Source organism: Chelativorans sp. (assembly GCF_031180965.1).
GTDB lineage: Bacteria > Pseudomonadota > Alphaproteobacteria > Rhizobiales > Rhizobiaceae > Chelativorans.
Window position 1 is genome coordinate 1 of the sequence record NZ_JAPSLH010000033.1, and the last position, 44,138, is coordinate 44,138.

At 64.8% G+C, this 44,138-nt stretch carries 46 protein-coding genes, 1 tRNA gene, 1 pseudogene and 1 riboswitch; of the genes and pseudogenes, 22 read left to right on the forward strand and 26 right to left on the reverse strand.

The annotated features are described in order from the left end of the window. Positions 1–111: 111 nt before the first annotated feature. Positions 112–645 (reverse strand): gamma-glutamylcyclotransferase, encoded by a 534-nt coding sequence (locus RIN79_RS18690; RefSeq protein WP_309086203.1) that lies wholly within the window; start codon positions 643–645, stop codon positions 112–114. Positions 646–708: 63 nt separating this feature from the next. Between RIN79_RS18690 and RIN79_RS18695 the strand changes: the two genes are divergently transcribed. Then, positions 709–1,686 carry a DUF2125 domain-containing protein gene (locus tag RIN79_RS18695; RefSeq protein WP_309086204.1) on the forward strand — a complete coding sequence of 326 codons (978 nt, stop codon included), beginning with the start codon at positions 709–711 and terminating at the stop codon, positions 1,684–1,686. Positions 1,687–1,701: 15 nt separating this feature from the next. Here RIN79_RS18695 and RIN79_RS18700 read toward each other — a convergent pair whose 3' ends face one another. Both RIN79_RS18700 and hisC read right to left on the reverse strand, forming a co-directional pair. Continuing rightward, positions 1,702–2,643: a prephenate/arogenate dehydrogenase family protein gene (locus RIN79_RS18700; RefSeq protein WP_309086205.1), complete on the reverse strand. Its 942-nt coding sequence runs from the start codon at positions 2,641–2,643 to the stop codon at positions 1,702–1,704. A gap of 3 nt (positions 2,644–2,646) precedes the next feature. After that, positions 2,647–3,747 (reverse strand): histidinol-phosphate transaminase, encoded by a 1,101-nt coding sequence (gene hisC, locus RIN79_RS18705; protein ID WP_309086206.1) that lies wholly within the window; start codon positions 3,745–3,747, stop codon positions 2,647–2,649. A 76-nt stretch (positions 3,748–3,823) separates the two neighbouring features. Next, a riboswitch (SAM riboswitch) is annotated at positions 3,824–3,902 on the forward strand. Between the two features lie 56 nt (positions 3,903–3,958). On the opposite strand from hisC, the gene metA reads away from it, so the two are divergent. Beyond that, positions 3,959–4,882: a homoserine O-succinyltransferase gene (gene metA, locus RIN79_RS18710; protein WP_309086207.1), complete on the forward strand. Its 924-nt coding sequence runs from the start codon at positions 3,959–3,961 to the stop codon at positions 4,880–4,882. A gap of 27 nt (positions 4,883–4,909) precedes the next feature. Here metA and RIN79_RS18715 read toward each other — a convergent pair whose 3' ends face one another. Together RIN79_RS18715 and RIN79_RS18720 are read right to left on the reverse strand one after the other, a co-directional pair. After that, positions 4,910–5,989 carry a nitronate monooxygenase family protein gene (locus RIN79_RS18715; RefSeq protein ID WP_309086208.1) on the reverse strand — a complete coding sequence of 360 codons (1,080 nt, stop codon included), beginning with the start codon at positions 5,987–5,989 and terminating at the stop codon, positions 4,910–4,912. Between the two features lies 1 nt (position 5,990). After that, positions 5,991–6,761 carry a class I SAM-dependent methyltransferase gene (locus RIN79_RS18720; protein ID WP_309086209.1) on the reverse strand — a complete coding sequence of 257 codons (771 nt, stop codon included), beginning with the start codon at positions 6,759–6,761 and terminating at the stop codon, positions 5,991–5,993. 103 nt (positions 6,762–6,864) lie between these two features. Here RIN79_RS18720 and gloB point away from each other — a divergent pair, with 103 nt between their 5' ends. Further along, a complete protein-coding gene (gene gloB, locus RIN79_RS18725; protein WP_309086210.1) occupies positions 6,865–7,632 on the forward strand; it encodes a hydroxyacylglutathione hydrolase in 768 nt (255 codons plus the stop codon). A 26-nt stretch (positions 7,633–7,658) separates the two neighbouring features. Here gloB and RIN79_RS18730 read toward each other — a convergent pair whose 3' ends face one another. Both RIN79_RS18730 and RIN79_RS18735 read right to left on the reverse strand, forming a co-directional pair. Continuing rightward, on the reverse strand, positions 7,659–8,567 hold the full coding sequence (locus RIN79_RS18730) for a DMT family transporter (protein ID WP_309086211.1): 909 nt from the start codon (positions 8,565–8,567) through the stop codon (positions 7,659–7,661). Between the two features lie 18 nt (positions 8,568–8,585). Then, positions 8,586–9,341 (reverse strand): DUF3108 domain-containing protein, encoded by a 756-nt coding sequence (locus RIN79_RS18735; protein ID WP_309086212.1) that lies wholly within the window; start codon positions 9,339–9,341, stop codon positions 8,586–8,588. Between the two features lie 224 nt (positions 9,342–9,565). On the opposite strand from RIN79_RS18735, the gene rpmB reads away from it, so the two are divergent. Then, a complete protein-coding gene (rpmB, locus tag RIN79_RS18740; protein WP_309086213.1) occupies positions 9,566–9,862 on the forward strand; it encodes a 50S ribosomal protein L28 in 297 nt (98 codons plus the stop codon). Between the two features lie 22 nt (positions 9,863–9,884). After that, positions 9,885–10,553, forward strand: coding sequence for a VUT family protein (locus RIN79_RS18745; protein ID WP_375165978.1), 669 nt, complete (start codon positions 9,885–9,887; stop codon positions 10,551–10,553). 77 nt (positions 10,554–10,630) lie between these two features. Here the strand turns inward: RIN79_RS18745 and RIN79_RS18750 are convergent, their stop codons facing one another. From RIN79_RS18750 to RIN79_RS18770, 5 genes are all read right to left on the reverse strand, one after another. Beyond that, positions 10,631–11,659 (reverse strand): esterase-like activity of phytase family protein, encoded by a 1,029-nt coding sequence (locus RIN79_RS18750; RefSeq protein ID WP_309086215.1) that lies wholly within the window; start codon positions 11,657–11,659, stop codon positions 10,631–10,633. Then, positions 11,649–13,544 (reverse strand): cobaltochelatase subunit CobT, encoded by a 1,896-nt coding sequence (gene cobT / locus RIN79_RS18755; protein ID WP_309086216.1) that lies wholly within the window; start codon positions 13,542–13,544, stop codon positions 11,649–11,651. Before cobT ends, RIN79_RS18750 begins: the two co-directional genes overlap by 11 nt. Before the next feature lie 26 nt (positions 13,545–13,570). After that, a complete protein-coding gene (locus RIN79_RS18760) occupies positions 13,571–13,918 on the reverse strand; it encodes a GFA family protein (protein WP_309086217.1) in 348 nt (115 codons plus the stop codon). Positions 13,919–13,931: 13 nt separating this feature from the next. Next, positions 13,932–14,918 (reverse strand): cobaltochelatase subunit CobS, encoded by a 987-nt coding sequence (gene cobS / locus RIN79_RS18765; RefSeq protein ID WP_309086218.1) that lies wholly within the window; start codon positions 14,916–14,918, stop codon positions 13,932–13,934. Between the two features lie 70 nt (positions 14,919–14,988). Then, positions 14,989–15,609: a J domain-containing protein gene (locus RIN79_RS18770; RefSeq protein WP_309086219.1), complete on the reverse strand. Its 621-nt coding sequence runs from the start codon at positions 15,607–15,609 to the stop codon at positions 14,989–14,991. Positions 15,610–15,752: 143 nt separating this feature from the next. On the opposite strand from RIN79_RS18770, the gene RIN79_RS18775 reads away from it, so the two are divergent. Then, positions 15,753–16,055, forward strand: coding sequence for a BolA family protein (locus RIN79_RS18775; RefSeq protein WP_309086220.1), 303 nt, complete (start codon positions 15,753–15,755; stop codon positions 16,053–16,055). Between the two features lie 3 nt (positions 16,056–16,058). Here RIN79_RS18775 and RIN79_RS18780 read toward each other — a convergent pair whose 3' ends face one another. The 5 genes from RIN79_RS18780 to RIN79_RS18800 all read right to left on the reverse strand — a co-directional run bounded on the left by RIN79_RS18780 (position 16,059) and on the right by RIN79_RS18800 (position 19,800). Beyond that, positions 16,059–16,457: a type II toxin-antitoxin system VapC family toxin gene (locus RIN79_RS18780; protein WP_309086222.1), complete on the reverse strand. Its 399-nt coding sequence runs from the start codon at positions 16,455–16,457 to the stop codon at positions 16,059–16,061. Next, on the reverse strand, positions 16,454–16,693 hold the full coding sequence (locus RIN79_RS18785; protein WP_309086224.1) for a type II toxin-antitoxin system Phd/YefM family antitoxin: 240 nt from the start codon (positions 16,691–16,693) through the stop codon (positions 16,454–16,456). The genes RIN79_RS18780 and RIN79_RS18785 overlap by 4 nt, the downstream gene beginning before the upstream one ends. A gap of 97 nt (positions 16,694–16,790) precedes the next feature. Further along, positions 16,791–18,086: an HlyC/CorC family transporter gene (locus RIN79_RS18790; protein WP_309086225.1), complete on the reverse strand. Its 1,296-nt coding sequence runs from the start codon at positions 18,084–18,086 to the stop codon at positions 16,791–16,793. Further along, entirely contained in the window at positions 18,083–19,216 is a 1,134-nt protein-coding gene (gene aroB / locus RIN79_RS18795) for a 3-dehydroquinate synthase (RefSeq protein ID WP_309086226.1), read from the reverse strand. Before aroB ends, RIN79_RS18790 begins: the two co-directional genes overlap by 4 nt. Next, entirely contained in the window at positions 19,216–19,800 is a 585-nt protein-coding gene (locus RIN79_RS18800; RefSeq protein ID WP_375165979.1) for a shikimate kinase, read from the reverse strand. The genes aroB and RIN79_RS18800 overlap by 1 nt, the downstream gene beginning before the upstream one ends. Before the next feature lie 119 nt (positions 19,801–19,919). On the opposite strand from RIN79_RS18800, the gene RIN79_RS18805 reads away from it, so the two are divergent. From RIN79_RS18805 to RIN79_RS18830, 6 genes are all read left to right on the forward strand, one after another. Further along, positions 19,920–20,066 carry a histidine kinase gene (locus RIN79_RS18805; RefSeq protein WP_309086227.1) on the forward strand — a complete coding sequence of 49 codons (147 nt, stop codon included), beginning with the start codon at positions 19,920–19,922 and terminating at the stop codon, positions 20,064–20,066. Between the two features lie 251 nt (positions 20,067–20,317). Further along, positions 20,318–21,244, forward strand: coding sequence for a site-specific tyrosine recombinase XerD (gene xerD, locus RIN79_RS18810; RefSeq protein ID WP_309086228.1), 927 nt, complete (start codon positions 20,318–20,320; stop codon positions 21,242–21,244). A 95-nt stretch (positions 21,245–21,339) separates the two neighbouring features. Further along, positions 21,340–22,290, forward strand: a complete 951-nt coding sequence (locus RIN79_RS18815) for an acetyl-CoA carboxylase carboxyltransferase subunit alpha (protein WP_309086229.1) — start codon at positions 21,340–21,342, stop codon at positions 22,288–22,290. Between the two features lie 190 nt (positions 22,291–22,480). Beyond that, on the forward strand, positions 22,481–23,749 hold the full coding sequence (locus RIN79_RS18820; RefSeq protein ID WP_309086230.1) for a murein L,D-transpeptidase family protein: 1,269 nt from the start codon (positions 22,481–22,483) through the stop codon (positions 23,747–23,749). Further along, positions 23,750–23,989 (forward strand): sulfurtransferase TusA family protein, encoded by a 240-nt coding sequence (locus RIN79_RS18825; protein WP_309086231.1) that lies wholly within the window; start codon positions 23,750–23,752, stop codon positions 23,987–23,989. A gap of 170 nt (positions 23,990–24,159) precedes the next feature. After that, the gene (locus tag RIN79_RS18830; RefSeq protein WP_309086232.1) at positions 24,160–25,380 is read left to right on the forward strand and encodes an MFS transporter; all 1,221 of its coding nucleotides are present in this window, start codon (positions 24,160–24,162) and stop codon (positions 25,378–25,380) included. Here the strand turns inward: RIN79_RS18830 and RIN79_RS18835 are convergent. After that, on the reverse strand, positions 25,377–26,411 hold the full coding sequence (locus tag RIN79_RS18835; protein ID WP_309086233.1) for a GTP-binding protein: 1,035 nt from the start codon (positions 26,409–26,411) through the stop codon (positions 25,377–25,379). The genes RIN79_RS18830 and RIN79_RS18835 overlap by 4 nt on opposite strands. A gap of 1 nt (position 26,412) precedes the next feature. Then, positions 26,413–27,516: a D-alanyl-D-alanine carboxypeptidase family protein gene (locus RIN79_RS18840; protein ID WP_309086234.1), complete on the reverse strand. Its 1,104-nt coding sequence runs from the start codon at positions 27,514–27,516 to the stop codon at positions 26,413–26,415. Between the two features lie 182 nt (positions 27,517–27,698). On the opposite strand from RIN79_RS18840, the gene RIN79_RS18845 reads away from it, so the two are divergent. Further along, entirely contained in the window at positions 27,699–28,862 is a 1,164-nt protein-coding gene (locus RIN79_RS18845; RefSeq protein ID WP_309086235.1) for a M20 aminoacylase family protein, read from the forward strand. Between the two features lie 111 nt (positions 28,863–28,973). Beyond that, positions 28,974–29,050 (forward strand) — tRNA-Arg (locus RIN79_RS18850). 265 nt (positions 29,051–29,315) lie between these two features. On the opposite strand, the gene RIN79_RS18855 is transcribed toward RIN79_RS18850, so the two are convergent. Continuing rightward, positions 29,316–29,561 (reverse strand): hypothetical protein, encoded by a 246-nt coding sequence (locus RIN79_RS18855; protein ID WP_309086236.1) that lies wholly within the window; start codon positions 29,559–29,561, stop codon positions 29,316–29,318. 328 nt (positions 29,562–29,889) lie between these two features. Between RIN79_RS18855 and RIN79_RS18860 the strand changes: the two genes are divergently transcribed. From RIN79_RS18860 to RIN79_RS18870, 3 genes and pseudogenes are all read left to right on the forward strand, one after another. Beyond that, complete coding sequence (locus RIN79_RS18860) at positions 29,890–30,549, forward strand: Crp/Fnr family transcriptional regulator (RefSeq protein WP_309086237.1); 660 nt, start codon at positions 29,890–29,892, stop codon at positions 30,547–30,549. A gap of 37 nt (positions 30,550–30,586) precedes the next feature. Continuing rightward, the gene (locus RIN79_RS18865; RefSeq protein ID WP_309086238.1) at positions 30,587–30,736 is read left to right on the forward strand and encodes a hypothetical protein; all 150 of its coding nucleotides are present in this window, start codon (positions 30,587–30,589) and stop codon (positions 30,734–30,736) included. Positions 30,737–30,976: 240 nt separating this feature from the next. Continuing rightward, a pseudogene (locus tag RIN79_RS18870) lies at positions 30,977–31,131 on the forward strand (site-specific integrase); the annotation flags it as partial. 86 nt (positions 31,132–31,217) lie between these two features. Here RIN79_RS18870 and RIN79_RS18875 read toward each other — a convergent pair. Next, the gene (locus RIN79_RS18875; RefSeq protein WP_309086239.1) at positions 31,218–31,415 is read right to left on the reverse strand and encodes a hypothetical protein; all 198 of its coding nucleotides are present in this window, start codon (positions 31,413–31,415) and stop codon (positions 31,218–31,220) included. A 306-nt stretch (positions 31,416–31,721) separates the two neighbouring features. Between RIN79_RS18875 and RIN79_RS18880 the strand changes: the two genes are divergently transcribed. The 3 genes from RIN79_RS18880 to RIN79_RS18890 all read left to right on the forward strand — a co-directional run bounded on the left by RIN79_RS18880 (position 31,722) and on the right by RIN79_RS18890 (position 36,425). Then, a complete protein-coding gene (locus RIN79_RS18880) occupies positions 31,722–33,248 on the forward strand; it encodes a glucan biosynthesis protein (RefSeq protein WP_309086240.1) in 1,527 nt (508 codons plus the stop codon). A 190-nt stretch (positions 33,249–33,438) separates the two neighbouring features. Further along, positions 33,439–35,253, forward strand: coding sequence for a glucans biosynthesis glucosyltransferase MdoH (mdoH, locus tag RIN79_RS18885; protein ID WP_309086241.1), 1,815 nt, complete (start codon positions 33,439–33,441; stop codon positions 35,251–35,253). Then, positions 35,250–36,425 (forward strand): OpgC domain-containing protein, encoded by a 1,176-nt coding sequence (locus tag RIN79_RS18890; protein WP_309086242.1) that lies wholly within the window; start codon positions 35,250–35,252, stop codon positions 36,423–36,425. Before mdoH ends, RIN79_RS18890 begins: the two co-directional genes overlap by 4 nt. 1 nt (position 36,426) lies before the next feature. On the opposite strand, the gene lysA is transcribed toward RIN79_RS18890, so the two are convergent. The 3 genes from lysA to argH are packed head-to-tail and all read right to left on the reverse strand — an operon-like array spanning position 36,427 to position 39,411. Then, a complete protein-coding gene (lysA, locus tag RIN79_RS18895; RefSeq protein WP_309086243.1) occupies positions 36,427–37,692 on the reverse strand; it encodes a diaminopimelate decarboxylase in 1,266 nt (421 codons plus the stop codon). 59 nt (positions 37,693–37,751) lie between these two features. After that, a complete protein-coding gene (locus RIN79_RS18900) occupies positions 37,752–37,955 on the reverse strand; it encodes a lipoprotein (protein ID WP_309086244.1) in 204 nt (67 codons plus the stop codon). Between the two features lie 34 nt (positions 37,956–37,989). Continuing rightward, positions 37,990–39,411 (reverse strand): argininosuccinate lyase, encoded by a 1,422-nt coding sequence (argH, locus tag RIN79_RS18905; RefSeq protein WP_309086245.1) that lies wholly within the window; start codon positions 39,409–39,411, stop codon positions 37,990–37,992. 36 nt (positions 39,412–39,447) lie between these two features. On the opposite strand from argH, the gene RIN79_RS18910 reads away from it, so the two are divergent. Beyond that, positions 39,448–40,110 carry a TlpA disulfide reductase family protein gene (locus RIN79_RS18910; protein ID WP_309086246.1) on the forward strand — a complete coding sequence of 221 codons (663 nt, stop codon included), beginning with the start codon at positions 39,448–39,450 and terminating at the stop codon, positions 40,108–40,110. Between the two features lie 80 nt (positions 40,111–40,190). Beyond that, positions 40,191–42,464, forward strand: a complete 2,274-nt coding sequence (locus RIN79_RS18915) for an acyl-CoA dehydrogenase (RefSeq protein WP_309086247.1) — start codon at positions 40,191–40,193, stop codon at positions 42,462–42,464. Positions 42,465–42,492: 28 nt separating this feature from the next. Here RIN79_RS18915 and RIN79_RS18920 read toward each other — a convergent pair whose 3' ends face one another. Both RIN79_RS18920 and RIN79_RS18925 read right to left on the reverse strand, forming a co-directional pair. After that, complete coding sequence (locus RIN79_RS18920) at positions 42,493–43,374, reverse strand: 3-hydroxybutyryl-CoA dehydrogenase (protein WP_309086248.1); 882 nt, start codon at positions 43,372–43,374, stop codon at positions 42,493–42,495. 117 nt (positions 43,375–43,491) lie between these two features. Continuing rightward, a partial coding sequence (locus RIN79_RS18925) for an FAD-binding protein (protein ID WP_309086249.1) occupies positions 43,492–44,138 on the reverse strand: 647 nt, incomplete at its 5' end.

The window sequence follows — 44,138 nt, forward strand, 5'->3', positions numbered from 1 at the left end:
AACCCGCCGCCTCTGCCGCCGACGGCCATTGCAAGGATAGACCAGCTGAGACAAGGCGTCGGGCGGCCGGAAAGCCTCGACGGAAAGCTCGCGGGCGGGGAAAAGCAGCCCCTATAGGCTGCCGGCGGGTTCAGCGAGCCTTGCCGCGACCGCTTCCAGCCAGTGGTCGCGAATGCCGAGCGCCTTCAGATGCGCGACCGTGTTGATTACATAGTCCTCGTTGCGGCCGGATCGGCCCACCGCCCCGGAAACCCTCTGGGCGGCATGCTCGACATCCAGCCGGCCGGCATATTGCGCATGCGTCCGGTCGACAACATAGGTCAGCGCCTCGACCACAGGCCCGCCTTCGAGGCGGACCGGAAGGCGCCGTTCGAGATAGACATTCGTCACCAGCTCGCGTTCGCGCAGATAGGCGATCACCTCTTCCGCGAGTTCGCCTGGAACTGAGAAGGCAAGGCCCAGGCACGAGCCGCCGCGGTCGAGGCCCAGCACGAGCCCGGGCCGGTCGGGCGTGCCGCGATGCACATGGGAATGGATGCACAGCGCGCGGCGGTAGCCGAAGAGCCGCGCCTTGCGCGTTTCCACATGCGCGAAACCGGGCCGCCACATCAGGGAGCCGTAGCCAAAGACCCAAAAATTGTCCATTTCCACCTGACTTGTGCCGATGCCCGGCCTTGGGCGGGCTGATTCGCTAGCGGGAGGGATGGCATGGCGTCAAGGGCAGGCTCGCGCTTCTTTCGCCGCATCCTGTGGCTGGGTGTGCTGGTAATCCTGCTTGTCGGCGCCTATAGCGCCGCCTGGTTCTATCTCGCCCGCGAGCTCGAGAACCGCGCGGCCGCCGCAATGGCGAGTGTCAATGGCGGCGGCGTGCGCGCGTTCTGCGAGGAGCCGCAGGCGAGGGGCTTTCCGTTCCGCATAGGGTTGTTCTGCAAGAGCGTCTTCTACGAGGATGTCCGCGAGGGCGTGTCCGTACGCGCCGGCGAGCTGCGCTCGACCGCCAATGTCTACCAGCCCTTCCGGATCCTCGGCGAGCTTTCCGGACCGGCCTCGCTCATGCTTCCCCACACGGTTCCGCTGCAGGCGCAGTGGGAAAGCCTGCGCGCCAGCACCCGGCTCGCCCGGCCGCTGCCGGAGCGCATGTCCGTCGAAGGGAAGGCGATCGTGATTTCGGCACAGGGGCAGGAGGAAGCGCCGCTCGCCACGGTCGAAGACCTGCAGATCCATGCCCGCCGGTTAGAGGCGGACCTGGAGACGGCGCTCAGCTTCGCCGGGCTTGGCATAGGCGACGAGGTCGCGCCGGATCTTCCTCCGCTGGAAGGCCGGGCGCGCGTGCTGGTTCTCGACGGGGTGGCGCTGATCGCCAGCAGGCCCGAAAGCCTGCGCGGCCAGTCCGCCCGGATCGAGGAGATGGTGGTGGGTGTTGTCGGTGAGCAGGCGGCGCTCACGCTCTCCGGCCCGGTGGCCGTGGACGATAACGGGCTCGTCGATGCCGAACTTTCCGTGAAGGTGGATGACCCCGCCGCCGTCCTGCAACTCATGGCGCAGATCTTTCCCGACAATCGCGAGCAGATTATGGGCGTGTCCGGCATCGTCGGCGGCCTCGGCAACGCGCCGCTCCAGATCCGGATCGTCAAGGGCCAAGCTTTTCTCGGCTTTATCCCGCTCGGGGCTGTCCCGGCATTATAGAGCGCCTGAAAGGCCTCAGGCGTCTTCTTTCGGCGGGTGCGCGACCACCTGACGGCCGAAATCGGGCGCATCCACCTCCTGGCCCGCCTCGATGATGGAGCGGCGCACAGCGCGCGTGCGGGTGAAAAGGTCGAACAGCTTCTCGCCATCGCCCCAGCGGATCGCCCTCTGCAGTGCCGACAAGTCCTCCGAAAAGCGCGCCAGCATTTCCAGGATTGCGTCCTTGTTGTGCAGGCATACATCGCGCCACATGGTCGGGTCCGAGGCGGCAAGGCGCGTGAAATCCCGGAAGCCGGAGGCTGAATATTTGATCACTTCCGACTTCGTCACCGTCTCCAGATCATCCGCCGTCCCGACGATGTTGTAGGCGATGATGTGCGGCAGATGCGAGACGATGGCGAGCACCATGTCGTGATGCTCGGGGTCCATGGTATCGACGCGCGAGCCGCAGCGTTCCCAAAAACGGGTAAGACGGGCAACCGCCTCCTGATCCGTCCCGGGCAGCGGCGTCAGGATGCACCAGCGCCCCTCGAAGAGCTCGGCGAAGCCGGCATCCGGGCCTGAATGCTCCGTGCCGGCAATGGGATGGCCGGGGATGAAATGCACGGTCTTTGGAAGCTCGGGCTCCATCTGCTGGATGACCGACTGCTTTGTCGATCCGACATCGGTGACGATCGCTCCCGGCTTCAGGCTGGCGGCGATCTCCGCCGCGACGCTGCCCGACGCGCCGACCGGCACGGAAACGATGACGAGATCGGCATCCGTCACCGCGTCGGCGGCGGAGCTGAAATAGTCATCGCCCAGGCGAAGTTCGCGCGCTCGCGCCAGCGTCTCGGGCCGCCGGGTCGCGATGGCGACGGTCCTCGCCAGTCCCTCGCGCCGGATGACGCGCGCTATCGACGAGCCGATCAGGCCGATGCCGATAAGGGCTACGCGTTCAAAGAGCGGATCGGCCACGTCTCACCTGCCCAGGAATTCGGCGAGTGCTGAGACCACGCCGCGATTGGCTTCCTCCGGCCCGACGGTGAGCCGGAGCGCGTTCGGGAAGCCGTAGCCCTTCACCCCACGCAGGACATAGCCGCGCGCCGTCAGGAAAGCGTCAGCGTCCGCTGCGGTTTTCCCGCCGTTCTCCGGAAAATGGATCAGCAGGAAATTGCCGATACTCGGCGTCACCCGCAGGCCGAGTCCGGTGAGTTCCTCTTCCAGCCATGCCCGCCACGTCTCGTTGAAGTCGACGGCCCGTTCCACATGCGCCCTGTCGCGGATGGCCGCCGCGCCCGCCTCGATGGCGAGCGCATTGACGTTGAAGGGTCCGCGCACACGGTTCACCGCATCCACCACATGGGCGGGGGCATACATCCAGCCGATACGCAGGCCGGCCAGGCCATAGATCTTCGAGAAGGTGCGCGTCATCACGACATTGTCGCTGGAGGAGACAAGCTCGATACCGGCCTCGTAGTCGTTGCGGCGCACATATTCGGCATAGGCGGCGTCAAGCACCAGCAGCACGTGCCTTGGCAGGCCGGCGCGCAGGCGCTTCACCTCGTCGACCGGCAGGTAGGTGCCGGTGGGGTTGTTTGGATTGGCAAGGAAGACGATCTTCGTGCGCTCGGTCACCGCCGCGAGCATGGCGTCGACGTCCGCGCGCTCGTCCTTCTCCTTCGCCACGACCGGAATCCCGCCGGCGGCGAGGATCTGGATCTTGTAGACGAGGAACCCGTGCTCGGTGAAAATCCCTTCATCGCCCGGCTTCAGATAAGTCTGGGACAGAAGCCCGAGGAGTTCGTCGGAGCCGTTGGAGCAAAGGATATTGGCGGGGTTCAGACCATGCGCCTCGGCGATCGCATCGCGCAGCTTGGTGGCGGAACCGTCCGGGTACCGGTCGAGATGGGAGCTTGCCTCCCTGACCGCCTCCAGAGCCGCGGGCGAAGGGCCGAGCGGCGTCTCGTTGGAGGAAAGCTTCCACACCTTCGCCACGCCGGGCGCGCTTTCGCGGCCGGGGACATAGGCGGCGATATCCATGACGCCGGGTTTGGGCTGCGGGCGGTCGGGCGAAGTCATCCAGGCATTCCATTCATCGAAGGCGCCTGCTTAGCCCATCAACTCCATTGACGCAAAGGGTTGCCGGTCTTAAATACGCGCAGTCCGTGGTGATTTGGCCGGTCGGCTTGCAGCCACGTAAAACAAGTCGCTAAAATGGCCGATGAGTGAAGTCCCGTTGGGACCGGCCGCGATTTTCGCCGCCGGTCTTTTTGTTTTGGAGCCTTGTGCAATGCCGATCAAGATTCCCGACCAGCTCCCCGCCCGCGACGTGCTCGTGCGCGAGGGCGTGTCCGTCATGGACGAGCGGACGGCATTGCGTCAGGACATCCGGCCGCTGCAGATCGGGCTGCTGAACCTCATGCCCAACAAGATCCGCACGGAGACGCAATTCGCCCGGCTGATCGGCGCGACGCCCCTTCAGGTGGAGCTGACGCTGGTGCGCGTCGGCAATCACAGGGCCAAGAATACGCCCGAGGATCATCTCATCACCTTCTACCAGACCTGGGAGGAGGTGGCTGACCGCAAGTTCGACGGCTTCATCATCACCGGTGCGCCGGTGGAGCTTCTACCCTATGAGGAGGTCACCTATTGGGAGGAACTGACGCGCATCCTCGATTGGACGAGATCGAACGTTCACTCCCCCTTCTTCATCTGCTGGGGCGCGATGGCCGCCCTCTGGCATTTCCACCGAATCCCCAAACACCGGCTGCAGAAGAAGGCTTTCGGTGTCTTCCGCCACCGCAACAATGCCCCCGCCTCGCCATATCTCGCCGGCTTTTCGGACGATTTCGCCATTCCCGTCTCGCGCTGGACCGAGGTGCGCGACAATGACATCCCGCCCGGCTCGGGCTTGGAGATCCTCATGGACTCGGAGACGACTGGCCCCTGTCTCCTCGCCGAAAAGATCGGCAATCGGCTCTACATGCTCAACCACATCGAATACGACTCCACATCGCTTAAGGAAGAGTATGACCGTGATGTAGCCGCAGGCGTGCCGGTCGATATCCCGCACGAATATTATCCTGAGGACGATCCGGCGCGCCCGCCGCTCAACCGCTGGCGCTCGCACGCTCACCTGCTTTTCGGCAACTGGATCAATCAGGTCTACCAGACCACGGCTTACGACCTGAACAAGATCGGCGGGGATCTATAGTCCGCGAGGGCGGCTAGGGACACCTGCTCAGGCGATAGCGCTCCCGGACAAAAGCCCCCGCGCCTCCTCGGCAAGCCTGCGCGTCAGTTCGCCTGCGGGCATGGGCCTTGCCAGCGCCGCCGCCTGCCCGGCCCAGAGCGGCGAGAAATCGCCGGAGCCGGCGCTTTCGGCCGCTTTGCGGAGCGGGGCCAGGGCGGCGGTCGCGAGCGGAAAGGCCGGGGCATCGGCGCTGATCGGGCCCACTTCGCGCATCAATCGGTTCAATAGGCCGCGCGCCGGCCGGCCGGTGAAAAGGTTGGTGAGCGCGGTGCGGTCGTCGCGCGCTTTGGCAAGCGCCTCGCGATGGATCGGGCTGCTCAGGGCTTCCGGCGATTGCAGATAGGCCGTGCCGACCTGGACCGCGGATGCACCCAGCATGGAGGCCGCCGCCACGCCGCGCGCATCGGAGATGCCGCCGGTCGCGATCACGGGTATCGAGACCGCATCCACCACCTGCGGCACGAGCGCCACGGTGCCGGGCTGAGTTGAAATATCGTCCTCAAGGAAAATGCCCCGGTGCCCGCCGGCTTCCGCTCCCTGGGCGATGACGACGTCGCAGCCGTGCTCCTCGAGCCAGCGCGCCTCGGCCACTGTTGTGGCGGAAGCGATGATCTTCGCGCCGGTGCCGCGCACCCGTTCAAGCAGCGGCTCGTCCGGAAGACCGAAATGGAAACTCACCACTTCGGGGCGGTACTCCTCGACGATAGCGCAGGATTCCTCGTTGAACGGGTTGCGGCCGGGGCCCGGCGGCACGGCATCGGGATCGAGGCCGAATTCGGCATAGTAATGTGCCAGCCGCCTGCGCCACTGTGCCTCACGGGCAGGGTCGGGATCAGGCTGCCGGTGGCAGAAGAAGTTGAGATTGACGGGACCGTCGGTCCGCTGGCGGATGATGCCCAGCTCAGCGCGGATCTGGTCCGGCGACAACATCGCGCAGGGGAGGGAGCCCAGTCCTCCCGCCTCGGCGACCGCAATCGCAAGGTCCGAACCGCCACAGCCCGCCATTGGCGCCAGGAGGATGGGCAACTCGATCCCGAAAAGATCAAGAATCCGCCGGTCGCGCCACATGCTACCCTCCGTCTCTGCTCATATTGGCCGCAGCGCTCCCGCCGATCCGCGTCGCACCTTGCGGGCTCAGCACGGGGACCAGAACGCGCTTGGCCCGCCGCGCCTTCGCTGGGACGCCCTGGTAGAGCCGTTTTTCCGCTTCCACCACCAGGACGCCCGCAAAAAGCGGCCAGAAGCGCTGGCCGGCGCGCTCGAGCACCTGGTGCAGCCGCATGACCCAGCGCCGCCGCGCCGGCGGGAAATGCAGCGTGTCGGCCCAGGCGCCGGGCGTGAAATTCGTCTCGCGCAGCAGCTCCACCAGTTGAGAGCGCGAATAGGGACGGCCCGTTCCAAAAGGCGTGTGCTCGAAACGCGCCCAGATCCCCCGCCTGTTGGGGACGACGAGGACGATACGCCCGCCCGGCGCCAGCACCCGCCAAAGTTCGAGCAGCATCTGGCGAGGGTTTTCCGCATGCTCCAGCGCATGCACGACAAGCACCCGGTCGATGGCGGAATCGGCGAGCGGCAATTCTTCCTCGAAGACCAGCACCGTGGCCGAAGGCCGCCCGGTTGGCCAGCGGACAGCGCCCTGGCGGGCCGGCATGAAGGCGAATACCCGTTCCGCGTCGGCGCCGAAACGGTCCAGCCAGGGAACGGCATAGCCGAGCCCGACGAGCCGCTCGTCCGGCAGCTTGATCCAGATCGACGATAGGGCCGTTGCGATCGAGCGCTCTGCGAGCTTGCCGAGCAGCGTCGCGTAAAAGGTCCTCAGGTCGACGATATCGGTATTCATGGTGAGAGGGTAAGCATCGCGCCGGGTCCCCGCAAGGAACTCCTTTCGCGCGGATGACAAAGAGCAGGTGAAACTCTATGTCTGGCTCAAAATGGAGGTGACGATGACGCTCGAAATCGAACAGTTCATGTGCCGCAGTGACAATTTCGGCGTGCTTGCCCGCGATACCGAGAGCGGCATCGCTGCGCTCATCGACGCGCCGGAGGAGCGGCCTATCCTCGAGGCGATCGAGCGTACCGGATGGAAGCCCTCGCTCCTCCTCATCACCCATCACCACGCCGACCATGTGGAAGCCAATCTGGCGCTGAAGGAACGGTTCGGGCTCACCATCGTCGGGCCGGCAAAGGAGGCCGAAAAGATCCCGGGGATCGACCGGCAGGTGAGGGAAGGCGACGTCGTCCGCGTCGGCCGGCAGGAGGCGCGGGTCATCGAAACGCCGGGGCATACGGCCGGCCATGTCAGCTATTATTTCGCTGATGCAGGGGTCGCCTTTACCGCCGACACGCTGTTCGCGCTCGGCTGCGGGCGGCTTTTCGAAGCCAAGCCGCCGGTGATGTATGAATCCCTGCGCAAGCTGACCGAGCTCCCGCTCGAAACGAGAATCTATTGCGGGCACGAATACACCGAGTCCAATGCGCGCTTCGCGCTCTCGGTCGATCCGACGAATTCGGCGCTGAAGGAACGGGCGCGGAAGATCGAGGCCTTGCGGCGCGAGGGAAAGCCCACCCTGCCGACCACCATCGGCGAGGAGCTCGCGACGAACCCGTTCCTGCGCTGGCACGATCCGGTGATCCGCCGCAATCTCGGCATGGAGAATGCGTCCGACGCGGAGGTGTTCGCCGAAATCCGCAAGCGGAAGGACGTTTTCTAAGGCAAAGGACGGCAGAGGAATCCAGCCTATGCCGCTGCCCCGTCCTCCCGTGCGTCCGCGGCGGTTGCCGCATTACGGCGAAAGATCATGTTCTTGGCGGCGAGCGCCGCGCCGCCTGTGATCAGAAGGCAGGCGGCGAGCGTCGTCGCCGTCGGCTCCGCCCCGCCCGCCGCGATCAGGATCAGCGTGGACAGAAGCGGCGCAGCATAGCTCGCCGCGCCCAGCACCTGGATGTTTCCGTGCTTCACGCCGTAGTCCCAGGCGTAGAAGGCAGCTCCGACCGGCAGCAGGCCGAGGCCAAGCACGGCGAGCCATTCGCCGCCGTTGGCCGGCCAGACGGTCTGCTCCAGGAGCAGGTGGCAGAGGGCGGAGAGGATCGCCGTTGCGCCACAGAACCACGTGACGGTGCTGGTGGGCACGGCCTGGAAGCGGCGCGAGAGCAGCGAATAGCCGGACCAGAAGAGCGCGCAGGCGCCTGCCGCCGCATAGCCCAGCGCATAGCGGCCCTCCAAGGTGAAGCTGCCGCCCTTGGTGATAATGAGGAAGGTGCCGAGGAGGCCCAAGCACGCCCCCGCGATATGATGCCAGCCGAGGCGCTCGCCCGGCATCAGCGCGGAGCCGAGCACGATCAGCAGCGGCCACAGATAGGCGATGAGGCTCGCCTCCACGGCCGGGGCGTTGCGCAGGGCGGTGAAGTAGAGGAAGTGGTAGCCGAACAATCCGCCGACGCCGATCAGCCAAACGACGGGCGGGACCTTTTCGCTCTTGCGGAATGCAGGCGAAACAGCCTGCGCGGCGAGGCCAACTCCCGTGCCGATGGCGAAGGTGATGGCGGAGAGCTGGAAAGGCGGCACCTGTCCCGACGCGGCGGTCATGAGCGCCAGAAGCGCCCACATGGCAACAGCCGAAAAGCCGATCAATGTGGCGCGCGCCATCCTCTCCCTCCGCCGGACTCACATTGGACGCGCCCTGATGTGCACCGTTCCGACCTTGGTGGCAATGGTAGCCTCGACGGGCGAATAGAGATTGCGGCCGGCAACCGGCGCAAAGCCAACAAAGATGCGTGCCCGGTCGCGCAGGAAGATGATCGAGGATCGCGTCTTGCGATAGCCGGAGACGGGGACGAAGCGGGCGCGGCAGGTGACGGCGGCGCTGCGGAAGCTTTCCTCCGGGGCAGGCTGAAGCACGATATCGGCACGGATTTCCCCGTCATAAATGCGGACCGTGCGGTTGCAGACCTCCGCGTCGGTCGAGACCGGCAGGAGCAAGGCGGAAATGGGGTCGGCGACGCCGGTAAGATGCTCTGGCGCCAGGGGCACCCAGTCTTCCCCGCGCTTCTTCGGTGGCGGCTCGTTCCTGGTCTCCGTCACGGTGCCATCGCGAAAGCGGATGGTCGTCGCCTGGCGCTTCTTTCCCTCTGAGTATTCGAGTGCATAGAGCTCCGGCCGGCTCATCTCCTCTCCCATCGTCCCGCTCACCTCGACCGTGCCGTCGGTGCGCTCGAAAATGCGGGCGATGCCGGCGCTCGCGAAACTGGCGGCAATAGCGAAGGCTTGCCCGTCGAAGCGGGTCTCGAAGAAGGCGCGCCCCACAGGGAGGCCGAGGAGGGAAGCGTCGTAGCGGGCGCGATAGGTTTCCGCCGCGGCGGCATGTGCCGAGGATAGGGCCAGTATTGCGGCGAGGAGGACGCGTCGGGGGAAAGTGGTCACGAAATTCTCCTCAGCTTCAGACCGTTCCCCTCCTCGTTCAGGCAACGCCGGCATTGGGGCGAATATGTGAAGCGGCGGCTTTCCGGCTCTCCGGGAGGCAAAGCTTGACCTTGCAAGCGATTGCCTTTATGGGAACGGCAAATTCCCACGAGGCCGCCAAACTGTCCGCGCGCCGCAGCAATGGTGCGGTAATCGGCCATGGCCCGAAAGATAAGGTAGAAAAAATGTCCCGCGCTTGCGAACTGACCGGCAAGGCCGTTATGAGCGGCAACAATGTGAGCCACGCCAACAACAAGACCCGGCGCCGCTTCCTCCCCAATCTCTGCGACGTCACGCTGATGTCCGAGGCCCTCGGCCAGAATTACCGCCTGCGTGTATCGGCCAATGCGCTCCGCTCCGTGGAGCATCGCGGCGGGCTCGACGCCTTCCTGCTGAAGGCCAAGTCCAACGAGCTTTCGCAGCGCGCGCGCCTCTTGAAGAAGCAGATCGCCAAGAAGGTCGCCGAACAGAGCGAGGCGTAAGCCTTTTGCCCTCGGGGCGGCTTTGCCCGCCCCCGCTGGTTCCATCACCCAGGATAAAAAAATGACGCGCATCATTCCGGTCTGGCCTTTCGTGGCCGCAATGGCGGCCACGGTGATCGCATCCAATATCCTGGTCCAGTTCCCCTTGGACCATTGGGGCCTCGGCGAGATCCTCACCTGGGGCGCCTTCACCTATCCGGCCGCCTTCCTCATAACCGATCTCACCAATCGCCGCTTCGGGCCGGCCATTGCGCGCCGCGTGGTGCTGGTGGGCTTCGTCTTCGCCGTGGTGCTTTCGGTCTGGCTCGCAACGCCGCGGATCGCAATCGCCTCGGGCACTGCGTTCCTGGCAGCGCAGCTGCTGGATGTGGCCGTGTTCGACCGCCTGCGCCGGCAAGCCTGGTGGCGGCCGCCGCTCTTTTCGACCCTGCTCGGCTCCGTGCTCGATACGGTGCTGTTCTTCACGATCGCCTTCGCGGCCGCCTTCGCCTTCCTGGACACGGGCCTTGGGCTTGAGGATGGTTCGCTTCCTTTCGCGATGCCTTTCCTGGGCTTCGGCTCCGAAGTGCCGCTCTGGGTATCGCTCGCCGTCGGCGACTTCTGCGTGAAGCTTCTCATGGGCTTCGCCATGCTTGCCCCATATGGCGCGCTGCTCTCCTTCCTCAGGCCGGCGGAGGCTGGGCGGCCTTAGGGTAACGGAGCGCTGCCTTTCGACCCCCCACCGGCTGTGCCGGTCCACCCTCCCCGCAAGGGGGAGGGTGGGGGCGTTCACTCCTCCACCAGGCGAAATTCCAGGTAGAGGTTCCGCTGCAGGATGGAATGGTTGTCGTCGGACATGAGCGACACCATGGTCGCGCCGTCGGGACGCTGCCAGACGTCCAAGGCTTCCATATTGTCGATCTGGTAGCTCATATCGGCCGCAAAAAGCACCGGGCCGTCGGCCACCCCGTCGGGGCGGATGGTCTCGGCCGTGATGCGGCGCAGCCGCATCGCGACCCCGCTCGACATGGAAAAGCTGCGTTCCAGGAGAAGCAGGTCACCATCGGGCAGGAAGGCGCCGTCCGTGATGTCGAACTCGTCGCGGCGGGCGACGGTGAAGATGCCCTTCAGCGGCCCGTCTAGCACCGCGGCAAAGACGTCGCCCTTCTCGTCGATGCTGCGCTCGGCCACCGCCACCAGGGCGCCGGCGAGCGGACTGTCTTCCGGCGCAAAGGCTATCGTCTCGAAACCGCGATTGGTGCGCAGCTCACGGGCAGGCACGAGAAAGTCACGGTTGCCCGTCGGCGCGCCCATCTGATTCGGCTCCAGGCGAAACTCGGCGATCCGATGCCGCCGCTCAAAGCCGACGGCGACGAGATCGCCGCGCACGGCGATGGCCTCGGCATCCGTGGTCCATTTCTCGCCGGTATTGCCCACGCCGTCGAGGATGGGGCTCATCTTGAAATCGGCAACGCCTGAGGGACGGCCATCCTCGTCATGGGAAATCCTGCCGAAGAACCAGAAGCCGGTATCGGCGACGCCGATGAATTGCCCGTCGGACGTGAGGAAGCGAAAGGAGGAAAGGGCACCGAAATCACGCCCGCGCGAAACCATCTCCAGCCCGCCGATGAATTCCAGGGGGCCGAAGCGCTTCTCACTCGAGCCGATGCGGAAATTGGCGATGGGCCGCGTGTCGATGGAGAGATTCTGCAGCGGAGCGTCACGGGCTGTCGCCTGCGGCAGGAAAGCCAAGCCAACGGTCAGGAGGATGAGGCCAAGGCGGACGAGCACGCGCGCCCGCGCTAGGTCAGCCCCCACGGCGCATGCGCCCCGCGGCCCGGCCAGCACGCCGGAGCCCTTCCTCCTCGAAGAGCGAGGCGAGCTGCTCGGTCATCGCACCCGCAAGCTCCTCCGCGTCGACGATCGTCACGGCGCGGCGATAGTAGCGCGTCACGTCATGGCCAATGCCGATGGCGAGAAGCTCGACCGGCGAGCGCGTCTCGACGAGTTCGATGATGCCGCGCAAATGGCGCTCCAGATAGTTGCCGGGGTTGACGGACAGGGTGGAGTCGTCGACCGGCGCCCCGTCCGAGATCATCATCAGGATCTTGCGCTGCTCGGGCCGGGCGACGAGGCGCTGATGCGCCCAGAGCAGGGCCTCGCCGTCGATATTCTCCTTCAGGAGCCCCTCGCGCATCATCAGGCCGAGATTGCGCCGAGCGCGGCGCCAGGGGGCATCCGCCGACTTGTAGACGATGTGGCGCAAGTCATTGAGCCGGCCGGGATTGGCGGGCTTGCCTTCCTTCAGCCACTTCTCGCGTGCCTGGCCGCCCTTCCAGGCGCGGGTCGTGAAGCCCAGGATCTCCACGCGAACGCCGCAGCGCTCCAGCGTGCGTGCAAGGATATCGGCGCAGGTAGCCGCGACGGATATCGGGCGGCCGCGCATCGAGCCGGAATTGTCGATTAGCAGTGTCACCACCGTGTCGCGGAAATTCGTGTCGCGCTCCTGCTTGAAGGAGAGCGGCTGCATCGGATCGATGACGAGGCGGGGGAGGCGGGCGGTGTCCAACACGCCCTCCTCGAGGTCGAAATCCCAGGAGCGGTTCTGCTGCGCCATCAGGCGTCGCTGCAGCCGATTGGCGAGGCGGCCGACGACCCCCTGCAGATTGGCAAGCTGCTTGTCGAGGAAGGCGCGCAGCCGGTCCAGCTCCTCGTCGTCGCAAAGGTCCTCCGCCCCAACCACCTCGTCGAACTCGGTGGTGAAGACACGGTAGTCTATGGCATTGGCGGCCTGGTCGAAGGGGCTTTCAGGCCGACGCGCCTCGCCGGGAGTCTCGGCGTCGATGTCTTCCTGTTCCGTCGTGTCCTCGGCCGTCGTGGCGGCGGCTTCGCTCTCGCCGGCCTCATTGTCGTCGCTGGAAGCGTCGGCCTCCTCGGCCTGCGCCCGCTCGCCCTCGGACTGGTCCTCGCCGCCTTCTTCCGAGGAATCCTCGCCCTGCGGCTGATCGTTCTCCTCGTCGCTGTCCTCGGGCTCGGTGTCCTCGGCGAGATCCTCGCCCATGTCCATGGAGCCAAGGAGATCGCGCACGGCGCGAGCGAAAGCGTCCTGATCGTTGATGCGGGGCAGCAAGGCGTCGATATCGGTACCCGCCTTCTCCTCGATCCAGTCGCGCCATAGGTCGACCATCCGCTGGCCGCTCTTCGGCGCGGCGCGGCCGGTCAGCTTCTCGCGCACCATCAGCGCGACCGCCTCCTCCAGGGGCGCGTCGGCCCGGTCGCGCACATCGGCCAGATTGGCGCGCGCGAACTTGTCTTCCAGCATGGCGGCCAGATTGTCCGAGACGCCCTTCATGGAGCGCGCGCCGATAGCCTCCACCCGCGCCTGCTCGACGGCATCGAAGATGGCACGGGCCTGCTTCCCCTGCGGCGCAAGCCTATTGTGCACGCGCGCGTCGTGGCAGGCATGGCGCAAGGCCATCGAATCGCCCAGTCCGCGGGTAATGCGCAGCGCTTCGGCGGAAGCCTTTTTGGGGAGATCCGGCAGGCGGACGCGCTTACCGGTCAGCGCCGGCTTGTCCTTCGAGAAGGACACCTCCACCTCGTTGTCGCCGGCGATCGCGCGCACACAGCCGGTCACCGCGCGCTTGAAGGGGTCAAGCGGCGCTTCCTGCGGCTGTCCGGGCTTGCGGTTCGTCTGGCTCACGAGAACGACTTTTTAGATCCTGGCCCCTAACGCGAACGGCCATCGAATTGCTTCGGTTGCAAACTGTCGAGATCGACGCCCTCGAGGCAGCGGACATTGATCGCCACCATCTTCGTGCCATCCGGCAGGGACCCGCGCGAGAAGGATTCCATGCCGCAAACTGAGCAGAAAAGGTGCTCGATCTTCCCGGTATTGAAGCGGTACTCGGTCAGCTTGTCCTCCCCCTTCTCCAGCTGGAATTTTTCAGCCGGTGTGAAGGCGAGGATGTTGCCACGGCGCGAGCAATAGGAGCAATTGCAGGTGATCGGGCTGGAAAGGTCTATATCGACGTTGAAAGACACCTGCCCGCAATGACAACTGCCGTGGTACTGCATCTCCTTATACCCCTCAGCTCAGCACCACATTGGCCGCCGATTCCGGCAGTTCTTCCCCGAAGGCCCGCTGGTAGAACTCGGCCACCATCGTGCGCTCCAACTCGTCACACTTGTTGAGGAAGGTGAGCCGGAAGGCAAAGCCCACATCGCCGAAGATCTCGGCATTCTCCGCCCACATGATCACCGTGCGGGGGCTCATCACCGTGGACAGGTCGCCATTCATGAAGGCTGAGCGCGTCATATCCGCCACGCGCACCATGCGGCCGACGATCTCGCGGCCCTTCTCGTTCTGGTAATGCTTGGCCTTGGCCTGGACAATCGCGACTTCCTCATCATGCGGCAGATAGTTGAGCGTCGTGACGATCGACCAGCGGTCCATCTGCGCCTGGTTGATCTGCTGCGTGCCGTGGTAAAGGCCGGTCGTGTCGCCGAGACCCACGGTGTTGGCCGTGGCGAAGATGCGGAAGGCGGGATGCGGCCGGATAACCCGGCTCTGGTCGAGCAGGGTCAGGCGGCCCGAGGATTCAAGCACGCGCTGGATGACGAACATGACGTCGGGACGGCCCGCGTCGTATTCGTCGAAGACGAGCGCGACATTGTGTTGATATGCCCAGGGCAGGATCCCATCGCGGAACTCGGTGACCTGCTTGCCTTCCTTCACGACGATGGCGTCCTTGCCGACCAGGTCGATCCGGCTCACATGACTGTCGAGATTGATGCGCACGCAGGGCCAGTTGAGCCGCGCCGCCACCTGCTCGATATGGGTCGACTTGCCGGTGCCGTGATAGCCCGAGACCATCACGCGCCGGTTATAGGCAAAGCCTGCGAGGATCGCGAGCGTGGTCTGGCGGTCGAAAATGTAATCGGGATCGATATCGGGCACGTGCGGGTCGGACACCGAATAGGCAGGCACCACCATGTCGGCGTCAAACCCAAAAGTCTCCCGCACCGAGACCGTGGTGTCGGGCAGGTTGGCGATATCGCGATCGATCTTGTTCATCATACCTCCAGCGCGCGCGGGGACCGCGCCGCTCGTCATCGTAACGGTGGGCTCTTAGCAGAGACCCGGGCTAACAGAAACCCGCCTGCTTGAGGAGCCGGTAGGCCTGAAGGACGTCGCGCAGGCGAGCCTCGGAGCCCCTGTCGCCGCCATTCGCATCCGGATGGTGGCGCTTCACCAGCGTTTTATAGCGCGCCTTTATATCCGCGCCAGTCGCATTTGCGGCCAGGCCAAGGGTTTCCAACGCCTTGGCCTCAAGGGGCTTCAGCCGCTTTTCTACCGGCGCGCGGGCGCGCGCCTCGGCGCCGCCGAAGAGATTGAACGGGTCGCCGAGACGGCGGTAATAGGCGGCGTGGCCCGAACGATAAGGGGCAAAATCGGCCGCCGCCTGACCCGTGCCGCTCGATCCGATCTTCCAGGTAGGGCGATGGCCGGTCAGGGCCTCCTTCTGAAAGCGCGCGATCTCGGTGTCCTTCAGCCCAGAGAAGTAGTTGTAATTCTTGTTGTATTCGCGCACATGCTCGAAGCAGAAACGGAAATACTCGCCCTCCTTGTGGCGCCCAACCGGGGCGCGATGCAGGCCTGGCTCGCCGCAGCCGTCCCACTGGCAACGCGGCGCCTCCGTCTTGGCGTCGGCCTGGCGGTCGGGGCGGATGCGGATCTTCTCGAAATATTTCGAGTTCAGTTTCATGCCTGTCCTGAACACAGCAAATCAGCAGAGATTATGGCCTTTCGCCCATGCGAAACAAGAATTGACATTTCGCTGGCGATGGACCTAGGCCATGACTTGGATCATGACGGGGAGCTTCCCCTATATGGTGTCAGGAGGGGTGCTTGTCCATCAAATCCGCAATCGAATTGAGGCTCAGGCAGGCCTTCTCGCCCGAGCGGCTCGAGGTCATCAACGAGAGCCATCTCCATGCCGGCCATCACCATACGGCGGGCGGCCACCACGAACAATTCGACGGTACTGGCGAGACGCATTTCCGCGTGCGTATCGTGTCGCAGGCCTTTTCGGGCCTCAGCCGCGTGGAACGCCACCGTGCCATCAATCAGGCGCTGACGGAGGAACTCAAGGGCGGCGTGCACGCACTGGCGATCGAGCCGGCAGCGCCCGGCGAGAGGACTCGGTGGTGAGGTTTACCAGATCGTCCGGAGGCTGGGATACGACCGGATCTTGCTGTCGGCCGTGACGAGTGGTGCGGCAAGCTTTTGGCTTGTGGCGACTATAAACCTGTCGGCGGGATCTTTGTGAAAGTCGGGGCCCAACTGGGTGCTCAGGACTGCGATTTCATTGTCGATAGGAACGAAGGTCAAGGCTTCTAGAAGACAAGCGGTCCTCAGCCAAGTTGACACATCCGTCGCGAAGGTAACCCGCCCGTGGGCAGCAAGGGTGGCAATTTCCCACGCGGAAATCGACGAGACGAATATCGATCCTCCGTTTCGCTCCGCCTCGAGCACTTTCCTAGCTTTTGCGCTTAGCTTCTGCGTTTCACCGCCGAACCACCAAAGCAGGACGTGCGTGTCGATGACAATCACTTGAGAGCATCCCACGCATCCTCATCAATGGCAGGGTGGAACGGGCGCTCGTACCGGAGAATCGAACCCTTTAGAAGCTCGAACGGGTCGTGCTTTGGTTTTTCCGAAACAGGGCGAATTTCGAGCGTGGGCTTTCCGTGGTCCGTCACTATCAGCGGCTCTCCGCTTGCCTCTACCTGGCGAAAATATTCAAGCGCTTTCGCCTTGAACTGCGATTTCGAGACGTGGGTGACCATGGCTGCTCCTCTCTGCAAGATAGGTTATGATGTGACCATGGTCAAATGCCATGGTCACATGGCTGCGAGGTCAGTTCTCTCTAGACCTCCGGGAACCCTATCCCTCCTTCGCAACCATCGGCTTCTCTTCGACGGCCGGGCGGATGCGCAAGCGGGTGATGCGGTTCTTCTCGCGCTTCATGACGATGAAGCGCTTGCCGAAGAAGGTGAAGGCCTGCTTCTCCTCCGGAATCGTCTGCGTCTCGTGGATGACGAGGCCGGCTATGGTGGTCGCCTCGTCGTCCGGCAGGTCCCAGTCGAGCACCCGGTTCAGGTCGCGGATCGGCACGGAACCCTCGACCACCACGGACCCGTCCGCCTCCTGTTTGACCCCCTGCACCTCCACGTCATGCTCGTCGGAGATATCGCCGACGATCTCCTCGATGATGTCTTCCAGCGTGACCAGCCCCTCCACCTCGCCATATTCGTCCACCACGATGGCGATGTGCGCCTTGCGCCGCAGGAAGGCGTTGAGCTGGTCCTGCAGGCTCGTCGTGTCCGGCACGAACCACGGTTTTGTGGCGATCTTCATGATGTCGATGCGGGCCGGGTCGTTGTCGACTTCGTGCAGCGCGCGCAGCAGGTCCTTCATATGCACCACGCCGACAATGTTCTCGATCGTGCCCTTCCAGATCGGGATGCGCGTATAGGGGCTGCGCAGGATCTCGCTCACCACCGTTTCCGCAGGGTCGTCCGCATTGACCGAGCGCATATTGGTGCGGTGGATCATGATGTCGGAGACTTCGAGCTCGTGCAGGTCGAGCAGTCCGCCGACCCGGTCGCGGTCCTGCTTGATAACGGCGCCTTCCCGATGCAGCACCTCGACGGTGCCACGCAGTTCCTCATGGGCGGACAGGAGCGGCGCGTCCCGCGACAGATTGATGCCGAAAATGGCAAGGAGCACGCGCACAATCGCATTGGCCGCAGAGGAGAGAGGCCCGAACACGAGCACCGCGAACCGCGCGAAGGGGGAGACGAAGAGGGCGAACTGCTCCGGCCGCGCGAGCGCCCAGGACTTCGGCAGGATCTCCGAGAAGATCACCAGCGTCACAGTCATGGCGATGGTGGCGTAGATCACGCCGGCTTCGCCGAAGATCGTCAGGAGGAGGCTGGTGGCGAGCGCGGAAGCAAGGATGTTGACGAGATTGTTGCCGATCAGCAGCGCGCCGACCAGACGATCGCGCCGCGTGATCAGATTCTGCACAAGGGCGGCGCGCTTCTCGCCGCTTCGCTGGAGGGTGTGCAGCCTCGCCCGCGAAACCGCGGTCATCCCCGTCTCGGTGCCGGAGAACAGGAAGGAGAGGACGATCAGGCAGAGGATGATGCCGCCGGTGACCAGAATCTCCGTTGTCATCTCGCCTCAACCTCCTGTTGCAGGAAAGCGAGCACTTCCGAGGCCGGCACGTCCCTGGCGATGAAGGATCGGCCAATACCGTGCGTCAGGATGAAAGTGAGCGCGCCCCGCGAGACCTTCTTGTCCTGGGCGATATAGGAGAGAAGCTTTTCCGCCCCAGGGAGTCCTCCGGGAATCTGGTCCGGTCTCGTCGGTAGGCCCACCTCGCGCAGATGCGCCTCGACGCGTCCGGCATCGTCGGGGCTGGCGAGATTCATGCGCGCGGAAAACCTGTGCGCCAGGACCATGCCGACGGCGACCGCCTCGCCGTGGACGAGCCGCGCGCTGTCATAGCCGGTAGCCGCCTCCAGCGCATGGCCAAAGGTGTGGCCCAGATTGAGCAGCGCGCGTTCGCCTGTCTCGTGCTCGTCACGCTCCACCACCTCCGCCTTGGCGCGGCAGCATTCGGCGATCGCCTCGATCCGCGCCGCGCCGCCCGAAAACACCTCGCGCCAATTCTCCTCCAGCCATGCAAAAAAGTGTGGCCGGTCGATGAGGCCGTATTTGACCACTTCCGCATAGCCGGCGCGAAACTCGCGCGGCGGCAATGTGTCGAGCGCGTCCGTGTCGGCCAGCACCAGCTTCGGTTGATAGAACACGCCGACCAGGTTTTTGCCCCGTTCCGTGTTGATCCCGGTCTTCCCTCCCACCGAGGAGTCCACCTGGGCGAGGAGGGAGGTAGGCACCTGCACCAAGTTCATGCCGCGACGGACGACCCCGGCGGCAAAGCCGGCAAGGTCGCCGACCACGCCGCCGCCGAGAGCGACCACCGCGTCCCGCCTCTCGAGCCTCGCCGCGAGAATGGCGTCGACGGTCTCCTGCAGGGCGGCAAAGCTCTTGCTGCGCTCGCCCGGCTCGAGCCGGATTGAGACGCTCTCGATGCCGGCGACGCCAAGGCTTGCCTCGAATGCCTGCAGGTGCGCCGCGGCGACATTCTCGTCCGTGACGACGGCGGCCCGGCTGCCCGGAAGCCGGGCGGCGATCTCCTCGCCGGCGCGGGCCAGAAGGCCTGAGCCGATCAGGATTTCGTAGGCGCGATCGCCAAGGCCGACGCGGACGCTCCGCGCGCTGCGTTCATGGGATGCCTGCATCACGCGCCTTTCCTAAGGAAGGAGGAGAGGGCCTCGACCACCTCCCCGGCGATCACCTCCTTCGGCTCGTCCCGCGTGCGCACCGTGATGTCCGCTCCGCCGTAGACGGGATAACGCAGGTCCATCAGCCGGCGCATCACCGCGCGCGGATCGTCCGTATTGAGGAGCGGGCGGTTCTGGCGCTTCGATACCCGGTGCATCAGCGTATCCAAATCCGCCTTGAGCCAGACGGAGATGCCGTGCCACGCGATCGCCTCGCGGGTCGCCTCGCTCATGAAGGCGCCGCCGCCGGTGGACAGCACCTGTGGCCCCTCCTTCAAAAGGCGTGCGATGACACGGCATTCCAGGGCGCGGAACTCGTCCTCGCCATAGCTGGCGAAGAGCTCGGGAATGGTCATGCGCGAGGCCGCCTCGATCTCGTGATCGCTGTCGGCGAAGCGCAGGCCGAGCATCGCCGCCACCTTGCGGCCGATCACCGTCTTTCCGGCACCCATCAGGCCGACAAAGACGATGCTGCGCCGCCCAAGCCGCTCCACCAGAGCCTGGGACGTCGAAGTGTTGGTGATCTTGTCGACCGACATCATGCGACAGGTTTCGACACGAAAAGCCAGACGCGTCAAGCGGCTGGAACGAAAGCGGGCCAGCTTGCATTGCCGGATGCGGCGCGACATAAGCGGCGCACTTCAATCCGGCTGGTGGCTTGATGCCGACGCTCTTTCGGCTTTTGACGACAATCGCGATCCTCGTGGGCCTCGCCTACGCAGCCATGTGGGCGCTCGCCACGTTCGTCGAGCCGAACCGAGTAGAGATGACGGTCCCCATTCCGCCGGAGCGACTGGCGCCGCGCTGACAGCTTCTGAGCGGTGAAGCTCGAGGCCGTGGCTGCGGCTCGGTCATGCTGACCTGCCCCTTTTTTGCCGCCGCAGGTCCTTTTTTTCATTTTGCCGTCAAGGTAGCTCCGGACGGGCGAGTGGCAGCCTGGTCCTTCTTCATCACCGATTAGCCATTGCACCATAGATTGCGGCAAATGCTGCCGCGCGGCAGTTGGGCTAGGCCGCACATCGAGCCGTGGCCGGCGGCGAGCAAGGACGGGTGCGGTGGATGGCCAGCGGCGCGAAGATCGAGGCATTTCTGGAAATGATGGCGGCCGAGCGCGGGGCAAGCGACAACACGCTTTCCTCCTATCGCCGCGACCTCGAAGACGCCGACGCCTTTTTAAGCGCAGCCGAAAAGGGGCTGGCCAATGCGAGCGCGGCGGGCATACGCAAATATCTGTCGGACATGACCTCCCGCGGCTTCGCGGCCACCACCCAGGCGCGAAAGCTCTCCTCCCTGCGGCAATTCTTCAAGTTCCTCTACGCCGAAGGCATGCGCGGCGACGACCCGACCGGCGTGCTCGACAGCCCGAAAAGACGCAGGCCCCTGCCCAAGACGCTGAGCGAGGCGGAGATGCAGGCGCTGCTCGACCGGGCAGCGATCGAAGCGCGCGAAGCTCCGGACGGCACGCCCGAGCGAATGGCCGCCCAGCGCCTCTCCACGCTGCTCGAAATGCTCTATGCGTCGGGCCTGCGCGTTTCCGAACTCGTGAGCCTGCCCTTGCGGGTGGCACTGAGGGACGAGCGTTTCTTCACCGTGCGCGGCAAGGGAGCGAAGGAGCGGATGGTCCCGCTGTCGGCCAAGGCGCGCGAGGCGGTGGCGCTCTGGGTCAAGGAGCGGGCGCGGCATCCGGCGCTTGCGGAAAGTACCTGGCTTTTTCCCGCTGCTTCCGAGACCGGCTATCTTTCCCGCCAGGTCTTTGCGCGCGAGTTGAAGGGGCTGGCGGCGAGGGCGGGCATCTCCACCGCCAAGATCTCGCCGCATGTGCTTCGTCATGCCTTCGCCAGTCATCTCCTGCAGAACGGCGCCGATCTGCGCGCGGTGCAGCAGCTCCTCGGTCATGCGGACATATCGACCACGCAAATCTACACCCATGTCCTCGAAAAGCGGCTCCATGAGCTGGTGCAAAAGCACCATCCGCTTGCCGACTAGCGCCGTGCCCGCTATGTGAGACCACATTTCCGCGGCGCGCCTGCCGCCTTTGAATGCTCAAAACCGCAGTGTCTCGTGTTCGATTTGGCGGGTGAATGTACAACTATCTCGATTTCGAAAAGCCGGTCGCTGACCTCGAAGGCAAGATCCTCGAACTGAAGAAGCTTTCCGAAAGCGGCGAGGCCGTCGATGTCGGGGAGGAGATCGCGCGGCTCGAGCGGCGGTCCAAGGACGCGCTCAGGGAACTCTACAGGGCGTTGACGCCATGGCAGAAGGCGCAGGTCGCCCGCCATCCGGACCGGCCGCACTGCATGGACTATGTGCGGGCGCTCTTCACCGACTTCACGCCTCTAGCCGGCGACCGCGCCTTCGGCGAGGACCAGGCGGTGGTGGCGGGCTTCGCCCGCTTCAGGGGCGAGCCCATCGCCATTATCGGCCAGGAGAAGGGGAACGACACGCAAAGCCGGCTGAAGCACAATTTCGGCATGGCGAGGCCGGAAGGTTACCGCAAGGCCGTGCGCATCATGGATCTTGCCGACCGTTTCGGCATCCGTGTGGTGAGCCTCGTCGACACGGCAGGGGCGTATCCGGGCATCGGCGCCGAGGAACGCGGCCAAGCCGAGGCAATCGCGCGCTCCACCTCGAAGTGCCTCAGCCTGAAGGTGCCGAACATCTCCGTCATCATCGGCGAGGGAGGATCAGGCGGGGCCATCGCCATCGCGACGGCCAATCTCGTCTACATGCTGGAGCACTCGATCTATTCGGTCATATCTCCCGAAGGCGCCGCCTCGATCCTCTGGCACGATTCGACGCGCGCCAGGGACGCCGCGACAAATATGAAGATCACCGCGCAGGATCTCCTGCAGCTGAAGATCATCGACGGCATCATTCCCGAGCCGGTCGGCGGCGCGCATCGCGCGGCGGAAACGGTGATCGCGGCCACGGGGGAGACCATCGAGAACGGTTTTCGCGAGCTGGCCGCCGGCGCGGGGGACTACCGCGAACATCGCCGCGAGAAATTTCTCGCGATCGGCCGCAGCCTCTGAAGGCAGCACAGGCGACTTTCGCATTTCTGCGGCCGACGCATTCTTGCCTTGCGGCGCGCATCAGGATAAGCCCTAATATGCCCGGGCTTTGCGGTAATGATTTATCAAGCCTAACGGGTATTTATAAGCGGAGAAATCCGCCTCCCGCGGCCGGGAGAGGGGCTTTGGCGACCGTAACAGAGATCACTGCATGAAAACCCGTTTTGCATGCGCTGCGCTTTTTTCCATTCTCATCCTGTCCGGCTGCGGCTCCCTTGAGGACATCGCGCCCAAGGCCGAGCGGAAGCTGCCCCAGCAGATCATGCAGGTCATGAAGGCGAAGGGGATGAGCAAGGGCGCGCCCATCATGATGCGCGTCTTCAAGGAAGAGGGTGTCCTGGAGGTCTGGAAGCAGAAGCCGGACGGCCGCTACGACCTGGTGACGAGCTACGAGATCTGCAAATGGTCGGGCAAGCTCGGGCCGAAGCTGGTGGAGGGCGACCGGCAGGCGCCGGAAGGCTTCTACACTATCCGGCCGCAGCAGATGAACCCGCAGTCGAGCTACCACCTCGCCTTCAATATCGGCTTCCCCAACACCTATGACCGGGCCAATGGGCGCACCGGGCAGCACCTGATGGTGCATGGCGCCTGCTCCTCGTCGGGCTGCTACTCCATGTCGGACGAGCAGGTGGAGGAAATCTATGCCTTCGCCCGCGACGCGTTCCGCGGCGGCCAGCAAGCCTTCCAGTTCCAGGCCTTCCCCTTCCGCATGACGGCCGAGAACATGGCCCGCTACCGCAACGACCCCAACTATCCTTTCTGGGAGATGCTGAAGGAAGGCTACGACCACTTCGAGCTCACCAGGTCGCCGCCGAAAGTGGACGTCTGCGAGCGGCGCTATGTGTTCAACCGCATTGCCCCCGATGGCGCCAGTTTCGACCCGACGGGCGCCTGCCCGCCGACCACGCAGCCGGCCGAACTGCTGATGGCCTACCAGGCCTATAAGAAGAGGCAGGACCTCGAAATGGCCAGGGCGAGGCTGAAATGGACCAGGAAGGAGCCCAAGCCTTCCATCACCGGTATCGAGGAAGCAAAGCTCGTCGCCGACTGGAGCCGCCGCCGCGCCCGTGGCGAGAGGGTAAGCGCCGAGCCGCCGTCGCTGGCGCCGACCATGATGGCAAAGAACAAGCCGCTGATTTCGGCGCCCGTCACCGCCTATGCCCCGACGGCCGAAGCCTCGGCGGCGGAAACGGCAAGTGCTGCCGCCACGACCGCGCCCGCGGGTGCCCAGGCGAGCGCGACGGCAAGCGCCGCCCCGAGCGCGGTGACGGAATCGCAGGTGCAGGTCGGCGCGCCGCCGCTTACGACCGGCTCCGTGCCCAATTCGGGCCGCCCGGCGGCAGCGCCCGCACAGTCGGCGCCCGCTCCGGCGGCGCAGCCCGGCGGCCTCAACCGGCTCTGGAACATGTTCCGCAACTAGTTGCCGCCGGACAGCACGCATATCTATGACCTCAGGGGGCTCAACTGTCCCCTGCCGGTGCTGAGGGCGAAGAAGCGCCTCGCCGGAATGAAGCCGGGCGAGCGCCTTTTGGTAGAAACGACGGATCCCCTCGCTGCGATCGACATACCCGCCTTCTGCAACGAGGATAGGCATCGGCTCCTCGCGACCGAGACGGTCCCGGGCGGACACCGTTTCCTGATCGAGCGCGGCGCGGGATAGCGGCCTCATCCCCCTTGACCTCAATCGTGCTTGAGGTCCTATTCCCTGCTGCTCCTGCTTCTCGAAGGAGTTAGATGCGTCATGCCGGATCACGATTTCATGCTCGTGGGGGCCGAGGGAACGGTAGCCGAACTGCCAAGTTCGCCAACCTCCATCGAGGAGGCGGGTCGATGAGAGTGCCGGTCGAAGATTTTCCAGCCGCCTCGGCCGCGCGCCCGACAAGCGTTGCCGGACGCAACGCCACGATCCTGTTCCTGAGCGCGCTCACCATCATGGCCGGTGCCACGATCTCGCCGGCGCTGCCGGCGATCGAGGCGCATTTTGCCGAAAGCCCGAACGCAGCGCTGCTGACCAGATTGATCCTCACCGTCCCCGCCCTGTCGATTGCGTTCTGCGCGCCGGTGGCGGGCGTCTTCGCCGACCGCTACGGCAGGCGGCCCGTCGCGCTGGCGTCGGTATTGCTCTATGCCGCGGCGGGCATGTCGGGGCTCTACGCCGATTCCCTCCTCATACTGCTCGTCGGCAGGGCGCTGCTCGGCGTCGCGGTCGCTGGCATCATGACGGTGGCGACGGCCCTCGTCGGCGACTTCTTCACGGGTCCTGCGCGCGAGCGCTTCATGGGGCGCCAGTCGGCTTTCATCGGCATCGGCGGGCTTTTCTTCCTAACGGGCGGCGGGCTGCTTGCCGAGTTCCATTGGCGCGCTCCCTTCGCCGTCTATGCCATTTCTCTTGCGCTGCTGCCGGCGGTGCTTCTCTTCATTCCGGAGCCGCGGCGCGCCTCGGCCGCTGAGAGGGCGCAGGCACGGCAGGAGGCGGGGCCGCTCTTCACGCTGCCGCTCCTGGCTGTATTCGGGGTGGCGATCCTGAACAGCGTCGTCTTCTATCTCATGCCGACGCAATTGCCGTTCCATCTGCAGGGGGTCGGCGTCGACGCTCCCGTTCTGGTCGGAGTCGCCATGGGGCTGATGACGCTTTGCGGGGCGGTCGTCTCGTTCTTCTACGGACGCGTGCGGGCGCTGGTGAGCGTCCCCGGCGCCTTTGCGCTGGGGTTTTCGGTCATGGCTGCCGGCCTCCTCCTGGCCGGGCTGGCCGGCAGCTTTGCCGCCGTCCTGCCGGCGGCGGCGCTCGTCGGCTGCGGTCTTGGCACCATCATGCCGACGCTCGGTTCGGCATCCATGGCTTTGGCCTCCGACAGCAATCGCGGCCGCGTGTCGGGGATGCTCACGGGGAGCATCTTCTTGGGGCAGTTCATCTCGCCCTTCGCCAGCCAGCCTCTGGTCGCGGAAGGAGGATATGCAACGGCCTTCGGCGTGGGCGCCGCTTCGATCCTAATTGCTTCGCTCATCGCGCTCGCCGTGGCGGGCGGCCGCAGGCGACGGATGGCAGCCTAGAAGCGAAGGCCGGGAATCGCGAGGGGGTTGTCCTCCAGGGCGCCGCGGTCGGGCGTGTCGACCGCCGCCTGCCCGGCAAAGGCTGCGAAGATGCGGCGTATGTAGTCCGTGTCGAGCCCTCGGCCGATGACGACGATGCGCGTACCCCGTTCGCCGCGCGGCCATCCGGCAAGCCGCTCCGGCCTGTGCAGGAGCTTCTGCGCGCCCTGGATCAGAAGCGGGCGGTCGGGATGCTCGGCCGTTTCCACCAGTCCCTTGATGCGCAGGATGTGGTCGCCCTGTTGCGTCGTCAGAAGGTCGAGGAAATTCTCGACCGCCGCCAGCGGTATCGGCTGATCGTGCGTAACCGTGATGCTGTGGAACTGGTCGTGGTTATGGGCGGCGTGATCATGCCGGTGGTCCGCCCCGCTCCCGGGCAGCCGCGTCCGGTCCAGGGCAGATCGCATGAGATCTTCCAAGGAAGCGGGGCGGCGGTTGTCGAGCAGTTCGGCGCCGGGATTGAGAGCGGCGAGTTTTTCCAGGAGGGCCTGCCGGTCCTCTTCGAGCGCAAGGTCCGCCTTGGTCATCACGATGCGATCGGCGACCGCTACCTGGCTGCGGGCTTCCTCGAACTCATCGAGCGTGGAGGGTCCGTTGACGGCATCCACCACCGTGACCACGCAGTCGATGCGGTAGAGACGCGAAAGCTCGGGATGGGCGATCACCGACTGCAGGATCGGCACGGGCTCGGCAAGGCCGGTCGTCTCGATGATGACGCGGCGCGGTCGCTTGTCACGTTCGGCGATCAACAACAGCGTGTCCACCAGCGCGCCGCGGACCGTGCAGCAGAGGCAGCCGCCGCCGAGCTCGATCATGCCGTCGGCAGCCTGCTCGACCAGCAGGTGGTCAATGGACACCTCGCCGAATTCGTTGACGACCACCGCCGTGTCTGCCGCGGAAGGCAGTTTCAGGAGCTTGTTGAGCAGCGTCGTCTTGCCGGCGCCGAGGAAGCCGGTGAGGATGAAGAGCAGAATAGGTTGAGGACGGTCCATCTCATCCGCCCTGAGCCGCCGGAACCTGCTCGGGCGGATAGGGCGGGCGCGGCGTCGGAATGGGCACGTTCGCGTAGCGGGACTTGGCAGCCTTTTCCGCCGCCGTACTGCTTAGGCCCACGGCAACGAGCTTCGGCTCGCGGTCCATCGGCTTCACATAGCTCGACGTCGTGACCAGCCGGCCCTGGTCGTCGCGCTGCTTCGAGCGCTGCGCCACCGCCTCGGGCGAACAGATCTCATCACGAATATCGCTCACCGTCTGAACGGTCGCCTCCGCCGGCTGGATGCTTGCGAGCGTCGGCTTGTCCAAGCCGGCCTCGGCGAAGCCTCGGGTCAGGAGTTCGGCGGCAAGCTCGGCGCGCTGCACCTGCGACTGCGCGCCGAGTACCACCGCCGCCAAGGTGCGTCCGCCGCGCGTGGCAGTCGCTACGAGATTGAAGCCGGAGGCGCAGATATAGCCCGTCTTCATTCCGTCCGCGCCTTCAAAGCGGCCGATCAGGAAGTTCGTGTTCTCCTTGACCGACTTGCCATATTTAAGCGCCTCGATCGCAAAATAGCTGGCGTATTGCGGGAATTCGGTGCGCAGCGCACGCACCAGCACCCCCAGATCGCGCGCGGTCGTATATTGCGAAGGGCCAGGCAGCCCGTGTGCGTTGACGAAGTGGCTGTCGGTCATGCCGAGCCGCTGCGCTTCCGCGTTCATCCGGGCGACGAACCCTTCTTCCGTGCCGCCTACAGTTTCGGCGAGTGCCGTGGCGACGTCATTGGCGGAAATCACCATGATGATCTTCAGCCCGTTGTCGAGCGTTAGTTCGGCGCCGGGGGAATACCCCATCTTGCTCGGCGGCTCACTCGCCGCGTTTTTCGAAATGCGCACCGGGGAATCGAGCTTTACCTCGCCGGCCTCGAGCGCCCGGAACACCACATAGGCTGTCATCAGCTTGGTCAGCGAGGCGGGGTACCAGCGCTCGAACGCATCCTCATGCTCAAGCACGCGGCCGCTGCCCACATCGAGGAGCAGATAGGGGCCGGCGAGCGCCGGAAGGCCCGCAAATGAGAGAAGTGCCGCAAGCAGAATGACCGGTATGTCTCGCCGAAGCCGCATCGCTCGCCCCAAATCCGTGTTGCCTGCCTGTCGCCGATATCCGTAAGATGTGCCCATGTCCCGCCCGCGGAACCCGCCCCATGCCGCCGCGATAGTCAGCGCATGTGTCGTCATGATGGCAGAAATCCGATGGCGCATTGTCCCGAAAGTTTCCGCCCACCGCAAGCACAGGAAGGGTTTTCATGCCGATCGTGAACCGAGCAGCAGAACTTCACGAGCAGATCACCGCGTGGCGCCGTGACCTGCACCGCAGGCCGGAAATCCTGTTCGACGTTCATGAGACCGCCGGTTTCGTCGCCGCCAGGCTCGGAGAATTCGGCTGCGATGAGGTCGTGACCGGCATCGGGCGGACCGGCGTCGTGGGGATCATCCGCGGCCGTCGCGGCGCGGGTCCCTGCATCGGCCTGCGCGCCGACATGGATGCATTGCCCCTGCAGGAGGCGACCGGAAAGCCCTACGCCTCCGCCATTCCCGGCCGCATGCATGCCTGCGGCCACGACGGGCACACGGCGATGCTCCTGGGGGCGGCAAAATATCTCGCCGAGACGCGCAATTTCGCCGGCACGGTCGCCGTCATCTTCCAGCCGGCCGAGGAAGGGGGCGGCGGCGGCAACGAAATGGTGAAGGAGGGCATGATGGAGCGCTTCGGCATTGGCCGCGTCTTCGGCATGCACAATCTGCCGGGCCTGCCGATCGGTCACTTCGCTATCCGGCCCGGGCCGATCATGGCTTCGACAGCGGAGTTCACCATTACGGTACAGGGCAAGGGCGGCCATGCGGCCATGCCCCACAAGACGATCGATCCCGTGGTGATCTCGGCGCAGATCGTGCTTGCGCTGCAGACGATCGCGGCGCGCTCCGCCGACCCGCTGGAATCGGTCGTCGTGTCCGTGACCAAGATGCATGGCGGCGAGGCCTACAACATCATTCCCGATACGGTCGAACTGGCGGGCACGATCCGCACGCTGAAGAAGGAGCTTGCGGAGCTTGCGGCCGAGCGGCTGCAGGCAATCTGCAGGGGCATTGCCGAGGCCCATGGAGCGAGCGTCAGGGTCGACTACGACCCGAACTACCCGGTAACCGTCAATCATCCGGCGGAGACGGAATTCGCCGCCCGGGTCGCCGCCGAGATCGCCGGCGAGCCAAACGTGATCACCGACGTCGCGCCGACCATGGGAGGCGAGGATTTTTCCTACATGCTGGAGGCGCGGCCCGGCGCCTTCATCTTCCTCGGCAATGGCGACAGCGCCTACCTCCACAACCCGGCCTATGACTTCAACGACGAAGCGATCCCGCATGGGGTGAGCTATTGGGTGCGCCTGGCGGAGACAGCGCTGGCCGGCTGAGACGCGGCGGGTGCGAGCGGCAAAATGTCTCGCCCGCCGCGCGTGCGTCGCCAAACCCCCTTCCATTCCCGCTTGGCGCTGACGATCTGACGCGCTATGAGTCCCTGAAATGGTCCCGTAGCTCAGTAGGATAGAGCATCAGATTCCTAATCTGAGGGTCGCAGGTTCGAATCCTGCCGGGATCACCAACGAATTCAGCTCGTTGGCTTCAACAAGCAGCTGGCAGTATGTCGCGCCTTGTTGCGAACCAGTTCCCTTGATTTCCAACGGTTGTCGCTCACACTCGGCTGCTCACGCGACATGGATGCGACATACCGGATCAAGATGTTAGCGGGCTCCTTCGCCGCCGATGCTGTCGTGGTGCCCAGCGCTTCGACGGAACTCGTAGCTGCGACTGCCGTCACGCTGACCTGGCGGTGGAGCAGGTGGACCTGGCCCGCTCGGCTCTGTCGCTCATCCTTTAGCCGTCAAAATTCCCTGCTTCGCACGTGTGTCGAAGGCGACATTGCCACCCGCTTCGATAAGCGCCTGCGCGATCAGCTCGCTGAGCTCCTCGTCGGTCCACGTGGTTTCGGGCATGATGTAGCGGATGCGGCGCGTCATGTCAGCGATTGAAATCGGATGGCTATCGCTGCGGTTTAGGACATAATTTCGGATCGCAGCTCGCAAGCGCGGCACCGGTTGGCTGTTGATACACATAGCCTCACTCCTTTGATGAAGCATGACAGTAGCCTCTGTCCCGGTGCGCGCATTCAAGTTTGATAAGAAAACCTCGAAGAACCCCGGGCGAACCTCGAGGTAGAAGGCATTCTGATCCGAGGCCCCTTAACCTTTGTTGTTGTCTAAGCACCGCTAACGTGAAACGGTCACCTATCATTGACAAACGGCACAGGCGTCGATGGCTGGGAGATAATTTTCGCTCTCGCCTCAAGGTGAGCACGCAATGCCCCACTCCCCTCTTATTCGAATGTTCAATGCAAGAGCCCATTTGACTCCTGACGAAGAGGCAGCGCTCAGAAGCCTGCCCATGCAGGTCAGAGCCATCAAAGCAAAACAAAATGTGGTCCGGGAAGGCGATCGGCCCACGCGTTCCTTCGCTCTGCTCGAAGGAAATGCATGTACGTACCAGAATCTCGACAGTGGGAACCGTCAGATCATGGCGTTCCATGTCCCGGGCGATGTTCCCGATCTGCAAAGCCTCCACCTATCCTATCTCGATCACAGCGTGGGTACCGTCGGCCCCTGTACGGTGGGCTTCATTGATCATGCCGATCTGCAACGCATTTGCCGTGATTTCCCGCGGATTGCGGCGGGGCTCTGGCGCCTCACCCTGATCGACGCGTGCATCTTCAGAGCGTGGATCAGCAATCTTGGTGCAAGGAAGGCAGATAGTCGCGCAGCTCATCTGATTTGCGAAACCGTAGTCCGCATGGACGCAGCCGGACAGGTAGAGAACGGTCGCCTTAGCTGGCCAGTGACGCAAGCCGACCTCGCAGACGCGCTAGGCATCTCGATTGTACATGTGAACAGGACATTGACACAGCTACGAACGGCCGGGTTAATGACATTACAGCGCGGCACCCTTACTGTTTCTGACTGGCCGAGGTTGAAGGATCTAGGAGAATTCGGTTCTGAGTATCTTCACCTATCGTCCGACAAAGACCATTCCAGGCCCGAGCTGAACTAGCTGAGAAACTCAAAATGTCAGCGCAGGAGCGCAGATCGTGATGAAGCACGGTCGCGATCTCCCGTTCCTTCTGCCTCTCGCGCTTGGCGATCTCAGCCGCCGTCTTGCCCTGAACGCAGTACAGCATGAGGCGCTCGAACGTGAATTGGCCGCGGCTGTCGACCCGAGCCTCTCAAAGCTTCAATAGCAGCGAGCCGCCCCTCCGAAATTCCGGCCTTGTATCCGGACCGCGTGCCGCGGAGGAAATCGCTTGCGCTGGCAACGGTCACGCCGGCACGCTCCCATAGGATCGCGAAGTGATGCCCGCGTGGGAAAGCGCGTCCTGCTTGTTTCGGCCGTACCGCCATACGAAGGTGCCGGGCCGCGCGTGGTTTGCGGGTGTCGGAGATCCGAACCTTCGCCGCCGTGATCTTCGCACCCTAATCCGCTGCGGCATTTTCACGCATCCTGGTGCATCAATCGGCGGGAAGATGGCGGGCTGGGGCTGACGCCAAAGACGGTACAGCGCCCAGGCATTCCTCTTTTCCCGCGCACCGACGATGCTGAGAACTGGCGGCCGCAGAAAGCGCGCTATTGGGCTGACGCGACAGAGATAGCTCCATACGATGCCCTGAAAGGCCTTGCGAAAGATTCCCGATATGAGGGTCGCAGGTTCGAATCTTCCGGGATCACCATCCCCACCCATCGATGCGTTTCCAGCGACCCAGTGTTGCACTGCACGCATTGCTGAATGCGTTGAAAATCTTGCTTTTTTGCATGACCACCGGTATGAGCAGGCCAGGTTTGGCATCCGCCATGCTGCTCTGCACTGGAAAAGCCGTCTCCAGGCAGGGAAGGCCTTGTGGGTCGGCTTCGCGCTTTCTCATGGTCTCGCGTCGCGCAACAACCACGGCAGTGACAGGCGGCGGTCGGTCCGCTGCCGCCCGCTATCCGCCGCGGGCGCGGCCATCCGCCCCGGCTAAGTCTCGGCGCCGCATCAAGAATTTATGACAACGCGTCTTTGAATTTTATGCCGCCGGGCGTTGGCTTTCCAGGGCAGCATGCTTCTCTTGCCGTAATTCTGACCAACACGTCCCCGCATTCGGCGCACCGTAACATCGAAGCAGGTTTTCATGGATCGACGTTCTTTCATTCTCCGCGGCGGCGCGGTTTTTTTGGGGGCTCCCGCATTCTTGAGCAGCGCCATTGCCCTGGCACAGCAGGAGGGCGCCCCGGCCGCCGGCCAGGCTCAGCCTTTCTCCTTCGATATTCTGACGGCGGCGATGAAGGAGAAGGCGGGCCGGGAGTACCAGCCGGTGGCAGAGACGCTGCCGGAGGCGGTCACAGAACTCACCTATGATCAGTATCGCGCAATCGTGTTCAGGCCCGAGGCGTCGGTCTGGGCCGGCCAGACGCCGTTCGAACTGCAGGCCTTCCACCCGGGCTGGCTCTTCAAGCAGCCGGTGCACATCCATGTGGTGGAGAACGGCGCTGCCGCGCGGCTCCACGTTGGCGCAGAGATGTTTGAATATCGCGCGCCGCTCGTCGACCCGGCGAAATTCCAGGGTATGGACTTTCCGGGGGTCGCGGGCTTCCGCCTGCTCTATCCGATCAACAGCCCCGACCGGATGGACGAGATCGTCTCTTTTCTCGGCGCGAGCTATTTCCGGGCGCTCGGACGAGACAATTTCTATGGGCTTTCCGCACGCGGGCTCGCGGTCAACACGGCGACGTCCGTGGGCGAGGAATTCCCCATGTTCACGGACTTCTGGATCGAAAAGCCGCAGCGCCGGAACAAGGCGGTGACGGTCTATGCGGCGCTCGACAGCGCCAGCGTGACGGGCGCATATGCCTTCCAGATCGCCCCGGGCAAGAACACGGTCATGGAGGTCACCGCTCGGCTCTTCATCCGCAAGGATATCGAGCGCCTTGGTATCGCGCCGATGACGTCGATGTTCCTCTTCGCCGAGAACAACCGCAACAGCTTCGACGACTTCCGCGGCGAGGTGCATGACAGCGAAGGCCTGAAGATCGTGCGCGCCAGCGGCGAGGAGCTGTGGCGCAGCCTCAACAATCCCCGGGAGCTTGCGAACTCCTTTTTCGGCGAGACGAGCATCAAGTCCTTCGGGCTGTTTCAGCGCGACCGCGACTTCGACCACTACCAGGATGCCGAAGCCCACTACGAGCGGCGGCCCTCGCTTCTGGTAGAACCGCTCGGCGATTGGGGGAAGGGCTGGATCAACCTGGTGGAGATCCCGACCGAGCTCGAGGTCAACGACAACATCGTCGCCTTCTGGATGCCGGACGGCGAGATAAAGGCCGGCCAGGAGCTCGAATACCGGTACCGGCTGACCTGGGGCGCCATCGAGGAGCCCACAGAGACGCTGGGCCGAGTGATCGCGCTGCGCTCCGGAATGGGCGGCGTGTCGGGGGTGGAGAATTCGGAGGATCTCAGGAAATTCGTCGTCGATTTTGACGGCGAGGTTCTGCGGAACCTTTCTCCGGGATCGAACGTTGAAGCCGGTCTTTCAGTAAGCCGGGCGGAAATCGTGCACACCGCAGTTTCGCGGATTGAGGCCACCGGGGCATGGCGGCTGGTGATCGACCTCGTTGCCGAGGGCGACGCGCCAGTCGAGATGAGCGGATTTTTAATCTTGGACGGCCAGAGACTGACCGAAACCTGGACATATCAGTGGAGACGTAGCGATGGGCAGTCCTGAAGAAAGCTTGCGGGTGCGTCGGGCTGTTCAGGAGAGCGCGCTTCCGGCCGCTCCCATGGCCATGCCGGAACAGGTGCTGACGCGGCAGCGCGTTCGGGGCCTGCTGCTGCGGCCGCTATTTCAGTGGCTGGCGCTGAGATAGCCTTATTCATGCCGGCTTCGCGCCGGCCCGCCTCCCAAGGATATTTTAATGGTTACCCTGCGGCGCGCATTTTCCATTTCCTTTGCCTTGCTCATGGCGCTGGTGGCAAGCTACCTAGCGATCGGCTTTTTCAATGTCGACGGACTTCAGTGGCTGGACATCGCGCGCGTCCTCCTGCTCGCAGTCAGCACCGCCTGGCTCGCCTGGGGCGCTGTGCTGGCGCTGAACGGGCTGCTCTCCTTCGACCGCTTCAAGGTTGCCCCCCGATCGCGCGGGCCGATCACCGCCACGACCGCGGTGCTCGTCCCGGTCTATAATGAAGACCCGACCAAGACCTTCTCGCATGTAGCGGCGATGGCCAGGAGCCTCGCGCGTACCGGGCATTCCCCGCGCTTTGACTTCGCCATTCTTTCGGACACCAACGATCCGCAGATCGCGGCAAAGGAAGAGTTCTGGCTGGCTAGGTTGCGCCAGGAGGTCGGCGAGACCTGCCGCATCTTCTATCGCCGCCGCCTTTCCAATCCGGGCAAGAAGGCCGGCAATATCGCCGATTTCATCAAGAACTCCGGCGGGATCTACGAATACCTCATCATCCTTGACGCCGACAGCCTCATGGAAGGCGGGACGATGGTGGAGATGGTGCGCCGCATGGATGCCGATCCGGAACTCGGGCTCCTGCAGAGCCTGCCGAAAGTGGTGCGCGCCCGCTCCTTCTTCGGCCGTGCCATCCAGTTCTCTGCCTCCTACTATTCGCCTATCTATGCCCAGGGCCTTGCCCTGTTGCAGGGCAGGGAAGGACCGTTCTGGGGCCACAACGCCATCACCCGCACGCGCGCCTTCGCCCAGAGCTGCGGTCTGCCACAACTGCCCGGAAAGCCGCCTTTCGGCGGCCACATCCTCAGCCACGACTATGTCGAGGCGGCGCTTCTTGCGCGCAACGGCCTGAAGGTGAGGATCGACCCCGACCTGCGCGGCTCCTTCGAGGAGGGGCCGGACAATGTCATCGATTACGCCAAGCGCGACCGCCGCTGGTGCCAGGGCAATCTGCAGCACAGCCGCATCCTCGGCGCACCGGGGCTGAAGGGCTGGAACCGCTTCGTCTTTATCCAGGGCATCATGGCCTATGTCGCAGCCCCACTCTGGGCGCTGTTTCTCGCCGCCAGCATAGCCGCGCCGGCGATGCAGGTGATCCCGGACTATTTCCCCGTTCCGGGCCTGCCCGTCTTCCCGCGCGTCGAGTCGGCCAATGCGCTGGCGCTGCTCACCGGCGTCGTCGGCCTGCTGCTCGGGCCGAAACTCCTCATCCTCGTCGACGGGATGCTTTCGGGGCGCAACCGGCGCTTTGGCGGCAGTCTGCGCGCTTTCTTCAGCGTGCTCGTCGAGATCGCCTGCACGAGCGCGCTCGCGCCGATCATGATGCTGTTCCAGACGCGCGCGGTCATTGAAATCCTCTCCGGCGCCGATGCGGGCTGGCCCGCCGCGAACCGGGAGGCAGGCCGCGTCAGCGTGGCGGAAGCATGGGCAGCGAGCTGGTGGATCGTCGTCGTGGGGCTGGTCACGATCGGCGCCGCCTATAGGCTGGCACCAGAATATCTGCCCTTCGTCCTCCTCGTCGCCGCGCCGCAGGTGCTTGCACCGCTGGTTATCAGCTCGACCTCCTACGCGAGCATGCGGCTGGGGCGCTCGTCATTGGGCCTGTTCGTCACCGGAGAGGAGCTCTCGCCCACGCCGGTCATGCGTGAGCAGCAGGCCGTGCTGGCCAGATGGCGCGCCGACACGGTCGAAATCGCGGAGCCCGCTGTGGTCCCCACTGTGATCGATGGTATCTCGCGGACATCCGCCGAGGCCGGTACCGGCAGATGAGCACGACAATGCCGGTTCAGGGCGTCGGCCGCGACCACCGGCTCGACGTCTTCCGGGGCTTGGCCCTTGTCACGATCTTCATCAACCATGTCCCCGGCAACGTCTTCGAGAACCTCACCTCGCGCAATTTCGGTTTCTCCGACGCCGCCGAGGCCTTCGTGCTCATGTCCGGCATTGCCGTGGGGCTTGCCTATGCGCGCGGCTTCCGCGCCGGCGACCTCTTCAAGTCCGCCATGCGTGTGTGGCGGCGGGCTGGAACGCTCTATGTCACGCATATCGTCACCACGGCGCTGGCGGTGGCGATCCTTGCCGCAGGGGTCGTCTTCCTCGACACGATCGATGTCCTGCCCCGGGTGAACTTCACCGTCCTGCTCGACCAGCCGCTGAAAGCGATGATCGGCCTGCCGCTGATGACGCATCAGCTCGGCTATCTCAACATCCTGCCGCTCTATTCCACGCTGCTCCTCATCTCGCCGTTCTATATCCTGATAGGGCTCTGGAGCCGGCTTGCCCTTGTGGCGGTCGCCTTCGCCGTCTGGGTGCTGGCCGGCACTTTCCGGCTCAATGTGCCCAATTTTCCGCTGGAGGGCGGCTGGTTCTTCAATCCGGTGAGTTGGCAGCTTGTCTATGCGATCGGCATTGCCGCCGGGCTGGCGGCGCTCGAAAAGCGGAAGCTGGTGCACTACAGGAGCTGGCTGTTCACCCTGTCGCTCGCCTACCTCCTCTTCTCCTTCCTCTGGGTCCGGGGCGAGATGGGGCCGCTGCCGATCGAACCTTATCTGCCCTTTTATCTCGGCGGATTCGACAAGACCTTCCTGCCCCTGCCGCGCCTCTTGCACGTGCTGGCGCTCGCCTATGTGCTGACCAATCTGGCCGCCGTTTCCCGCCTTCTTGCCCTGCCCGCCTTCCGCCCGATCGAGCTCATCGGCCAGCATGGCCTCGCCGTCTTCGCCGTCGGGTCGGTGCTGTCGATCGCGCTGCAGGTGTTCCGGGCCCGTTACGAGACCAGCATGTTCGAGGATGCGGCGCTGATTGTCGGCGGATTGCTGCTGCAATACGGGGTGGCCCTGTTCCTTTCCGCCACCTCCGACAAGAAGCGGCCGGAAAGGCAGGCCCTCTCCAGCGAGCCGCTGATGGCCGGCCGGGCAGTCGAGCAGGCCTCGCGCTCGTAAGTCACAGCCAATCGGGCAGGGAATCGAGGCCGATCAGCTCTTCGTAGGTGGGCCGGGGACGGACGATGTGGAACCGCTCGCCATTCACCAGCACTTCCGGCACAAGCAGGCGGGAATTGTAGGTGCTTGCCTGCACCGCGCCATAGGCGCCTGCAGTGGCTACAGCGATGAGGGCGCCTGCCCGCATCGCCGGCAGGTCGCGGTCCTGCGCCAGGAAATCGCCGGTCTCGCAGACGGGGCCTACCACATCCACCTTCATGCGCGGCGCATCGGGCCCGGGCTCGCGCACCGGCCGGATCGCATGGTAGGCATCGTAAAGCGTCGGGCGGATGAGATCGTTCATGGCCGCGTCGACGATCAGAAAATTCTTCGCCTCGCCCTCCTTCACATAGAGGATTTCCGAGACGAGGATGCCGGCATTGGCGACGATCAGCCGGCCGGGCTCGAAGATCACCTTCAGCCCCAGCCGCGTGACATGCCTGCGCACGATTTCGGCATAGGCGTGCGGCAAGGGCGGAGGCTCGTTGTCCTCGCGATAGGGCACGCCCAGCCCACCGCCGAGATCCACATGCTCGACGGCATGGCCGTCGGCGCGAAGCGTCTCGGTCAGCTCGGTGAGTAGCGCGAAGGCGCGGTCGAACGGCTCAAGCTCGGTGATCTGGCTGCCGATATGCATGTCGATGCCGGTGACGCGCAGGCCCGGAAGCTTGGCCGCGCGCGCATAGGCGGCGCGGGCATCCTTCCATGGAATGCCGAACTTGTTTTCCGCCTTGCCGGTGGAGATCTTCTTGTGGGTCCTGGCGTCCACATCCGGATTGATGCGCAGCGAGACGGGAGCCTCGATGCCCAGCGCCTCCGCGCGCGCGGACAGAAGCTCAAGCTCCGGCAGAGATTCCACATTGAAGCAGAGAATGCGCGCGGAAAGCGCAAAATCCATCTCGCGCGCCGTCTTGCCGACCCCTGAAAAGAGGATTTTGTCGGCCGGAATGCCGGCGGCAAGCGCGCGGCGCAGCTCGCCCTCGGAAACGACATCCGCCCCAGCGCCCAGCGAACCCAGCGTCTTCAGCACCGCCTGGTTGGAATTGGCCTTCATCGCATAGCAGACGAGCGTGTCGAGGTCCGAAAACACCTCGCAGAAGACGCGGAAATGCCGCGTCAGCGTCGCCGTGGAATAGCAGTAAAAAGGCGTGCCGACGGCAGCGGCGATCTGCGGCACCGGCACGTCCTCGGCGTGAAGCACGCCGTCGCGGTAGTGGAAATGGTTCATCACACGGCTTCTTTAAGGGAGCGCGCCAGGACGCCGCGCTCAGGCAATTTCCGCATTCGTCAAAGCAGCCGGTCGAGGATGAATGGCCGGTCCTCAACCGGCTTCTGCGGTTCGGGCGGCACGGGCCGGTAGTTGCGTTCGGCGTCCCGCCGCGCCTCAACCGCAGCCTCATAGGGCGTGTCGAGCGGGCCTTTGCGGCCGCAGGCGGAAAGCCCGACCGCAAGGCCGAGCACGAGAAGGGTGAGCGTTGCGCGCGCTTTCATGGCCGTCCGATCTCCCGAGAGGATTCCCGCGTTTCTAGCGGCTTTTGCCAAGGCTTGCATCCCGTTTCAGCCGCTTCCGCCAGTAGCGGATCTGCCGACGCACTTCGGCCGGCGCGGTCCCGCCATAGGAGGTGCGGCTCTTCACCGAGTTGGCCACCGAAAGGACGGAATAGACCCCGTCCGTGATCGCGGGGTGGATCGCCTGCAGGGCGGGGAGCGGCAGCTTTTCCAGCCCGCATTTTCTCACCTCGGCCAGCGCCACGGCGCGGCCGGTCACGTGATGCGCCTCGCGGAAGGGCAGGCCCGCCTCGCGCACCAGCCAGTCGGCAAGGTCCGTCGCGGTGGAAAAGCCGCTGCCGGCCGCCCTCTTCATGGCGGCCGTGTTCACCTCCATGTCGCCGATCATGCCGGTCATGGCGGCGAGCATCAGGTCAAGCGTCTCGGCCGCATCGAAGACCGCCTCCTTGTCCTCCTGCATGTCCTTGGAATAGGCGAGCGGCAGGCCCTTCATGACGGTCAGGAGCCCGATCAGGTGGCCGTTCACGCGGCCGGTCTTGGCGCGCACGAGCTCGGCCGCGTCCGGGTTCTTCTTCTGCGGCATGATGGAGGAGCCGGTGGAAAAGGCGTCGGAGAGGCGGATGAAGCCGAATTGCGGCGTCGACCAGATGACGATCTCCTCCGCCAGCCGCGACAGATGCGTGCCGCATATGGCAGCGATGGAGAGGAACTCCAGCGCGAAGTCGCGGTCCGACACGCTGTCGATGGAATTGCGCGTCGGCTCGCGGAAGCCGAGCGCCTCGGCCGTCATATGGCGGTCGATGGGGAAGCTCGTGCCGGCGAGCGCCGCGGCGCCGAGCGGGCACTCATCGAGCCGCTCTATGGCATGGCGTACCCGCGTGCGGTCGCGGCCGAACATCTCCACATACGCCATCAGGTGATGGCCGAAGGTGACGGGCTGCGCCGCCTGCAGATGCGTGAAGCCGGGCATCACGGTCGCCGCATGCTCCTCCGCCCGGTCGAGAAACGCCTGGATCAGGCGGCCAAGCGCACCGTCGATGCGCAAAAGCTCTTCCTTAACCCAGAGACGGAAGTCGACCGCCACCTGGTCGTTGCGCGAGCGGGCGGTGTGCAGCCGACCGGCTGCGGGGCCGATCAGCTCGGCCAGCCGCGCCTCCACATTCATGTGGATGTCTTCGAGCCGGGTCGAGAACTCGAACCTGCCCGCTTCGATTTCGGCCAGGATCGTCTTCAGCCCGTCGGCGATCTTCTGCTCGTCCTCGGCCGAAATTATGCCGGTTTTGGCGAGCATCGCCGCATGCGCTAGGCTGCCGCGGATGTCCTGCGCGTAGAGCTTGCGGTCGAAGCCGATGGAGGCATTGATCGCCTCCATGATGGCGGCAGGGCCTGAGGCAAAACGTCCGCCCCACATGCGGTTGCTGGCTTCGTTTTCGCTCATCGTGATAACCGGGCGCAGAATATCGGGGGTGCCGAGATGAAGTGGAACTTTCCAGCGGTTCGTCTGGTCGCGCTTTCTGCGGTCGCAGGCATTCTCGCCGGGGCCACCGCCCTATACGTGATCGGCGTGCCGGATGGCAACACGGGTGCTGAGACGGCGGAGGAGACCGCCTGCGCGGCAAAGGCGGAGCGGGTGGCGGCGCTGGAGCCTGCCGTCGGCGGCGAGGTGGCGGCAATGCTGCCCGCCGATCCACCGCAATCGCTCTCCGATCTCCGCTTCAACGGACCGGACGGCACGGCGATGAGCCTCGCGGACCTCTCCGGCAAGGCCGTGCTCATAAATCTCTGGGCCACCTGGTGCGTGCCCTGCCGGGTCGAGATGCCGGCGCTCGACAGCCTGCAGCGCGAGATGGGCTCGGACGCCTTCGAGGTGGTGGCGATCAATGTCGATCGCGGCGGCGACGAGAAGCCGCAAGCCTTCCTGCAGGAGACCGGCATCCGGTCTCTCGCCTACTATCGCGACGACACGATGGGCGTCTTCAACGATCTGAAAAGGCGCGGCCTGGCCCTGGGCCTGCCGGTGACGCTGCTCGTCGACGAAGACGGCTGCCTGCTTGCCCATATGAACGGGCCGGCGGAATGGAGCAGCGAGGACGCGAGGAAGCTGGTAGAAGCGGCGCTTCCCCAGGCGGGAAGCTGACCCGGGCGATTGGTTGGAACCGCCTCGCTCCCGTCGGCTTTGCTGCTATAGTCCGTCCTGAGGATGAGAGGCATGAGCCTATGGATTTCCGCACCTTCCGCCGCGAGCGCCTGACCGCGCCCATCTTCAAATGGGCGTCAAAGATCATGCCGCCCATCTCTGAGACGGAGCGCGAGGCGATCAATGCCGGCACGGTCTGGTGGGACGGGGCGCTGTTCTCCGGCAATCCGGACTGGAACGAGCTTCTGCGCATGCCGCCCGCCAAGCTTTCCCCGGAAGAGCAGGCCTTCATGGACGGGCCGGTGCGCGAACTCTGCGCCATAGTCGACGACTGGACACTCAACTTCCGCGACCGCGACCTGCCGAAGCATGTCTGGGACTTCATGCGCGAGAAGAAGTTCTTCGGCATGATCATCCCGAAGAAATATGGCGGGCTGGGCTTCTCCAACACGGCCCATTCGGAGGTGGTGCGCACGCTCTCTTCCGCCAGCGTGGTGGCGGGCGTGACGGTGATGGTGCCGAACTCGCTCGGGCCGGGCGAGCTGCTCATGCATTTCGGCACGGAGGAGCAGCGCGATTACTGGCTGCCGCGCCTTGCCGACGGGCGCGAAATCCCCTGCTTCGGCCTCACCTCGCTGCAGGCGGGCTCGGACGCGGCGGCGATGACCGACACGGGCGTCGTGGAGTACGGCATGTGGAAGGGCGAGCGCGTGCTCGGCGTCAGGCTCAACTTCCACAAGCGCTATATCACGCTGGGGCCGGTCGCCACCGTAATGGGGCTCGCCTTCAAGATGCGCGACCCGGAGAATCTCCTCGGGCGCGGCGAAGAGCTTGGCATAACCGTCGCGCTCCTGCCGACGGATACGCCGGGCGTCAGCCATGGCGAGCGGCACATCCCGCTCTTCACCTTCTTCCAGAACGGGCCGCTCTACGGCAAAGACGTCTTTGTGCCGCTGGACCACATACTGGGCGGCGAGAAGCAGATCGGCCAGGGCTGGACCATGCTGATGACGGCGCTCGCCGCCGGGCGCAGCATCTCCCTGCCGTCCCAGTCTGCGGCTTCGGCGGCGATGGCGGCGCGCGCTACCGGCGCCTATGCGCGCGTGCGCTCGCAGTTCAATGTGCCGATCGGCTTCTTCGAGGGCGTGCAGGTTCCGCTCGCCGAGATCGCCGGCAACGCCTATCTGATCGACGCGGCCAGGCGGCTAACGCTGTCCGCCCTCGACCATGGCCACCGGCCCTCGGTGCTCTCGGCCATCATGAAATACCACGCCACGGAACGCATGCGCCGCTCCATGACCCATGCCATGGACGTGCATGGCGGCAAGGGCATCATCGAGGGCCCACGCAACTATCTCGCCTCCGGGTATCGCTCGGTGCCCATCGGCATCACGGTGGAGGGGGCGAACATCCTCACGCGCAACCTGATGATCTTCGGGCAGGGCGCGATCCGCTCGCATCCCTTCATGCTGAAGGAGTTGATGGCGCTCTCGGACGAGGACAAGGAGCGGGGCTTGGAGGCCTTCGACGAGACCTTCTGGAGCCATCTCGGCCATGCGGTGAAGACGGCGGGCCGCGCATTTGTGCGTGGCTGGTCGGGCGGGCTCTTGGGACCCGCGCCCAAGGGCGCGGCGATGCCGCGATACTGGAAGCGGCTTTCGCGCCATACCGCCGCCTTTGCCCTGACCGCCGACCTTGCGCTCCTGACGCTGGGCGGCGCGCTGAAACGGAAGGAGATGATCTCCGCCCGCCTCGGCGATATCCTCGCCGAGCTTTACCTGCTCGGCGCCGTGCTGAAGCGCTTCGAGGACGAAGGCCGGAGGCCGGAAGACCGGCCCATCGTCAGCTACCTCATGCAGCAGGGCGAAAGCCGCATCGCCACGGCTTTCCGGGGCGTGCTGAGCAATCTGCCGGCGCGCTGGGCGGCTTTTCTGGTGCGGTTCGTCGCCTACCCCTTCGGCGTGCCCGATCCCGTCCCCTCGGACCGGCTGATCACGCGGCTCGCCGAAATCCTGATGAAGCCGTCGGTCCAGCGCGACCGGCTGACGCCGGGCCTCTATCTCGGCGAAGGCCATGCCGAGCATCCGATCAAGGATCTGGAAGAGGCGTTCCAGCTGGTGACCGAGGCCGCGCCCGCCGAGAAGAAGCTGCGCGAGGCCCGCATCCGCGACGTCGAGGAGGCATTCTCGAAGGGCGTCATCTCCGCAGGGGAGCGCGATCTCCTGACGCGGATGGCCGAGGCGGTGGAAAAGGTCGTGGCGGTGGATGCCTTCCCGATGGAGGACATTTCGCCCATCGCGGAGCAGCACCTGAAATCCGCGGAAGAGCGGCGGCAGGAGCAGGCGGCGGAATAGCGCCGCGAGCTTTTCCGAAACGCCGCTGCTACCGCGTCGGCACCGGCGGGTCTTCGCGATAGTCGTAGAAGCCGCGGCCGGTCTTGCGGCCCAGCCAGCCCGCCTCGACATATTTCACGAGCAGCGGGCAGGGCCGGTATTTGGAGTCGGCGAGGCCTTCATAGAGCACCTGCATGATCGACAGGCACGTGTCGAGACCGATGAAATCGGCCAACTGCAGCGGCCCCATCGGATGGTTGGCGCCGAGGCGCATGGCCGTGTCGATCGCCTCGACCGAGCCTACACCCTCATAGAGCGTGTAGATCGCCTCATTGATCATGGGCAGGAGAATGCGGTTGACGATGAAGGCCGGAAAGTCCTCGGCCACCGTGATCGTCTTGTCGAGACTCTGGACGAATGCCCGCGCGGTCTCGAAAGTCTTGTCCTCGGTGGCGATGCCGCGGATCAGTTCCACCAGCTTCATGACCGGCACGGGATTCATGAAATGGATGCCGATGAAGCGCTCGGGCCGGTCCGTCTGCGCGGCCAGACGCGTGATGGAAATGGAGGAGGTGTTGGTGGCGAGAAGCGCCTCCGGGTTGAGGATGGGGCAGAGCTGCGCGAAAATCTTGCGCTTGATCGTCTCGTCTTCCGTCGCCGCCTCGATGACAAGATCGGCATCGGCGAGGTCGTTCAGGGCCCTTGCCGGCGCGATCCGGCCAAGCGCCTCCTGCCGCGCCCTCTCCTCCAATTTGCCCGAGGAGACCTGGCGGGCCATGTTGCCGCTCACCGTGGCGATGCCCGCCTCGATGCGCTCTGGCGAGATGTCGTAGAGCTCCACGCGATAGCCGGCGAGCGCGGCTACATGGGCAATGCCGCTGCCCATCTGACCGGCGCCGACAATACCCACTGTCCTGATAGTCGCAGTCATGGTCGTGATCCCCTGGAAGCGCGCTGATGCCGCATCCGCCCTTGCTGCGCTGCAAGGTAAAAGGGCGGGGACGCCTCGTCTACCCGCCCTCCAAAGATTCTGCGCATTTGCGGCGGATCAAAGCGCCTTTTCGAACTCCGGCAGGATCTGGAAGAGGTCGCCGACAAGCCCATAGTCGGCGACCTGGAAGATCGGCGCCTCCTCGTCCTTGTTGATGGCGACGATGACCTTGGAGTCCTTCATGCCAGCAAGATGCTGGATGGCGCCGGAGATGCCGACGGCTATGTAGAGGTCGGGCGCCACCACCTTGCCGGTCTGCCCCACCTGCCAGTCGTTCGGCGCGTATCCGGCGTCGACCGCCGCGCGCGAAGCGCCCACGGCCGCGCCCAGCTTGTCCGCCACCGGCAGGATCACCTCCTGGAACTTCTCCGCCGACCCGAGCGCCCGGCCGCCGGAGATGATGATCTTGGCGGAGGTGAGCTCCGGCCGCTCGCTGGCGGCGATCCTGTTCTCCACGAAACGCGACAGGCCGGGATCGGCCGCCGCGCTCGCCGTCTCTATTGCAGCCGAGCCGCCGGTGCCCGCCGCCTGAAAGGAGGAGGTGCGCACGGTGATCACCCGCTTCGGATCGCTGGATTCCACCGTCTGGATGGCATTGCCGGCATAGCTCGGCCGCTTGAACGTCTTCGCGTCGATCACTTCGATGACGTCGGAGACCTGCATCACGTCGAGGAGGGCTGCCACGCGCGGCATCACATTCTTGC

What these genes read in the sequence shown, in the direction of transcription:
- RIN79_RS18835 (WP_309086233.1), bottom strand. Translation starts at nt 26,411, where the DNA reads ATGGACCGTCCTCAACCTATTCTGCTCTTCATCCTCACCGGCTTCCTC.
- metA (WP_309086207.1), top strand. Translation starts at nt 3,959, where the DNA reads ATGCCGATCAAGATTCCCGACCAGCTCCCCGCCCGCGACGTGCTCGTG.
- RIN79_RS18845 (WP_309086235.1), top strand. Translation starts at nt 27,699, where the DNA reads ATGCCGATCGTGAACCGAGCAGCAGAACTTCACGAGCAGATCACCGCG.
- RIN79_RS18915 (WP_309086247.1), top strand. Translation starts at nt 40,191, where the DNA reads ATGGATTTCCGCACCTTCCGCCGCGAGCGCCTGACCGCGCCCATCTTC.
- RIN79_RS18815 (WP_309086229.1), top strand. Translation starts at nt 21,340, where the DNA reads ATGTACAACTATCTCGATTTCGAAAAGCCGGTCGCTGACCTCGAAGGC.
- xerD (WP_309086228.1), top strand. Translation starts at nt 20,318, where the DNA reads ATGGCCAGCGGCGCGAAGATCGAGGCATTTCTGGAAATGATGGCGGCC.
- RIN79_RS18690 (WP_309086203.1), bottom strand. Translation starts at nt 645, where the DNA reads ATGGACAATTTTTGGGTCTTTGGCTACGGCTCCCTGATGTGGCGGCCC.
- RIN79_RS18860 (WP_309086237.1), top strand. Translation starts at nt 29,890, where the DNA reads ATGCAGGTCAGAGCCATCAAAGCAAAACAAAATGTGGTCCGGGAAGGC.
- argH (WP_309086245.1), bottom strand. Translation starts at nt 39,411, where the DNA reads ATGAGCGAAAACGAAGCCAGCAACCGCATGTGGGGCGGACGTTTTGCC.
- RIN79_RS18760 (WP_309086217.1), bottom strand. Translation starts at nt 13,918, where the DNA reads ATGCAGTACCACGGCAGTTGTCATTGCGGGCAGGTGTCTTTCAACGTC.
- RIN79_RS18715 (WP_309086208.1), bottom strand. Translation starts at nt 5,989, where the DNA reads ATGTGGCGCGACCGGCGGATTCTTGATCTTTTCGGGATCGAGTTGCCC.
- aroB (WP_309086226.1), bottom strand. Translation starts at nt 19,216, where the DNA reads ATGCAGGCATCCCATGAACGCAGCGCGCGGAGCGTCCGCGTCGGCCTT.
- RIN79_RS18720 (WP_309086209.1), bottom strand. Translation starts at nt 6,761, where the DNA reads ATGAATACCGATATCGTCGACCTGAGGACCTTTTACGCGACGCTGCTC.
- RIN79_RS18790 (WP_309086225.1), bottom strand. Translation starts at nt 18,086, where the DNA reads ATGACAACGGAGATTCTGGTCACCGGCGGCATCATCCTCTGCCTGATC.
- rpmB (WP_309086213.1), top strand. Translation starts at nt 9,566, where the DNA reads ATGTCCCGCGCTTGCGAACTGACCGGCAAGGCCGTTATGAGCGGCAAC.
- RIN79_RS18900 (WP_309086244.1), bottom strand. Translation starts at nt 37,955, where the DNA reads ATGAAAGCGCGCGCAACGCTCACCCTTCTCGTGCTCGGCCTTGCGGTC.
- cobS (WP_309086218.1), bottom strand. Translation starts at nt 14,918, where the DNA reads ATGAACAAGATCGATCGCGATATCGCCAACCTGCCCGACACCACGGTC.
- RIN79_RS18855 (WP_309086236.1), bottom strand. Translation starts at nt 29,561, where the DNA reads ATGTGTATCAACAGCCAACCGGTGCCGCGCTTGCGAGCTGCGATCCGA.
- RIN79_RS18730 (WP_309086211.1), bottom strand. Translation starts at nt 8,567, where the DNA reads ATGGCGCGCGCCACATTGATCGGCTTTTCGGCTGTTGCCATGTGGGCG.
- RIN79_RS18770 (WP_309086219.1), bottom strand. Translation starts at nt 15,609, where the DNA reads ATGAAACTGAACTCGAAATATTTCGAGAAGATCCGCATCCGCCCCGAC.
- mdoH (WP_309086241.1), top strand. Translation starts at nt 33,439, where the DNA reads ATGGTTACCCTGCGGCGCGCATTTTCCATTTCCTTTGCCTTGCTCATG.
- hisC (WP_309086206.1), bottom strand. Translation starts at nt 3,747, where the DNA reads ATGACTTCGCCCGACCGCCCGCAGCCCAAACCCGGCGTCATGGATATC.
- RIN79_RS18875 (WP_309086239.1), bottom strand. Translation starts at nt 31,415, where the DNA reads ATGAGAAAGCGCGAAGCCGACCCACAAGGCCTTCCCTGCCTGGAGACG.
- RIN79_RS18840 (WP_309086234.1), bottom strand. Translation starts at nt 27,516, where the DNA reads ATGCGGCTTCGGCGAGACATACCGGTCATTCTGCTTGCGGCACTTCTC.
- lysA (WP_309086243.1), bottom strand. Translation starts at nt 37,692, where the DNA reads ATGAACCATTTCCACTACCGCGACGGCGTGCTTCACGCCGAGGACGTG.
- RIN79_RS18920 (WP_309086248.1), bottom strand. Translation starts at nt 43,374, where the DNA reads ATGACTGCGACTATCAGGACAGTGGGTATTGTCGGCGCCGGTCAGATG.
- gloB (WP_309086210.1), top strand. Translation starts at nt 6,865, where the DNA reads ATGACGCTCGAAATCGAACAGTTCATGTGCCGCAGTGACAATTTCGGC.
- RIN79_RS18695 (WP_309086204.1), top strand. Translation starts at nt 709, where the DNA reads ATGGCGTCAAGGGCAGGCTCGCGCTTCTTTCGCCGCATCCTGTGGCTG.
- RIN79_RS18800 (WP_375165979.1), bottom strand. Translation starts at nt 19,800, where the DNA reads ATGATGTCGGTCGACAAGATCACCAACACTTCGACGTCCCAGGCTCTG.
- RIN79_RS18910 (WP_309086246.1), top strand. Translation starts at nt 39,448, where the DNA reads ATGAAGTGGAACTTTCCAGCGGTTCGTCTGGTCGCGCTTTCTGCGGTC.
- RIN79_RS18820 (WP_309086230.1), top strand. Translation starts at nt 22,481, where the DNA reads ATGAAAACCCGTTTTGCATGCGCTGCGCTTTTTTCCATTCTCATCCTG.
- RIN79_RS18890 (WP_309086242.1), top strand. Translation starts at nt 35,250, where the DNA reads ATGAGCACGACAATGCCGGTTCAGGGCGTCGGCCGCGACCACCGGCTC.
- RIN79_RS18830 (WP_309086232.1), top strand. Translation starts at nt 24,160, where the DNA reads ATGAGAGTGCCGGTCGAAGATTTTCCAGCCGCCTCGGCCGCGCGCCCG.
- RIN79_RS18785 (WP_309086224.1), bottom strand. Translation starts at nt 16,693, where the DNA reads ATGGTCACCCACGTCTCGAAATCGCAGTTCAAGGCGAAAGCGCTTGAA.
- RIN79_RS18805 (WP_309086227.1), top strand. Translation starts at nt 19,920, where the DNA reads ATGCCGACGCTCTTTCGGCTTTTGACGACAATCGCGATCCTCGTGGGC.